The organism is Streptomyces sp. NPDC048603, assembly GCF_043199475.1.
Classification (GTDB): domain Bacteria; phylum Actinomycetota; class Actinomycetes; order Streptomycetales; family Streptomycetaceae; genus Streptomyces.
The window spans coordinates 394,411-450,469 of the sequence record NZ_JBICVY010000004.1 but is presented as its reverse complement, the minus strand read 5'-3'; the positions used below and the strand labels follow the sequence as shown (position 1 = coordinate 450,469).

Here is a 56,059-nt window from a genome sequence, read left to right as displayed (position 1 = left end):
CACACCGTCGCCATGACCGGCGACGGCGTCAACGACGTCCTCGCGCTCAAGGACGCCGACATCGGCGTCTCGATGGGCTCCGGCTCGGAGGCCACCCGGGCCGTCGCGCAGATCGTCCTGCTGAACAACTCCTTCGCCACCCTGCCGTCGGTGGTCGCCGAGGGCCGCCGGGTCATCGGCAACATCACCCGCGTCGCGACCCTCTTCCTCACCAAGACGGTCTACTCGGTGCTGCTGGCCGTCCTGGTGGTCTGCTCGCAGGTGGAATACCCCTTCCTGCCCCGCCACCTGACCCTGCTGTCCACCCTCACCATCGGCATCCCGGCCTTCTTCCTGGCCCTGGCCCCGAACAAGGAACGCGCCAGACCGCACTTCGTACGGCGCGTGATGCGGTACGCCATCCCCGGCGGTGTGATCGCGGCCGTCGCCACCTTCGCCACCTACCTGGTCGCCCGTACGTACTACAGCGGCGAGGGTGCCCTGGAGGCCGAGACCAGCGCGGCCACGCTCACGCTGTTCCTGACCTCCATGTGGGTCCTGGCGATCATCGCCCGCCCCTACACCTGGTGGCGGGTGGCGCTGGTCGGCGCGATGGGCCTGGCCTTCCTGGTCGTGCTCGTCGTCCCCTGGCTCCAGGAGTTCTTCCAGCTCAAGCTGGTCGGCACCACCATGCCGTGGACGGCGGTCGCCATCGCCGCCGCCGCTGCCGTGCTGATCGAGCTCGCCTTCCACTGGGTGGACCGCAGGTTCCCGGCCTGACGGACATGCGGGGCGGACGGCGGGACCCGTCGCTGTTCCGGTCCTGCGTCCGGCCGGCCGGGTCGGCCGGCCGGACCGCGCTCAGTCGAACCAGCGGTCGCGGGCCAGTTCCGCCGTGCGGGACGGGTCCTCCAGGAGGGCCGCCACCTCGAAGCGGCGCGGCCACTGGCCGGCCGCCCAGGCCAGCCCCGCCGCGACACCCTCCAGGGTGGCGGCGTGCAGGACGCCGTCCCGGGTCAGGCGCCAGTCCAGCTCCACACCGCCCGCCACGAGCTCCTCGTGCTCCAGGTACGTCGCCGGGGTCGCCGGGCCCAGCAGTACGTGCACCGGCTCCGGCACCTCGTGCTCCTCGCCCGGGGTGGTGACCTCCGCCGGGACCGTCTCCGAGAGCCGCCGGACCTGGAGCAGGTCGGCCAGGTCGGCGGCCCGGGCCGGGGCCACCGGGAGCAGGGGCAGGCCGGCCGTCAGCGGGAGCAGGTCCGGGGCGTCCGCGACCACCGCCTCCGCCGCGTCGACCACCACGACCTCGCCGTCCACCACCGCGCGCAGCTCGTCCGGGAGGGTGACCTGCTCCGGGTCCAGATCGGACAGCGCGCCGTACAGGGCGTGCAGCTGCCGGCCCGTCACCTCGCGGTCCGGGTCGGCGAGCCGGCCCAGCAGCTCGGCCGCGCCGCCCGGCTCGTCGAGCAGGGCCGCCACCGAGGTCCGTACGCCCAGCGCGCGCAGCACCTGCTCGTCTTCAAACCCGGTCGCGTCCGCCGAGGTGTAGAGCCCCTCCAGCAGCGGGTCGCCGCCCGCCGCCCGCAGGCCCGCCGGGCGGCGCCCGTCGAGCACCGGGTGGTCGCGCAGCCACCACGCGGTGTACGGGCGGACCGTCTGCGTGGTGCCGTCCGGCAGCAGGACGCGCACCGGCTGGGTCAGCGCGTCCCGCAGCGGCGGCTGGGCGAGCATGGCGAGGGCCTGCGGCCAGCGCTCGTCGTCCACCAGGTCCAGGTCCCGTACGGCCACCAGCTCGGTCGCCACCGGCGGCACGGGGCCCTCCGGAAGCTGGTCCAGCAGGTCCTCGCACCACACGTCCACGGCGTCCAGCAGACCCGCGTCGTCCGGCTCGGCGAAGTCGCCGTCGCGCGGCTCCAGTTCGTCCGGGTCCAGCACCACGTCGGTGGCCCGGACCAGCTGGAAGCCGGCCAGCACGCCGACCGCGGTGAGCGGCTGCTCGCCCCAGCGGTCCGCCAGCTCCTGTTCCACGTAAGGGAGTTCGCCCTCGCGGACGACGGAGGCGAACGGCGAGCCGGGCAGAAGGAGTTCACCGGCTGGAGTGGGCTCCCCGTCCTCGTCGGGCAGTGCCAGCGCGCCCAGCCACGGCTCGTCGCCGGGCATCAGGTCCGCGTCCCGGACCAGGCCGAGCACGATCTCGGCGAGCTCGTCGGGGTCCGGCGCGTCCTCGTCCCAGATCTCGCCGGCGTCCAGCGAGGCCGCGACCGCCGCCCGCACCTGCGGGGTGGTCAGCACCGCGCGGGGGTTCGCCGGGATCGCGCCGAGCTTCTCCAGCAGCGGGTGCGCCGCGTCCGGGTGCGCGATCTTCAGCCCGAGCCGGGCCAGACCGGGCGGGGTGTCCGGGCCGGGCAGCAGGATGTGCCGGGGGCCGATCGCGGTCCGCGGCCCGGCCGGGGCCTCCCCCTCTTCGAGCGCGAGCGGCACCGGGAGCCCGGTCAGCCGGTCGGGGTCCACCCCGGCCAGGCTGTCGTACAGGCGGTACCACCACTCCGGGGACCGTTCCACGCCCGCGATGCGCTCGATGGCGTCGCCGAGCGGCAGCCGGCCCACGCCCAGGGTGCGCAGCTCGGGGCGGCGCTCCAGCCCGGCGGGCAGCAGGGTCGGCAGCACCTCCGCGAGCACCCGTACGGTGTCGGCGCCCGCGCCCTCGACCACCTCGGCCTCGAACGGGCGCAGCGCGGTGAGTTCCCCGTCCGGGGCCGCCGGAGCAAGGAACGCGGTCCGCGGTAGCCGCTCCAGGACGGCCGCGCGGAGGGTGCCGTCCAGCTCGCCCTTGCCGAGCCGGCCCGGCACCAGGTCGATCAGACCGGTGCTCACCGGCTCCCAGCCGCCGAGGAGTTCGGCGTAGGCCTCGGCCGCCCGCTCCACCAGGAAGTCGGTCAGCGGGCCGGGCGCCGGGTGCCGGCGGGTGGTGTCCAGGGGGAGCGAGGCGATCAGCAGCGCGGGGATGCCGAGGGGCTCGTCGGTGGGGGTCGGGGCGTGCACCACCGGTGCGGTGTCCGGGCGTACGGGCGCGCCCTGCGCGTCCACCGGGACGGCCCAGGACACCGTCCAGACGGGACGCAGGCGTTCCTCGACGGGCCGGTCGGCGAGCAGCGCCCGGTCCAGGGAGCCGGTGTGCCGGACGGTCCGCCAGCGGCGGACCTCGGTGCCCTCGGGGGTGCCGTCGCTGATCTCGGTGTACGGGCCTTCGGCGCGCCGGCGCAGGGTCCGGACCCCGGACGGGGTCTCCACGACCAGCTCGTCCAGGCCGGGCAGGGTGAGCAGCAGCGCGTCGTCGATGCCGGTGAGCAGCCGCTCGGTCAGGTCGGCGGCGGCCGCGTCGCGCAGCGGCAGCACCACCACGGTGTCGTAGCCGTCGGGGGCCGTGCCCTCGGCGGGCAAGGGCAGCCGCAGCAGCGGGACATGGCCGTCCCGGCGGCGCAGCTCGTCGCCCAGGCCGGGGCTGTGGCGGGCGGCTTCCGCGGCCAGCTCCCGGGCCTCGGCCAGCGACCAGCGGACGCCGCCGTGCCGGCCGATCACGGCCGGCTCGTCGGTGACGGCGAGCACCGCGGCGAAGCCCACGCCGAACCGGCCGACGCTCTCCGCGGCGGTCTCCCGCTTGGCGGAGGCCCGCAGGGTGCTCAGCGACTCCACGCCCGCGGCGTCCAGCGGGGCACCGGTGTTGGCCACGGCGAGCGCGCCGTGCGGGTCCTCGCCGTCGCCGGGGTGCAGGGTGAGGCGGAGGCGGCCTGGCACCCCGGCGCGGGCGGCGGCGTCGGCGGCGTTCTGCGCCAGTTCGACGACGAGCCGGTCCCGGTAGCCGCCGAGCGCGAGGTCCTCCTCGGCGTTGGCGTCCTCGCGGAACCGGGCCGGGCCCGCACCCCACGAGTCCAGCACCCCGCGCCGCAGCCGGGCCGTGCCGAAGGGGTCCGTGCCACTCTGGGCCGCCGTCACTCGCACGCTCACGCCGCTGCCTCCTGTCGTACCGGGACCCTGAAGGTATCGTGCGCGGCCGGTGCCCCTTCGCGGGGGAGTGTTCGCTGCGCCTTGCCGGTGAGGAGGGCGAAGACCACCGCGTTGGAGTCCCGGTGCGGCCGGTGTGCGCCGGTTACCGGCGCGGCGTGCCGCCCGCCTCGGCGGCGAACCCGACCGTGTCGGACTTCCGGCCGCCGGTGAAGGCGTCCACCCCGTAGGAGCCGGTCCTGACGTCCTTCGCGACGACGGCGGTGCCGGTCCAGGTGCGGGTGCCCGTCCTCGTCAGGTCCACGCGGCCGCCGGCGAACGCGCCGGAGCTGACGTACGCGCCGTTCCGGTCGGTGCTGACGGTGACGGTCACCCGGTCGCCGGGCCGTCCGAAGCCGGTGGAGAGCCGGAGCCGGTCCGTCGCGGGCCTCGGGGCGCCGGCCCTGACGTCCAGCTGGGCGGAGGCGCTGACCGCCCTGCCGTCGCCGGCGGTGCCGGTGACCGTGACGCTGTAGGCGCCGTCCCGGACGTCCTTCACCTTGACGAGGGCGGTCCACGCGCCGGGACCGGCCGGCCGGAACGCGGCGCTGTCCAGGGCCTGGGAGAACAGGGCCAGGCCGGTGGTGCCCCGGGGCGCGGTGACCGTCAGGCGCACCTCGTCGCCCGGCCCGGCCGTGCCGGTGGACAGCCGGACGCCGGCCGGGGCGGTGCGCTCCTGTGCGGGGGCGGGTATGCCGGCGGCGAACGCCGCGGTGGAGCCCACGGCGGAGGCGCCGAGGGTGAGCGCCGCGACGAGCGCGGCAGCGGGGGCGGTGAGTGCCTTGCGCATGGAGATCCTCCTGAACGGGCGGCCGGGTCCGTTTCCCGGCACACCAGACATGAGGGACATCCTGGCCATTCGGTTGCTTTCCGGCCACCGCCGGGAAGGCGGGAGGGCCGAAGGTCCCGGACGGCGAACGCGCAGGTCGGACAGGCTGCAGAGGCGTCCCGTCGGCGCTTTCGGAGCCTCGGATTTCGGGACCAAAGTCCCGTCCCCCTTCCGTGTGGGCACACCGGGACACGCCGCCCGGCGCCGAAACGTGCACACACCGAAGCCCCCGTCCCACAGGGGCCGGGGGCTTCGAGCGCGCAAGGGCGGAGCCGCGAACGGGCTCACTCAGGCACGGCGCAGCGTCACAGCTTCTCGATCACGTAGTCGACGCAGGCCGTCAGCGCCTGCACGTCCGCCGGGTCGATCGCCGGGAACATCGCGATGCGGAGCTGGTTGCGGCCGAGCTTGCGGTACGGCTCGGTGTCGACGATGCCGTTGGCGCGCAGCACCTTGGCGACCGCCGCCGCGTCGATGTCGTCCGAGAAGTCGATCGTGCCGATGACCGAGGACCGCTTGGCCGGGTCGGTGACGAACGGCTCGGCGTACTTCGACGCCTCCGCCCAGCCGTACAGGTTGGCCGCGGAGGCAGCCGTACGGGAGGTCGCCCAGTCCAGGCCGCCCTGGCCGTTGATCCACTCCAGCTGCTGGTTCAGCAGGAAGAGGGTGGAGAGCGCCGGGGTGTTGTACGTCTGGTTCTTCAGCGAGTTGTCGATCGCCGTCGGCAGCGAGAAGAACTCCGGGATGTGGCGGCCGGACGCGTGGACGCGCGCGGCGCGCTCCAGCGCGGCCGGGGAGAAGGCGGCCAGCCACAGGCCGCCGTCCGAGGCGAAGGACTTCTGCGGGGCGAAGTAGTAGACGTCGGTCTCGGTGATGTCCACCGGCAGACCGCCGGCGCCCGAGGTGGCGTCCACCAGGACCAGCGCGCCCTCGTCGGCACCCGCGACCCGCTTCAGCGGGGCGGCGACACCGGTCGAGGTCTCGTTGTGGGTGAAGCCGTACACGTCCACGCCCGCCTCGGCGACCGGCTCCGGGTGGGTGCCCGGGTCGGAGGAGATCACGGACGGGTCGGCCAGCCACGGCGCGAGCTTGGCGGCCTTGGCGAACTTGGAGGAGAACTCGCCGAAGGTGAGGTGCTGGGACTTGTTCTCGATCAGCCCGTGCGTCGCGATGTCCCAGAAGGCGGTGGAGCCGCCGTTGCCCAGGATCACCTCGTAGCCCTCGGGGAGGGAGAAGAGGTCCCGGATGCCCTGGCGCACGGAGCCCACGAGGTTCTTGACCGGGGCTTGGCGGTGGGAGGTACCGAGCAGGGAGGTTCCGGTGGCGGCCAGCGCGTCCAGCGCTTCCGTCCGCACCTTGGAGGGGCCCGCGCCGAAGCGTCCGTCGGCGGGCTTGATGTCAGCGGGAATCTGGATCTCAGCCACGAGCGGAGCGTATCGGGTCCGCGCAGGCCGGACCGCGCGACGTCCAGCGGGTGAGACAGGAAGCATCAGGTCGTGGGCACCGGACTGGCGGGGTGGCCCGGGGGAATGATCACGGGATGACCGAGACGACCGATCTTGAGGCGGCCCTGCGTGCGGCGGTACGGGGCGAGGTGGACTTCGGCACGGCCGCCCGGGCCCTGGTGACCATGGACGCGTCCAACTACCGCCGGATCCCGCTGGGCGTGGTGGCCCCGCGCGACGCGGAGGACGTGGCGGCGGTGCTGCGGCTGTGCGCCGAGGCCGGGGTCCCGGTGGTGCCGCGCGGCGGCGGCACGTCGATCGGCGGCCAGGCCACCGGGGTGGGCGTGGTGCTCGACTTCACCCGGCACATGGCCGGCCTGCTCTCCCTGGACCCCGTGGCGAAGACGGCGGTGGTCCAGCCCGGACTCGTCCTGGACACCCTCCGGGCGGCCGCCGCGCCGCACGGGCTGACGTTCGGGCCGGACCCGTCGACCAAGTCCCGCTGCACGCTGGGCGGGATGATCGGCAACAACGCCTGCGGGCCGCACTCGGTGGCCTGGGGGACCACGGCGGACAACGTGGCCGAGCTGTCCGTGCTGACGTACGGGGACGCGGCGGCCGGCAAGGGGGCGGCAGGGAACGGGCCGGCAGGTGACGGGCTGGCAGGTGACGGGCCGCCCGGCAACGGGGCCGGCGGCGTACGGCGGATCGGCACCGGCTGGGCGGGTGCCCCGCCCGCCCTGGAGCAGCTGATCACCTCCAATCTCGCCCTGCTCCGCACCCGGATGCCCGCCGACTTCGGCCGCCGGGTCTCCGGCTACGCCCTGGACGCGCTGCTGCCCGAGCGCGGGGTGCAGCTGGCCCGCGCGTTCTGCGGCGGCGAGGGCACGCTCGGGGTGGTGACCGAGGCGGTGGTCCGCCTGGTGGAGGCGCCGCCCGCACCCGCCCTGGCGGTGCTCGGGTACGCCGACGAGAGCGCGGCGGCGGACGCGGCGGCCGGCCTGCTGGAGCACGGGCCGCTCACCGTGGAGGGCATGGCGGCGGACCTGCTGGGCGGCGGCGACGGCGAACGGGTGGGCCTGCCGAAGGGCGGTGCCTGGCTGTTCGTGGAGATGCCGGACGCGGAGGCCGCGCGGGCCCTGGCGCGGGCGGCGGACGCGGTGGACTCCTTGGTGGTCGCGGACCCGGCGGGGCAGCGGGCGCTGTGGCGGATCCGGGAGGACGCGGCGGGCACCGCCACCCGCCTCCCCGACGGCACGGCGGCCTGGCCCGGCTGGGAGGACTGCGCGGTCCCGCCGGCCCGGCTCGGCGCGTACCTGCGGGAGTTCCGTGCGCTGACCGCCCGTTACGGCCTGCGCGGGGCGCCGTACGGGCACTTCGGCGAGGGCTGCGTGCACGTCAGGCTGGACTTCGACCTGGTGAGCAGGGACGGGGTGGACCGCTACCGCGCGTTCTCCTCGGACCTCGCGGACCTGGTCGTCGCGCACGGCGGCTCGCTGTCGGGCGAGCACGGGGACGGGCAGGCCCGCGCGGAACTGCTGCCGCGGATGTACGGGGCGGAGCTGGTGGACCTCTTCGCCGCGTACAAGGACGTGTGGGACCCGGCGGGCGGCATGAACCCGGGCATCCTGGCCCGCCCGGCCCGCCTCGACGAGAACCTCCGCTTCGCCGGCCTGCCGGAACTCCCCCTGGCAGGCGAGGTGGCCCGCTGCGTGGGCGTCGCCAAGTGCCGTACGCCGGTGGCGGCGGGAGCGGGCGTGATGTGCCCGTCGTACCGGGTGACCGGCGAGGAACGCCACTCGACGCGGGGCCGTGCACGGCTCCTCCACGAGATGCTGATCGGCGCCTCGGGCGCCTCGGGCGCCTCGGGCGCCGCCGGGGCCGACAGGGCCGGCGGGCGCGGGGGCGTCGCCGCGCCCGGAGGTGCCGCCGGGGCCTTCGGAGCTGACGGCGCCCCCGGCGCGGACGGCACCGGGCCGGTGATCCGGGACGGCTGGCGTTCGGAGGAGGTCCGGGAGGCGCTGGACCTCTGCCTGAGCTGCAAGGGCTGCCGCAGCGACTGCCCGGTCGGGGTGGACATGGCCGCGTACAAGGCGGAGTTCCTCCACCGCCACTGGGCCGGCCGGATCCGCCCGCTGTCCCACTACACCCTGGGCAGCCTCCCGGCCCTGCTCCGCCTCGCGTCCGCGCTCCGGCTGGCCCGCCCGCTGAACGCGCTGTCGCGCATCCCGGGCATCGGCCGCCTGGCCGGCCTGACGACGTCCCGCCCGCTCCCGCCCCTGGCGAGGGCCCCGTTCACCCGCTGGTGGCACTCCCGCTCCGGGGCTCTGCCGGCGCCTGCGGCGGCGGCAGAGCCCCGAACGCGCGTCACGCTGTGGCCGGACACGTTCACCGAGCACCTCGCGCCCGAGGCCGGCCGGGCGGCGGTGCGGGTGCTGGAGGCGGCCGGCCTCGACGTCGTCCTGGCCGGCCGCCAAGGCCAGGGCCGCGTCTGCTGTGGCCTGACCTACGTCTCCACCGGCCGCCTCGACGCCGCCCGCAGGGTGTTGCGCAGGACCCTGGAGAGGCTGGGCGACGTCCGGGGACCGATCGTCGTCCTCGAACCCAGCTGCGCCGCAGCCCTGCGCGACGACCTCCCGTCCCTGTTCCCAGACGACCCGCGCGCCGCCCGCCTCGCCGCCGCCGTACGCACCTTCGCCGAGGCCCTCGAAGAGTTCGCCCCCGACTGGCGGCCGCCCCGCCTCGACCGCCCCGTGGCCGGCCAGACCCACTGCCACCAGCACGCCGTCCTCGGCGACGCCGCCGACCGCCGCCTCCGTGAGCGCTCCGGTCTCACTGGCGAACTCTCCGGCGGCTGCTGCGGACTCGCCGGGAACTTCGGTTTCGAGCCCGGCCATCACGAGGTCTCGGTCGCGTGTGCCGAGGAGCAGCTGCTCCCCGCCCTCCGCGCCGCACCCCCGGACGCCGTGGTCCTCGCCGACGGCTTCTCCTGCCGCACCCAGGCCGCACAGCTGGGGCCCCGCCGAGCCCGGCACATGGCCGAGGTCCTGGCGGAGGCCCTCGGCGACCCGCCCGCTCCGCGCTGACGCCGGGGTGACGGCGGATCACCGCTCCGGCAGTCGCGCGACGTCGGACACCGGTCCGAGGTGGCCGAGCTTGTCGGGATTGGACACGGAGTGGATCGCCTGGATCACGCCGTCGGCGATGTCGAGCTCGACCACACTGACGACGCGCCCTTCGGCGTCGTACAGGACGGCGCCCGGACGGCCGTTGATCCGGACGGGCCGGGGGGACACACCGAGCGACCGGATCCGGCGGAACCCGCCGAGCAGCAGCCCGGCGACCCGCCGCGGGTCGGTCAGCGACTTCCCGAGCGCCCGTGCCTTGCCGCCGCCGTCCCCGTGGAACACCACGTCGGGTGCGAGCATGCCGAGCAGCGCGTCCAGGTCGCCGCCCTCGGCGGCCTCGAAGAACCTCCGGGCGAGCTCGTCACCCTCCGCCCGCCGCGCCGGGGGCGGCACGACGTCGGCCGGTTCGCGTCCGGCGGCGATGCGCTTTCCGGCACGGGCGAAGATCTGCCGGCAGTTCACCTCGGACTTGCCGACGATCCCCGCCACCTCCGGGTAGCCGTACCCGAAGACCTCCCGCAGCACGAACACCGCCCGTTCCGCCGGGGAGAGGGTCTCCAGCAGCACGAGGAACGCCATGGACAGCGAGTCGGCCAGCTCCGCGTGCTCGGCCGGTCCCGGCCGGTCGGCGGCGACGACGACCGGCTCGGGCAGCCATTCGCCCACGTACGCCTCCCGCCGCACCCGCGCCGAGCCCAGGTGGTTGATGCCCAGCCGCGTCACCGTCGTGGTCAGGTACGCCTTCAGGTCGGCGATCACGGTCCCCGCCCGGCGGGCCCGGGTCAGGCCCAGGAACGCGTCCTGGACGAGATCCTCGGCGTCGCCCACGGAACCGGTCATCCCGTAGGCGATGGAGAACAGCAGCGGCCGGTATCCGACCGCGTCCACCGCACGTGCCGACCCTGACATGGAATGCCTCCCCCTGGCCCGCGTACCCGCGGGTTCGACCGAGCTCCGCTCGCGCCGGACCACCCCCGAGATCGTCACGGCACCCCGCACAGTAACCGCGCGCCATCCCGTACCCGGGGCCTGCCGCCCGGAGGCGTGGTGCAGGTCACATGTGCTCCTGTCACACCCCGCGTGGGTGCTCTGTCTCAGAGGGCAACAGCGAACGACGACAAGGAGCATGTGATGGAAGCCCGCCTGAACGTCTTCACCAACCCGGTCACGGCCAAGTTCGGCAAGCACCTCGTCGCGGCGAGCAGGGTGCTCGCGGAATCGACCCTGCCGCTCGCGACGCAGGAACTGGTGAAGCTGCGTGCCAGCCAGATCAACGGCTGCGGTTTCTGCGTCGACATGCACACCAAGGACGCCACGCACGCGGGGGAGACCCTGACGCGCCTCAGCCTGGTCGCCGCCTGGCGGGAGGCCACCGTGTTCACCGACGCCGAGCGGGCCGCCCTGGAACTCGCCGAGCAGGGCACCCGCGTCGCCGACGCCGCCGGCGGCGTCACGGACGAGGCCTGGGCGAACGCCGCCAAGTACTACGACGAGGACCAGCTCGCCGCCCTGGTGTGCACCATCGCCCTCATCAACGCCTTCAACCGGGGGAACCTCATCGTCCGGCAGCCCGCCGGCGACTACCGGCCCGGCCTGCACGCGTAACCAGGGATCCTCTCCCCCTCCCGAAACCGCCCTTCCCCGCACCCTGCAAGGAGAGAGACCGTGAACATCGCGCTGTGGGCCGTCGCCGGAGTCCTCGCCGCCGCCTACCTGCTCGGCGGCGCCTACAAGGTGATCACGCCGAAGGAGAAGATCGCCGCCGCCGGAGCCAGTGCGCGATGGGCCGACGACTTCAGCGCCGGCGGAGTCAAGACCATCGGAGCCCTGGAGGTGCTGGCCGCCGTGGGTCTGGTCCTCCCCGCCGTGCTCGACGTCGCGCCGGTCCTGGTGCCACTGGCGGCCCTCGGCTTGGTGCTGCTCATGGTGGGTGCGGCCATCACCCGGATGCGGCGTCACGAGTACGGGCTCGTGGTGGTGGACCTGGTCTACGTCGTCCTGGCGGCCTTCGTGGCGTGGGGCCGCTTCGGACCCGAGTCGTTCCTCGGCTGACCGGGGGAGGGACGGGGGCGGGTGGCCCCCCGCTCGGCGTGGCACGTACGGCGTGGCGCATGTAAGGCAGAACACGGATGCATGCTCCTTACAGGGGGCTTAGGCTGGGTGGATGACCAGCACCACCCCCGCCGTCGGCACGTCTTCTCCCGCACCCGTCACCGCGACCCCCGGACGCCTCGGCGGATCCGGTGGGTCCGCGCTCGGGCCGGTGGGGCTGGTGCTCGCGGCGGGGGTGTCCGTGCAGTTCGGCGCGGCCCTGGCGGTCATGATCATGCCGAAGGCCGGTGCGGCCGGGGTCGTCTCGATCCGGCTGGCGGCCGCCGCCGCCGTGCTGCTGCTCCTGTGCCGGCCGAAGGTCCGCGGTCACTCCCGCGCCGACTGGGGCACGGTCCTCGCCTTCGGCGTCGCCATGGCCGGCATGAACGGGCTGTTCTACCAGGCCGTGGACCGCATCCCGCTGGGCCCGGCCGTCACCCTGGAGGTGCTCGGCCCGCTCGCGCTCTCGGTCTTCGCGTCCCGCCGCCTGGCCAACCTGCTGTGGGCGGCCCTCGCGCTCGGCGGAGTGGCCCTGCTCTCCGCCCACGGCGGCAGCACCGGCTCCGGTTCCGGCTTCGGCTCGCTCGACCCGGCCGGCGCCGCCTTCGCGCTCGGCGCGGGCGCGATGTGGGCGGCGTACATCGTCTTCAGCGCGCGGACCGGACGGCGGTTCCCGCAGGCCGACGGTCTGGCCCTGGCGATGGCCGTCGCCGCGGTGCTGTCCCTGCCGATCGGTGTCGCGGACGCCGGTTCGGCCCTGCTCGTGCCGGGCACGCTGGCGCTGGGCATCGGGGTGGCCGTGCTGTCCTCGGTACTGCCCTACACCCTGGAGCTGCTCGCGCTGCGCCGGCTGCCGGCCCCCACGTTCGCGATCCTGATGAGCCTGGAACCGGCCATCGCGGCCACCGCCGGCTTCCTGCTGCTGGACCAGGCGATGTCCACGACCGACGCCCTCGCGATAGCGCTGGTCATCGCGGCGAGCATGGGCGCGGTGCGCACGCAGGCCCGCCGCGACCGCGCTCGGACCGGGACCGCGTAGCGCGCCGACCGGGACCGCGTAGCGCGCCGGGAGCCACGACCGGACGAGGGGCCCCGGCCACGACCGGACGGCGGGACCCCACCCGACGGGCCCGACCGCGCAGGGCGTCGTTCTTCCGCCAAATCATGCAAGCATGCTTGATTGTTTTCCGGTGCGCTGCCAGTCTTCCCCTCACGCCGCTGTCGTCCCCGAGGGGAGCGCACCGTGCTCGACCCGTTCGTTGCCGTCCGGTCCGATCTTCGGGAGGAGGGGCGTGAACTGGATCTCCTGGTGGCTGAGCTGGGAGAGGAAGGCTGGGCCGCGAAAACGCCGGCGCCCGGCTGGACCATCGCCCACCAGATCGCCCACCTGGCCTGGACCGACCGGGCGGCGCTGCTGTCCGTGACCGACGCCACGGGCTTCGCCGCGCTGACGGCGGAGGCACTGGCCGCGCCCGGCGACTTCGTCGACGACGGCGCGGCCGAAGGCGCCGCGCTGCCGCCCGCCGAACTGCTGGCCCGCTGGCGGGCCGGGCGTGCCGAGCTCGGCGCGGCGCTCGAAGCGGCCGCGCCGGACGCCCGGTTCCCCTGGTTCGGGCCGCCGATGAAGGCCGCGTCGATGGCCAGTGCCCGGCTGATGGAGACCTGGGCGCACGGCCAGGACGTGGCCGACGCGCTGGGCGTCCGCCGTACGCCGACGGACCGGCTGCGCCATGTCGCCCGGATCGGCGTACGGGCCCGCGACTACGCCTTCGCCGTACGGGGCCTGCCGGTGCCGGACGCGGAGTTCCGGGTCGAGCTGACGGCGCCCGACGGGGTCTCCGTATGGGCGTACGGGCCGCCGGACGCGGCACAGCGGGTCGGCGGACCGGCGCTCGACTTCTGCCTGCTGGTCACCCAGCGCGCGCACCGGTCCGACGTCGCCGTGACGGCGGTGGGACCGGACGCCGACCGCTGGCTGGACATCGCCCAGGCGTTCGCCGGTCCGGCGGGGGCGGGCCGGGAGCCGGGGGCCCGCGCATGACCGGATCACCCCGCCGTCCCCTCCGGATCGGCAACGCCTCCGGCTTCTACGGCGACCGGCTCTCGGCCATGCGCGAGATGCTGGCGGACGGGCCGCTGGACGTGCTCACCGGGGACTACCTCGCCGAGCTGACCATGCTGATCCTCGGCCGGGACCGCCTGAAGAACCCCGACGCCGGCTACGCCCGGACCTTCCTCCGCCAGCTGGAGGACTGCCTGGGGCCGGCCCGCGACCGCGGCGTACGGATCGTCACGAACGCGGGCGGACTCAACCCGGCGGGCCTCGCCGACGCGGTCCGCGCGCTGGCGGACAAGCTGGGGATCCCGTTGGCGGTCGCGCACGTCGAGGGCGACGACCTGATGCCGTACGGGGACGCGGGCGGGGACCGGGACGGGGTCCTCACCGCCAACGCCTATCTGGGCGGCGCGGGGATCGCGGCCTGCCTGCGGGCGGGGGCCGACGTGGTGGTCACGGGCCGGGTGACGGACGCGGCGCTGGTGAGCGGGCCGGCTGCGTGGTGGTTCGACTGGGCGCCGGACGACCACGACCGGCTGGCCGGGGCGGTGGTCGCGGGCCACGTGCTGGAGTGCGGCGCGCAGGCCACCGGCGGCAACTACTCCTTCTTCACCCGGCACGACGTACGCCGGCCGGGGTTCCCCCTGGCGGAGATCGCCGAGGACGGCTCCTCGGTGATCACCAAGCACCCGGGGACGGGCGGGGCGGTCACCACGGGCACGGTCACGGCGCAACTCCTCTACGAGACCCAGGGAGCCCGGTACCTCGGCCCGGACGTGACGGCCCGGCTGGACACCGTCAGGCTCACCGGGGACGGTCCCGACCGGGTCCGCGTCGAGGGGGTCCGCGGCGACCCGCCGCCCGGCTCGCTCAAGGTCGGGATCACGCGGCTGGGCGGTTTCCGCAACGAGGTGGTGTTCGTCCTGACAGGGCTGGACATCGAGGCCAAGGCGGCGCTGGTGCGGGAGCAGCTGGCGGAGCCGCTGGCGGGGGTCGCGTCGGCGGAGTGGACCCTGGCCCGTACGGACCATCCGGACGCGGCGACGGAGGAGACGGCCAGCGCGATGCTCCGGCTGGTGGTGCGGGATCCGTCCGCCGAGCGGGTGGGTCGCTCCCTGACCTCCGCGGCGGTGGAACTGGCACTGGCCGGCTACCCGGGCTTCCACGTGACGGCTCCGCCGGGGCCGGGACAGCCGTACGGGATCTTCGAGACGGACACCGTCCCGGCGGCCTCGGCCCGCCATGTCGCGGTGCTCCCGGACGGCACGCGCGTCGCGGTCACGCCGCCTGCCGCTGCGCGGCCGGCTTCCCCCGCCCCGCCCTCCCCCCGGCGAAGCCAGGGGGAGGGCGGGGCGGGGGAAAGCCCCGCAGGGCACACCCGCGCCCCGCTCGGGGCCATCGCCGGGGCTCGCAGCGGGGACAAGGGCGGGGACGCCAACGTCGGCGTCTGGGTGGAGAGCGACGCGGCGTACGCATGGCTCGCGGACACGCTCACCGTCGAGCGGTTCCAGGAGCTGCTGCCCGAGACCCGCACGCTCGGCGTGACCCGCCATGAGCTCCCCAACCTCCGCGCCCTCAACTTCACCGTCACCGGCATCCTCGGCGCCGGCGTGGCCGCAGGCCACCGCTTCGACCCCCAGGCCAAGGCCCTCGGCGAATGGCTCCGGTCCCGCCACCTCGACATCCCCACCCACCTGCTCCAAGAGGTCAGCGCTTGAAACCTCCCCTCCTTGAAGGGAGGAGATTCCTGGCTCACTTCGCCTGGCACCTAGCAGGGGGCAGGGCTTACAAGATCAGCACCAGCCGGGTTGAGACCAGCCCGGACGAGCATGACGCGTGCGGAGTTCTTGTCCCTTGGGGACACCGCTCCGCACGCGGTGCACGTATACGTTCTCATCGAGAGGGGGAGTGCGTGCTTGGCTCTCGCTCCGCACTGCGCGCAGTCCATGGTGGTGTGCGCGGGGTGGACCAGATACAGGGTGCGCCCGTGCTTGCGGGCCATCTCGACCAGGGCCGCTTTCGTCGCGCCGATGGCGGCGTCGGCCGCCTTACGGGCCATCGTGGACTTCGCCGGGAACTTCGGGCGGAAGTCCTCCACCGCGATCACGTCGAAGTCGCGGACAATGGCCTTGGCCCACTTGCGGCCGGTGTCCTGCCGCTGCCGGGCAAGCTTCTTCGAGACCTTCGCCGCGGCCTTGCGGGCCTTGAGGTATCCAGCTGTGTCGGGCCGGTTCTTCGGAGTGCGGCGCCGGGCCATCATCCGCTGGTGCCGGACCAGCTTCGCGGCAGCCGTCTTGCCGTGCTGGGCATGGGGCAGGTCGTGGGTGTCGGAGGTGGTGGTGGCGACCTCCTTCACGCCCCAGTCGATGCCGATCGCCCGGCCGGTCTCGGCCGGCGCCTCGGAGGGCGCGGCCACGACGAACGAGGCGTACCAGTGTCCGAGACTGTCCCGGTAGACCCGCACCGACGAAGGCGCGGAGGGAAGGTCACGGGACCACGCCACCGTCAGCGCGATCCCATTGGCCAGGAGCAGGCGGTCGTTCTTGAGCCGGAACCCGCGCCGGGTGTACTCAAGCGAGGGATCAGCCTCACGCTTGCGCTTGATCCCGGGCATCCCGGCCCGCTGCCGCACCGGCAGCCTCGCCTTGATGTCCCCCAGCGCCTTGGCGCGGGACTTGCCGAAGTCCCGGATGATCTGCTGCTGCGGGACACAAGCGCCCTCGCGCAGCCAGGTCATCGACCGGCGGGCCTCGGTCAGCATTGCGGCGAGCTGCACGGGCCCGCACGTCTTCTTCTCGCCGGTCGCCTTGTTGTGGGCGTGGACCTTGCGGGACATCGCCACGCACTCGTTCCACACCCACCGGCACCGCGCCCACTCCGCTTCCAGCCGGGCGAGCGCACCAGACGACACACGCAGCCGAAGGTGTACCGGGCATACCCGGCCCCCATCTCTGCCACCACGGCTGTCGTCACGATCCGGAACCTAACAGCCTCCACTGACAGCGAAAGAGAGCGCAGGTCAGAACAGATGCGTAGAGAACGTGGCTGCTTCGCGGCCCCGCCCCGAGACCACATTCCTTCCCGCCCTGAAGGACGGGGTTTCCCGGGAGAAACCCGATGACTTTGCTCGGCACCCGCGTCGACCCCCGCGACCCCGACCACCTCGCCCACCGCGAGGTCGCCCTCGGGCGGCTCGCCGAACTCGACGCCGAGCACGCCAAGGCGCTCGCCGGAGGCGGTGAGAAGTACCGCGACCGCCACCGCGGGCGCGGCAAACTGCTCGCCCGCGAGCGCGTGGAACTGCTGCTCGACCCGGACACCCCCTTCCTGGAGCTGTCCCCGCTGGCCGCGTACGGCAGCGACTACCCCGTGGGTGCCTCCGTCGTCACCGGCATCGGCACCGTCGAGGGCGTGGAGTGCCTGGTCGTCGCCAACGACCCGACCGTCCGCGGCGGCGCCAGCAACCCCTGGACCCTGCGCAAGAGCCTGCGCGCCAAGGAGATCGCCCTCGCCAACCGGCTGCCGGTGATCAGCCTGGTCGAGTCCGGCGGCGCGGACCTGCCCGCGCAGAAGGAGATCTTCATTCCGGGCGGGGCGGTGTTCCGGGACCTCACCCGGCTGTCCGCCGCCGGGATCCCGACCGTCGCCGTCGTGTTCGGCAACTCCACCGCCGGCGGCGCCTACATCCCCGGCATGTCCGACCACACGGTGATGATCAAGGACCGTTCGAAGGTGTTCCTCGGGGGCCCGCCGCTGGTGAAGATGGCCACCGGCGAGGAGAGCGACGACGAGTCCCTCGGCGGAGCCGACATGCACGCCCGGACCTCCGGCCTCGCCGACTACCACGCCCTCGACGAGCCGGACGCGATCCGCCAGGCCCGCCGGATCGTCGCCCGCCTCAACCACCGCAAGGCGCACCCCGACCCCGGCCCGGCCCCCGAGCCGGTACACGATCCCGAGGAGCTCCTCGGCATCGTCCCCGCCGATCTGAAGACCCCCTTCGACCCGCGCGAGGTCATCGCCCGCATCGTCGACGGCTCGGACTTCGACGAGTTCAAACCGCTCTACGGGCCGAGCCTGGTCACCGGCTGGGCGGCCCTGCACGGCTACCCGGTCGGCATCCTCGCCAACGCCCAGGGCGTGCTGTTCAGCGCCGAGTCACAGAAGGCCGCCCAGTTCATCCAGCTCGCCAACCAGCGCGACATCCCCCTCCTCTTCCTCCACAACACCACCGGCTACATGGTCGGCAAGGAGTACGAGCAGGGCGGCATCATCAAGCACGGCTCGATGATGATCAACGCGGTGTCCAACTCCCGGGTACCCCATCTGTCCGTGCTCGTCGGCGCCTCGTACGGCGCCGGGCACTACGGCATGTGCGGCCGGGCCTACGACCCCCGGTTCCTGTTCGCCTGGCCCAGCGCCAAGTCCGCCGTGATGGGACCCCAGCAGCTCGCCGGGGTGCTGTCCATCGTGGCCCGGCAGTCCGCCGCCGCGAAGGGACAGCCCTACGACGAGGAGCAGGACGCCGGGATGCGCGCCTTCGTGGAGGCGCAGATCGAGTCGGAGTCGCTGCCCATGTTCCTGTCCGGGCGGCTGTACGACGACGGGATCATCGACCCGCGCGACACCCGCACCGTCCTCGGCCTGTGCCTGTCGGCCGTCCACAACGCCCCCGTCGAGGGCGCCCGCGGCGGCTTCGGCGTCTTCCGGATGTGAGCCCGCACATGACCTCCACTGCCACTGGCACCGACTCCGTGTACACCACCGCCACCGCCGTCACCCCCATCACCCCCATCACCTCCCTGCTCGTCGCCAACCGCGGCGAGATCGCCGTGCGCGTGTTCCGCACCGCCCGCGCCCTCGGCCTGGACACCGTCGCCGTCCACTCCGACCCCGACGCCGGGGCCCTGCACGTACGGGAGGCGGACGCGGCCGTCCGGCTGCCCGGTGCGGCCCCCGCCGACACGTATCTGCGCGGCGAGCTGGTCATCGGGGCCGCGCGCGCCGCCGGTGCCGACGCCGTCCACCCCGGTTACGGCTTCCTCTCCGAGAACGCCGCGTTCGCACGGGCCGTCACCGACGCCGGGCTGATCTGGGTCGGCCCGCCGCCGGAGGCCATCGAGGCCATGGCCTCCAAGACCCGCGCCAAGGAGCTGATGCGCGCCGCCGGGGTGCCGCTCCTGGAACCCGTCGACCCGGAGAAGGCGGGACCGGCCGATCTCCCGCTGCTCCTCAAGGCCGCCGCGGGCGGCGGTGGCCGTGGCATGCGCGTCGTACGCGACCTGGACCGGCTGCCCGCGGAGCTGGACGCGGCCGCCGCCGAGGCCCGGTCCGCCTTCGGCGACGGGGAGGTGTTCGCCGAGCCGTACGTGGAACGCGGCCGCCACGTCGAGGTGCAGATCCTCGCTGACGCGCACGGCACCGTCTGGGCGCTCGGCACCCGCGACTGCTCCCTGCAGCGCCGCCACCAGAAGGTCATCGAGGAGGCCCCGGCCCCGGCCCTGCCCGCCGCCCTCCGCGACACGCTGCACGAAGCCGCCGTCGCGGCCGCCCGCGCCGTCTCCTACCGGGGCGCCGGCACCGTCGAGTTCCTGGTCACCGCGGACGGCCGCCCGTACTTCCTGGAGATGAACACCCGCCTCCAGGTGGAACACCCGGTCACCGAGGCCGTGTTCGGCATCGACCTGGTCGAGCTGCAGCTGCGGGTGGCCGAGGGGCACGCCCTGCCCCCGCACCCGCCCGCCCCGTCCGGGCACGCCGTCGAGGCCCGGCTGTACGCGGAGGACCCCGCCCGGGACTGGCGGCCCCAGGCCGGCACCCTGCACACCCTCGCCGTGCCCGGCACCGTCCGCGTCGACAGCGGATTCGCCGACGGCGACCCGGTCGGCATCCACTACGACGCCATGCTCGCCAAGGTCATCGCGCACGCACCGACCCGCACGGAAGCCCTCCGTGCCCTCGCGCACGCGCTCTCCCGGGCCCGGATCCACGGCCTCACCACCAACCGCGAGCTCCTCGTCCGCAGCCTCCGGCACCCGGAGTTCGCCGCCGCCCGCCTCGACACCGGCTTCTACGACCGCCACCTCGCCGAGCTCACGGGCCCCCCGGAAGGAGCCGCCGGAGCCCCGGACACAGGCCTCTCCGCCGTGGCCGCCGCACTCGCCGGGACCGCTCCCGGCCCGGGTGCCTCACTGGCGGCCCGGCTCGGCGGCTGGCGCAACCTCCGCTCGCAGCCCCAGCTGCGCCGCTACCGGGCCGCGGACGGGACGACGCACGAGGTCCGCTACGAGCACACCCGGACCGGTCCGCCCGCCCTCGTCGACCGGCCCGGTGTTCGAGCGCCGGCGGTGAGCCCGGACGCCGTCACCCTCGAAGCCGACGGTGTCCAGCGGGTGTTCCACGTGAAACGCAATTCGAACAGCGGTGAGGTGTACGTCGATTCTGTTCTCGGCGCCCACACCCTCACCCCCCTGCCCCGCTTCGACGAACCCGGGGACCGCACCGACCCCGGCTCCCTGCTCGCCCCCATGCCCGGCACCGTCGTCCGCCTCGCCGAGGGTCTCGCCCCCGGCTCCGCCGTCACCGCCGGGCAGCCCCTGCTCTGGCTGGAGGCCATGAAGATGGAGCACCGCATCCTCTCGCCCGCCTCCGGCACGCTCACCGCGCTCCACGCCGTCCCCGGCCGGCAGGTCGAGGTCGGCGCCCTGCTCGCCGTCGTCCAGGAGGAACCGCAGTCATGAGCCCCGCCAGTCACACCACGGAGACCGAAGAGCACAAGGCCCTGCGCGCCGCCGTTGCCGCCCTCGGGCAGCGCTACGGGCGCGAGTACCTCGCCCGCGTCGCCCGCGAGGGCGGCCGCCCCGACGAGCTGTGGGCGGACGCCGCCAAGCTCGGCTACCTCGGGGTCAGCCTGCCCGAGGAGTACGGCGGCGGAGGCGGCGGCATCGCCGAGCTCTCCATCGTCCTGGAGGAACTGGGCGCGGCAGGCAGCCCGCTGCTGATGATGGTGGTGTCCCCGGCCATCTGCGGGACCGTCATCTCCCGCTTCGGCACCGAGGAGCAGAAGCGGACCTGGCTCCCCGGCCTCGCCGACGGCAGCCGCACCATGGCCTTCGGCATCACCGAACCCGACGCCGGCTCCAACTCGCACCGCATCACCACCACCGCGCGCCGGGACGGCGAGGACTGGATCCTCACCGGCCGCAAGGTGTTCATCTCCGGCGTGGACCTCGCCGATGCCACGCTGATCGTCGGCCGGACCGAGGACGCGCGCACCGGCCGGCTCAAGCCCTGCCTGTTCATCGTCCCGCGCGACGCCCCCGGCTTCACCCGGTCCGTCATCGACATGGAACTGCAGGCGGCCGAGAAGCAGTTCGAGCTGGTCCTGGACGACGTGCGGCTGCCCGCGGAGGCACTGGTCGGCGACGAGGACGCGGGCCTGCTCCAGCTCTTCGCCGGGCTCAACCCCGAACGCATCATGACCGCCGCCTTCGCGATCGGCATGGGCCGTTACGCGCTCGCCAAGGCCGTCGACTACGCGAAGACCCGCCAGGTCTGGAAGGAGCCCATCGGCGCCCACCAGGCGATCGCGCACCCCCTCGCACAGGCGCACATCGAGCTGGAACTCGCCCGGCTGATGATGCAGAAGGCCGCCCACCTCTACGACAGCGGCGACGACCTGGCCGCCGGAGAGGCCGCGAACATGGCCAAGTACGCTGCCGGGGAGGCCTGCGTACGGGCGGTGGACCAGGCGGTCCACACCCTCGGCGGCAACGGCCTCACCCGCGAGTACGGGCTGGCCGCGCTGATCCCCGCCTCCCGGGTGGCCCGGATCGCACCGGTCAGCCGCGAGATGATCCTCAACTTCGTCTCGCACCAGACCCTCGGGCTGCCCAAGTCCTACTGACCGGCGCTCCCGACCGGGCCGGCGCCCCGCGCCGGCACCGGGCGGCCCCGCCCCGCCCCCGACCGAGGAGGAACCCGCATGACCGGCCCCGTCCGCTCCGCGCACGAACGCGGCGTCACCACGCTCACGCTGGACTCACCGGCCAACCGCAACGCGCTCTCCGCGGAACTCGTCGGCGGGCTGGGCGCGGCGCTGGCGGCGGCCGGCGCCGACCCGGAGGTCCGGGCGGTCGTCCTCACCCACGCCGGCGGCACCTTCTGCTCCGGCGCCGACCTCAAGTCCCCCTGCGACCCCGCGGACTTCCTGTCCCTCCTCGACCGGATCGCGGGCCTGCCCAAGCCGGTCGTCGCCCGGGTCACCGGCCACGTCCGGGCCGGCGGCCTCGGCCTGCTCGGGGTCTGCGACATCGCGGCCGCCGGCCCCGGGGCCACGTACGCCTTCACCGAGACCCACCTCGGGGTCGTCCCCGCCGTGATCTCCGCGCCGCTGCTGCCGCGGCTCGACCCGCGCGCCGCGGCCCGCTACTTCCTGACCGCCGAGCCCTTCGGCTCCGCCGAGGCCGCCCGGATCGGCCTGCTCACCCTGCACGCCGAGGACGTGGACGAAGCCCTCGCCCCCGTCCTGGAGGGGCTCCGCAAGGCCGGCCCGCAGGCCCTGGCCGCGACCAAGCAGCTGCTCGCCGCCCCGGTCCGGGCCGCGCTCGCCGAGGACGGCGCACGCCTCACGGCCCTCTCCGCCCACCACTTCGGCTCCGCCGAGGCCCGCGAGGGGATCACCGCCCGCTTCGAGCGCCGGAGCCCGTCATGGGCGCTGTGACCGCCCCCAAGCAGGACCGCAGCCGGGCCACCCGGCGGCGGCTGCTGGAAGCCGCGGTGTCCTGCCTGGCCGAGCACGGCTGGGCCGGCTCGACCGTCGCCGTGGTCGCCGAACGCGCCGGGGTGTCCCGCGGCGCTGCCCAGCACCACTTCCCGACCCGCGAGGACCTGTTCACCGCCGCCGTCGAATACGTCGCCGAGGAGCGCTCCGCGGCGCTGCGCGGCCTGTTCGCGGAAGGTCCGGCCGCCCGCTCCACCGTCGTCGGGGCGCTGGTGGACCTCTACACGGGCACCCTGTTCCGCGCCGCGCTCCAGCTGTGGGTGGCCGCGTCCAACGAGGAGCAGCTGAGGCCCCGCGTCACCGAGCTCGAAGCCCGCGTCGGCCGTGAGACCCACCGCATCGCGGTCGACCTGCTGGGCGCCGACGAGTCCGTCCCGGGCGTGCGCGAGACCGTCCAGGGGCTCCTGGACATGGCGCGCGGCCTGGGCCTGGCCAATGTCCTGACGGACGACACCGTCCGCCGCAGCCGCGTGGTCGCCCAGTGGGCGCGCATCATCGACTCCGCCCTGGGCCCGGGACCGGCCTGATCCGGAGCGGCACCTGCCCGCCCGGAGCGGCCCCCGCAGGCCCGGAAGGGCTCCTCAGCGGATCAGGTGGGTGAACACCAGCCCGGCGCCCGTCACGGCCGCCAGCCCGAGCAGGTCCTTGCGCGCCCACGGCGGGCGGCCCGGCGCGTCCTTGGACAGGGTGATGCCGGCCCGCGGCCGGGAGCGGCGCCACAGGGCGTGGAGCACGATCCCGGCGAGCAGCAGGGCGAGGAGGTCCCAGAACAGGGCCCTCATGACGACGGCGACGGCCAGGTCCCGGATCCACCACAAGGCCGTCGCCGCCCGAAGGGCAGTTCTCACGCGCCGCCCACGATGTCCGCGTAGCCCTCGATGTCACGCGGGTCGCGGCGGCCCGGACCGATGTAGCGGGCCGACGGGCGGACCAGGCGGCCCGTCCGCTTCTGCTCCAGGATGTGCGCCGACCAGCCGGCCGTGCGGGCGCAGGTGAACATCGAGGTGAACATGTGCGCCGGGACCTCGGCGAAGTCCAGCATGATGGCGGCCCAGAACTCCACGTTCGTCGCCAGCACCCGGTCGGGGCGCCGCGCGTGCAGCTCCTCCAGCGCGGCCTTCTCCAGCGCCGCCGCCACCTCGTAGCGGGGGGCGTCCAGCTCCTTGGCGGTACGGCGCAGAACCCGGGCGCGCGGGTCCTCGGCCCGGTACACGCGGTGCCCGAAGCCCATCAGGCGCTCGCCCTTGTCCAGCGTCTTCTTCACGTACGCCACCGCGTCACCGGTGCGCTCGATCTCCTCGATCATGCCGAGGACGCGGGACGGCGCGCCGCCGTGCAGCGGGCCGGACATGGCGCCGACGGCGCCCGACAGGGCGGCCGCGACGTCGGCGCCGGTGGAGGCGATCACCCGGGCCGTGAACGTCGAGGCGTTCATGCCGTGCTCGGCCGCCGACGTCCAGTACGCGTCCACCGCCTTCACGTGGCGCGGGTCCGGCTCGCCCCGCCAGCGGATCATGAAGCGCTCGACCACCGAGTCGGCCTTGTCGATCTCGCGCTGCGGCACCATGGGCAGGCCCTGCCCGCGGGCGGACTGGGCGACGTACGACAGCGCCATGACCGCGGCGCGCGCCAGGTTGTCGCGGGCGGTCTGCTCGTCGATGTCGAGCAGCGGTTTCAGGCCCCACACCGGGGCGAGCATGGCCAGTGCGGACTGCACGTCCACGCGGATGTCACCGGAGTGGACCGGGATCGGGAACGGCTCGGCGGCGGGCAGGCCGGGGTTGAAGGCACCGTCGACCAGCAGGCCCCACACGTTCCCGAAGGACACGTGACCGACCAGGTCTTCGATGTCTACGCCGCGGTAGCGGAGCGAACCGCCTTCCTTGTCGGGTTCGGCGATCTCGGTCTCGAACGCGACGACCCCTTCGAGTCCGGGTACGAAGTCGGACATCAGGCGGCTCCTGTAGGTAGTGCGAACACGCGCGGCTCCCGGCGTGGTTCGCGGTCCGGCGCGGTCATCCCCGTTGATGCCCGGAACGGCCGTCGGTCACCCACTCGGGTACCAGCGGACCGGCCCCAAGATTTTGGCGGCTCGCGATGGCCTGTGGAAGCGTGACATACGGCACACCGCCGTGGCCACCGTCCGCCCGACCCGTGGACTTCCGTCGACGTCCGGGGACGTCCGGGGGTCCGGGCGATGTCCGGCGATGTCAGGCGAACCACGGCAGGGTCCCGAACCGCCGGACACGGGCTGGGGCAAGATGGCCGGGTGACCGACCAGGACCTTGATCCCGCCTCCATGCGCAAGCAGTACCGTTCGGAGATCGTCACCGAGGACAGCCTCGCCGCCGACCCGATGGACCAGTTCGCCCGCTGGTTCCAGGACGCCGCCGACGCGCACGTCTTTGAACCGAACGCGATGGTCGTCTCGACCGCGACCTCCGACGGCCGTCCCAGCTCGCGGACGGTGCTGCTGAAGCAGTTCGACGAGCGGGGCTTCGTCTTCTTCACCAACTACGGCTCCCGCAAGGCGCGGGAGATCGCCGAGAACCGGTACGTCGCGCTGCTGTTCCCCTGGCATCCGATCGCCCGCCAGGTCGTGGTGACCGGCACCGCCGCCCGGGTCGGCCGGGACGAGACGGCGGCGTACTTCCGGTCCCGCCCGCACGGTTCGCAACTGGGCGCCTGGGCCAGCGAGCAGTCCCGGGTGGTCGCCTCCCGCGCCGAGCTGGACCGCCGGTACGCGGAGCTGGCCGCCCGCTATCCGGAGGGCGAGCAGGTGCCGGTGCCGACGGAGTGGGGCGGCTTCCGGGTGGTCCCGGAGGAGCTGGAGTTCTGGCAGGGGCACGAGAACCGCCTCCACGACCGGCTGCGTTACGTCCGCGCGGGCGACGGCGAAGGCACCGGCGAGGGCGGGGGCGGGGGCTGGAAGGTCGAGCGGCTCTGCCCCTGACCGCGGCCGCCGTGCGGCTCCCGGGAGCGCGGAAGCGCCCGGGAACGCAGACGACCCGCGGGCTCTGAATCCTCTTCTGCAGTAAGAGGAGCCGGTCGGACGTACCGGCGAGCCCGCGGGTCGGGTGACTGCTTGGGTTTGGGCCGGCGATCGAAGCCGGCACCGCACTGGGTGCGTGCGACGACGGGCGCTAGCCCGCAGTCACCTCACGCGTCCGGATTTCATACATTTCCGGGATCACCTCCTTTCAGTGTGCGGCCACTGTAGGCACGCTCCCGCGGACGGTTCAACGGAATTAACGGTGCCACTCCGCAGCGTTTCCGGATGGCCACGGATCGCCACGAATCGTTTCTGCACAGTGCCTGTGCACCGCGGAATGCCGCTCCTACAGTGAACGGAAACCGGGGTGGGGGTGGGGACATGACCACGCAGTCATTGCCGCGCGAGTACCGCATCACGTCCGGACGGCTGCTCCGGGCGCAGGGGATCCTGGGCGGCGGGGCGGTGGCCGTCCTGCTGGTCGTCTGGAACGGGGACGCCTTCACCCCCTGGGTGAACCTCCTGGTCACCGTCCTGGTCCTGGCCTTCTTCGGCCGGCTGACGTACGGGGCCCGGAGGGCCGGCACCACCGTGGATGTCCGGGGCGTCCGGATCCGGACCCTCTTCAGGGAGCGGCGGCTGGCCTGGGCGGAGATAGGGGACATCCGGGCCGAGGCCAATCCGAGCTCCGCTCCGGCGCCCCACGCGCCGCGCGTCCTGACGTACGCCTACCGCGCCGACGGGCGGCGCAGGGTGGAGCTCGCCTTCGTGGACGACGTCCACGTCGACGTCGCCCGGGAGGTCGCCGTGCTCCGCGAGGCCTGGACCGAGCTGCGCGGGGACGGCGGAACCGGCTGATCCGAGCCTTCACCGGATTTCCATGCGACGGAATCCGGGGAATGCGGTGTGGGCTGCGTCACGTTCCAGTTGAATGATCTGACGTGCCGCACACGCGAACACCTGCAGGGGGTGCCAGGTGAGTGCTTCCGGACGTGGTGAGACCACCGACGATCTTCTAGCCGCCTTGCTCGACGGCATGGACGCGGCGCTGTGCGCCTTCGACGCCGACGGGGTGATCACCCACTGGAACCGCGAGGCCGAACGGATCCTGGGCTGGACCGCCGCCGAGGCGGTCGGCCGGCGCGGCTTCGCGGGCTGGGCGGTCCGGGAGGCCGACGCCCCCGACGTCGAGACCAGACTGATGTCCGCGCAGGACGCGCCGGGCCGCCAGGTGCACGAGTTCGCCCTGCTGACCAAGGACGGCGGGCGCGTCCTGGTGCGGACCCAGTCGGCCGGGGTGCCCGGCGCGGACGGGAAACCGGCCGGCGTGTACTGCGCCTTCAGCGAGGTGCACGCGCAGATCGACCTGGAACGGTCGATCGCGCTCAGCGAGGCGCTGATGGACGACGCCTCCTGGGGGGTGGTGCTGGTGGACGTGGACCTGCGCCCCGCCGTGGTGAACGCGCATGCCGCGCGGGCCTTCGGGACCGGGCGGACCGCGCTGCTGGGCAGGCCGCTGGGCGAGCTGCTCAGCCAGGGCGTGGAGGAGCTGGAGGGAGCGCTGCAGCACGTGCTGGCGGAGGGCGCGCCGCCCGCACCGGTCGAGCTGTGGGTCTCCGTGCGCACGCCGGAGGGGGACCGGCGGCGCTGCTGGCGCTGCGGGTTCCTGCGGCTGGCATCCCCGCTCGCGGAGGAGCCGGTGCCGCTCGGCGTGGGCTGGCTGTTCCAGGACATCACCGAGGCCCGGCAGGTGGAGCTGGACGCGGCGCAGCTGCGGTTCCGGTCCAACCAGATGTACCGGGCCGGCCGGGCCGCCGCGGAGTGCGAGGACCCGGCGGAGGCGGCCGCGGTGCGGCTGGAGTTCGCGCTGGCCGGGTTCGCCGACCACGTGCTGGTGGACCTGGCGGTGGGGGAGCGGCTGGTACGGGCGGCCGAGGCGCCGTCCGGGGCGCCGCTGCCGCTGCTGCCGGGGCCGGGGGCGATCCCGGTCCGGTACGAGGACGGGCACCCGGCCCTGCGGGCGCTGGACCGGATCGGCCCGGTGCGGGTCAGCGCACCGCGCACCGAGGGCACGGCGCCGGCCTGGGCGGCGGCCCGCCACTGGCCGGAGGGCGTGGCGCACGCCCTGTGCACGGTGCTGCGCAGCCGGGGGCGCAGCCTCGGCGTGCTCACCTTCCTGCGCGGCCCCTCCCGTCCCGCCTTCGAACGCGCGGACAGCCTCTACGCCGAGGAGATCGCCTCCCGCGTCGCCTCCGACCTCGCGGCAACCACCACGACGGCCCCGTAGCGCCGGGGTCAGTGGCGGAAGAAGATGCGGTCGCGGTACTCCGCCATGACGCGGCCGTTCCACTCGTGGCCGCCGTCGACGTTGCCCGAGCGCAGCATCGGCGGCTCCAGGCCGCGGGCGGCCAGCTCGCCGGCCGCCGCCGCCATCACCGCCTGCATGATCGCGCTCGTGACCACCGTGGACGCCGGCGCAAAGGGCGCGTCGATGCCGTCCGCGGTCAGTTCGGCGTCCCCCACGGCGATCTTGCTGTCCAGCACGATGTCGCAGTGGTCCTTGAGGAAGGCCCCCGAGGCGTGCCGCGACCTGGTCTCCGTCGCGTAGGCGACCGAGGTCACGCCGATCACCGTGAGCCCGAGGGCGCGGGCGTTCAGGGCCATCTCCACCGGCAGCGCGTTCCGTCCGGACAGCGAGATGATCACCAGGACGTCGCCGGCGGCGGCCGGGCTGCTGTCCAGCACCGCCCCCGCCAGGCCGTCCACCCGCTCCAGCGCGCTGCCCAGCGTCGCGGGCATGACGTCCACACCGGCCGTGCCCGGTACGGCCAGGAAGTTCATCAGCGCCAGGCCGCCGGCCCGGTACACCACGTCCTGCGCGGGCAGCGACGAGTGCCCGGCACCGAAGGCGAACAGTCGGTTTCCGGCCGCGACGGCGTCCGCGATCGCGGCGCCCGCGGCGGCGATGCCCGGGGACTCCTCGTCCCGGACGCGCTGGAGCAGCCCGATGGCGGCGTCGAAGAACTGACCGGCCAGCTTGCTCTCGCTCATGCGCCCAGGGCCCTTCCGTCGATGGGTGGCGTGCGTGTCCGCCGCTCACCGTGCGGTCTGGACCAAGGGCGTGTCAATACGGACGTCAATCCCGAAACCCGGGGCGCCCGGCGAACTCGGGGCGCACACTTGAGTGAATGCCCGGCGTCTTGCAGTTTGGCGGCACGGGACGGTTGTCGGTGCTCTCCGGCACAATTGGGGGCAGGGCCAGCGCACGCTATCCGAGGGGCACGAATGTCCGGACTGATCGACACCACGGAGATGTATCTCCGCACCATTCTTGAGCTGGAAGAGGAAGGTGTTGTGCCCATGCGCGCCCGCATCGCCGAGCGGCTCGACCAGAGCGGCCCGACGGTCAGCCAGACGGTGGCGCGGATGGAGCGCGACGGCCTGGTGGCCGTCGCCAGCGACCGGCATCTGGAGCTGACGGACGAGGGCCGCCGCCTGGCGACGCGCGTGATGCGCAAGCACCGGCTCGCCGAGTGCCTGCTGGTCGACGTGATCGGCCTGGAGTGGGAGCAGGTGCACGCCGAGGCCTGCCGCTGGGAGCACGTGATGAGCGAGGCGGTGGAGCGGCGCGTGCTGGAGCTGCTGCGCCACCCGACGGAGTCGCCGTACGGCAACCCGATCCCGGGGCTGGAGGAGCTCGGGGAGAAGGCCGAGGCGGACCCGTTCCTCGACGAGGGCATGGTGAGCCTGGCGGAGCTGGACCCGGGCAGCGAGGGCAAGACCGTGGTGGTGCGCCGGATCGGCGAGCCCATCCAGACGGACGCGCAGCTGATGTACACGCTGCGGCGGGCCGGCGTGCAGCCCGGCTCGGTGGTGAGCGTGACGGAGTCGCCCGGCGGTGTGCTGGTCGGCAGCGGTGGAGAGGCCGCCGAGCTGGAGTCGGAGATCGCCTCGCACGTGTTCGTCGCCAAGCGCTGAGCCCCCGGGCTCCGCGCCGCTGAACGGACGCTCTCGGACGGGAGTGGCCCCGGCGCCTCACGGCGCCGGAGCCGGTCCTCCCCTTTACTGACCCGGAGCCCCGAGCTCCCAGGGTCATCCCCTCGGACCGTCTTCCCCGAGCGGCCCGCCTCCCGTAGAAGATCTCCCCTCGGCAGCGGCGGCCAATCCTTGAGCAAGGTCACTCGAAAGAGCGGTCTTGCGGGCGGGACGGCCATTTTCGAATACGGGTTCGATACGCTGGCGGCGGCACGCGAAGGGGGTGCATCTGCGGTGGTACAGCGCTTCGATGTGACGGGAGCCGACGGCGTACGCCTGGCAGCCTGGGAGTTCCCGGAACCGTCCGGCGGCGTCGGCGGGCCACGCACGGAACGCGACGCGGGCCCGGGCCCCGAACCGGCCGGCGCCGCCCGGAGCGGCGGACGCGGGGTCGCGCCCGGCAAACCGGCGGCCCTCTTACTCCACGGCCTGATGGGACGCGCCCTGCACTGGGCCGGCACGGCCCGCTGGCTCGCCGCCCGGCACCGCGTCATCGCCCTCGACCAGCGCGGCCACGGCGACAGCGAGTCCCCCGCCCACGGGCCGTACACCCGCGAGGCCTTCGTCGCCGACGCCGAAGCCGTGATCGAACAGCTCGGCCTCGCCCCCGTCACCCTCATCGGGCACTCGATGGGCGCCCTCACCGGCTGGCAGCTCGCCGCCCGACGCCCCGACCTGGTCGGCGCCCTGGTCATCTGCGACATGCGCGCCTCAGCCCTCGGCGCCTCCTCCCAGCGGGACTGGGAGGAGTGGTTCCACCGCTGGCCGCTGCCCTTCCCCAGCCAGGACGCCGCCCGCCGCTGGTTCGGCGAGGACGACCCCCGGGTGGAGCGCCCCGACCCCGGACGCGGAGCCTTCTTCGCCGACGTCATGCGGCAGACCGAGGACGGCTGGCGCCCGCAGTTCTCGCGCCGCCAGATGCTCGTGGCCCGCGAGACCTGGGTGTACGACGCACACTGGGAGGAACTCGCCCAGGTCCGCTGCCCCACTCTGGTCGTCCGCGGCCTCGACGGCGAACTCGGCCGCGCCGAGGCCCAGGAGATGGTCCGGGTCCTCCCGGCGGGCCAGTACGCCGAAATCCCCGACGGCGGCCACTACTTCCACTTCGACCAGCCGGCCGCCTGGCGCGCCGTCCTCGAACCGTTCCTGGCCGGCGCACCGGCCGCCACCTGACCGGCGGGGTGCGCGCCGGGTGTGCGGGGGCCGGTCATGCCGCGCCGGTCACCCCAGCCCCGGTCCCCGGTAGTCCGCGACGTACAACAGCGGTGCCCGCCGGAGCACTTCCGGCCGGTACTGGACGTGGCGCTGCGCCAGCAGTACGAGGTCACAGGCGTGGACGGAGTCCTCCAGGTCCGCGACCGAGGCCCACCAGCTCCCGTCCACGTTGATGCCCGGCACGAGCGGGTCGTGCACCTCCACCACGGCTCCCGCCCGGCCGAGAACGCGGATCAGCTGCGCGGCCGGGGTGTTGCGCACATCTGCCACACCGGGCTTGTAGGTGAGACCGAGGACCAGCACGCGGGCACCGCGCAGCTGCCTGCCGGTCGAGGCGAGCAGCTGTCCGCACTGGTCCACGACCTGCCCGGGACGGCCGTCGTTGATCTGCTGCGCGAGTTCGGTCAGACGCATCGGTGCCCCCGACTGCCGCCCCGCATGGGCCAGGTACAGCGGGTCCACGGGGATGCAGTGACCACCGACACCCGCGCCGGGGTGGAAGGGCTGGAAGCCGAAGGGCTTCGTCGCCGCGGCGTCGATGGTGTCCGCCACGTCGATTCCCCGGCTGGTGCAGAACGCCGCGAACTCGTGGACCAGGGCCAGATTGACCTGGCGGTACGTGTTCTCCAGCAGCTTGGCGGCCTCCGCCTCCAGCAGTCCCTTCGCGATGTGGATCTCGGGCGTCACCCTGCGGTAAAGCGCCTCGGCGCGCAGCGCACAGACCGGGGTGAGACCACCGATCACCCTGGGCGTGTTCGCCGGGCCGAAGAGACCGTTGCCCGGATCGACGCGCTCCGGCGCGAAGGCGAGGTGGAAGTCCTCTCCCGCGCGCAGCGCGGAGCGTTCCAGGAGAGGTCTCACGACATCCTGCGTGACTCCCGGGTACACCGTCGACTCGATCACCACGAGCTGCCCGGGCCGCAGCGTCTCCGCGACCGATGCCGTCGCGGTGCACAGCGGCCCGAGATCCGGCACGCCCGCACCGTCCAGCGGGGTCGGGACGCAGACCAGGACGGCCGAGCACCCGGCCAGTGCGGAACTCTCCACCGTGGCCGTGAACAGGCCACCCAGCCGCGCCACCTGTTCGTCCGTGACCGTATCCACCGGGCTGCGCCCCGCCCGGAGGGCGTGGACGACGGCCTCGTCCACTTCCACGCCCACGACGGGGTGTCCCGCGGAAGCGAAGGCGACGGCCTGAGGCAGCCCGGCGTAGCCCAGTCCGACCACGCCCACCCGGCACCGGGCGGTGCCGGCCGCCGCGGGCAGATGTTGCTGTCGGATCGTTCGCATGCTCACCCGCGCGAGTGTGCTCGATGGCCGGACGCGCCGGGAGCCCTACGGCGTCAACCCGTGGTCTTTCCGTCAGCTCGCCGCCCGGGCCGGTCCGCTCAGCCCTTGCTGACCGCGAGCAGGATCTCCGGCAGGTCCCGGGCCACCTTCGGCGCGGCCATCCGCAGGCCCGCCCAGGCCAGCAGCGCGCCCCAGGCGACACCGGCCGGGAGCACCAGCCACAGCAGGTCGTGGTGGTCGGTCATCCGCAGGCCGACGAGCAGGGCGATCAGCGGCGCGCAGAGCAGCGCCGACCCCAGCATCCCGCCGAAGATGCTCGACACGGCCAGGCCCGCCTGCCCCGGGACCACGCTCTTGAAAGCGCCATCCTGAGGGATGGAGTACGGGGCGTACGCGGAGGACAGCGCGCCGGTGCCCAGCATCGTGCCCAGCAGACCCAGGGCCAGGCCGAGCGCGACCGGCAGGCCGGCCCAGTCAGCGACCAGCCAGGCGGTGACCACGGTGATCAGCACCGTGTACGGGAGGGTGACCAGCAGCAGGGCCGCCGCCCGGGCCCGCAGTTCGGCGTACGCCTCGCGCGGGGTCGAGATGGTCTGCGCGACCATCCAGAAGGCCGAGGTGTCCTGACCGAACTGGTTGTACATCAGAGCCCCGAGCATGCTCGCGCCGAAGCAGGCCAGGTACACCGAGCCGGTGCCCTGGAGGGCGTTGAAGACCGGCACGATCGCCCCGATGGCCAGGCCGCTGATCCACCCGGCCTTCGTCTTCGGATCGCGGAACCCGTAGCGGAGAGTCCGCTGCATCACCGCGCCCGCCCGGCCGGCGGGCAGCAGCCGCCAGAGGCCGTCGCCCGGGGCGCCGTCCCGGGCGGGAGCCGCCGCCGCGATCGTCGAGCCGTCCGGGGTGACCATCAGCCGGGTCAGGCTCCGCTCCCAGGAAGCCAGCAGCACGAACAGCCCCACCAGGGACACGGCCAGCTGGGCCACGGCCTTGCCGTACGCCCCCTCGCTCGCCGAGTCCACCATCCCGAGCGCGGTCGCCGGAGGCAGCCAGCCCACCACGGCCGCGGCCGGCCGCAGCGCGCTGAGCCCGCCGGGCTCGGCCAGCCGCTGGACGGCGAAATTGACGAACTGCGCGCCGATGGCGATCAGCAGACCGCTCAGCACGGCCAGGTCGCGGCCCTTCCGGCTGCTCAGCAGCTGCACGTTGGCGGCGCTGACCGCCCGCGCCAGCCCGACGCAGCCGAGCAGCAGCAGCGGGACGGCGAGCACGCCCGCCACGAGCCCGGCCGGGCCCTGCGCCACGGCGATGACCGAGCCGACCGCGAGGCAGACGGTGAACAGCGGCCCGATGCCGACCAGGGAGGAGACCAGCAGTGCCCGCACCAGGGGCCGCGGCCGCAGCGGCAGCATCACGAGCCGGCTGGGGTCCATGGTCTCGTCCCCGCCGGAGAACAGCAGAGGCATGACCGCCCAGCCGAGCCCCATGATCCCGCCGAGGATGACGACGATCGTGCCGGCGTGCGAGCTGCCCCGCAGCACGGACAGCACCAGCACGGTCAGCGCGGCGACCACCAGGACCGTGACCAGGGAGCTGACGAAGGCGGCCTTGCGCTTCGCGGAGCCCTTCAGGCCGTTGCGCAGCAGCGACAGCTTCAGCCCTACGAAGACCCGGGTCAGCGGGACGGCGGGGACGTCGGGGACGGCGGGGACGGCGGGGACGGTGGGAACACCCCGACCGGCCGGTCCGGCCGTCCCGGCAGCGGCGGCGGCGCTCATCGGGAGCCCGCCGCTCCGCCGCCCAGCCAGTCCAGGGAGTCCCCGGTGGCACGCCCCTGCGCGCCCACCAGCTCCAGGAACGCCTGCTGCAGCGAGGGCGACGAACCGCGCACCTCGGCCAGCGGGCCCGCTGCCCGGATCCGGCCGGCCGCCATCACGGCGACCCATTCGCACAGCGACTCGACCAGCTCCATGACGTGCGAGGAGAACACGACCGTGGCCCCGGAGCGGGTGTAACGTTCCAGCACCCCGCGGATGGTCTGCGCGGACACCGGGTCCACACCCTCGAACGGCTCGTCCAGGAAAAGCACTTCCGGGTTGTGCAGCAGAGCCGCCGCCAGGCCGATCTTCTTCCGCATGCCGGTCGAGTAGTCCACCACCAGCTTGTGCTGGGAAGCCGCCAGGTCCAGCACCTCCAGCAGCTGGGTGGCCCGCTTGTCGGTCTCCTCGCCCGGGAGCCCCCGCAAGCGGCCCATGTAGCCGAGGAGTTCCCGGCCCGACAGCCGCTCGAACAGGCGCAGCCCCTCCGGCAGCACGCCGATCCGCGCCTTCACCTGCGCCGGGTCCCGCCACACGTCGTACCCGACGACCTCGACCCGTCCCTCGTCCGGCCGCAGCAGGCCGGTCACCATCGACAGGGTGGTGGTCTTCCCCGCACCGTTCGGCCCGACCAGGCCGATGAACTTCCCCGCGGGCAGCTCCAGATCCACCCCGGCGACGGCCTGCTGCTCCCCGAACCGCTTCCGCAGCCCCGTTATCCGCACCGCGGGAACGGCGGCCGTCGCCGCCGCCCCGTCCGCCGCAAACGCCTGGTCAGGCATGTGCCGCCCTGCCTCTCTCACTGTCCCCCGTGTCGGTCGTGTCTCACGATACGAGCGGGATCCAGGGCGAACGCATGACGTATGTCATCAAGTGGGAGCACGTCTGTCATCAAGTGGGAGCGCGTCCTCAGCCGCGCCGGGCGCGCGCCGCGGACGCCTCCCGCCCGCATGCGTACGCCAGCGGGGAGATCAGCTCCTCGATGTCCGGCAGCCAGCGGTTCGCCGGAGTGGGCCGCCGCGCCCACTGCACCGCACCGCGCCCGCCGTAGCGGGTGGGCGGGGCCGCCACGAACTCGCCCTCGCCGCGCGGCAGCAGGTCGATCGCGGACGGGGACCAGCCCAGCCGGCGCACCAGGTCCGGCACCTTCACCCCGGCGCCCGGCAGTACGAAGAACAGCATCCGGCGGTCCGGGGTCAGCGTCACCGGGCCCAGGGTGAGCTGCATCCGCTCCATCCGGGCCAGCGCCAGGAACCCGGCGGACTCCGGCACGTCGATCGCGTCGAAGGTCCGGCCGGTCGGCAGCAGGATGGACGCCTTGGGGTGCTTGGTCCACATCCGGCGGGCCTGCACCGCACTGCCCGTGGCCTGCGCCGCCCAGTCCTTCACGGCGGGGTGCGCGCCGGGGGCCGCGCAGTCAGCGGCCCCGCAGGAGCACAGCTGCCCGCTCTCCCCGGCCTCCAGCCAGGTCCCGGGGAACACGTCCCAGTGCCGCTCTTCCGCGTAGCGCACGGCATGGTCGAGCAGCGGCTCGCCCCGCTGCTTGGGGATGGCTGCGGCGTCGGACTCCGTGACTGTCATGGTCTCTTCCACGACCATCACAACTGTGGCTGTCACGGGGGGTTACGGTCCCGAAACGGCCGGGTGACGGAGCATCGATCCTGCATGCGGGGCGCACCGGTGCACGGGTGGGGGCGCGCGGGGGGCCGGGGGGCCCGGGCTGGGTAGCGACACAGCGCACAGCGGAAGATTCCCCGGCATTCTCCGCAGACCGCCGGGAAGTGATCTATGGAACGATCACCCGCGGCCAAGGGGGTTTCATGGCAGCCAGGCCACTCGTCGCCCGTCAGCCCAACGAACGGCTGCAGGCGCTCATCCAGGAAGCCGGGTGCTCCAACGCCGGGCTCGCCCGGCGGGTCAACATGTGCGGTGCCGAACACGGCCTCGATCTCCGCTACGACAAGACGTCCGTGGCCCGCTGGCTGCGCGGCCAGCAGCCACGCGGCAGGGCACCGGGAATCATCGCCGAGGCGCTGGGCCGGAAACTCGGACGCACCGTCACCATCGACGAGATCGGCATGGCCAACGGCAAGAACCTCGCCTCCGGGGTCGGCCTGCAGTTCTCACCGACCGTGGTCGGCGCCATCGAGCAGGTCTGCGAGCTGTGGCGCAGCGACGTCGGCCGGCGGGACTTCCTGTCGGGTTCGACCGTCGCGGCCTCGGCCCTGGTCGAGCCGAGCCGGGACTGGCTGATCACGGGCGCGGACGTGGCGGTCGCGCGTTCGGGCGGCTCGCGGGTCGGCATGTCCGACGTGGAGGCGGTGAAGGCGACCACCGACGCCCTGGTCGACCTCGACCACCGCTTCGGCAGCGGCCACGTCCGTCCGGTGGTCGTCCACTACCTCAACAGCGTGGTGTCCGGGCTGATCGGCGGCTCGTACCGGGAGCCGGTCGGGCGGGCGCTGTTCGCGGCGGTGGCCCGGCTGACCGAACTGGCCGGCTACATGGCGGTGGACACAGGCCAGCCCGGTCTGGCGCAGCGCTACTACATCCAGGCCCTGCGGCTGGCGCAGGCGGCGGGGGACCGGTCGTACGGCGGCTACGTGCTGGCCGCCTCGATGAGCCACCTCGCGGCCGAGCTGGGCAACCCCAGGGAGATCGCGCAGCTGGCCCGCGCGGCCCAGGAGGGCACGCGGGGCCAGGTCACCCCGCGCGCGGAGGCGATGTTCTACGCGGCCGAGGCGCGGGGGCACGCCCTGCTGGGGGACGCGCGGGCGACCGCGGTGCTGGCCTCGCGGGCGGTGAGCGCGCTGGAGCGGGCGGAGCCGGAATCGGGGGACGATCCGGTGTGGATCCGGCATTTCGACGAGGCGTACCTGGCCGATGAGCTGGCGCACTGCCACCGGGACCTCGGGCAGGCCGAGGCGGCCGGCCGGCAGGCCGAGGAGGCGCTGCGGGCGCTGCCCGCCACGAAGGCCCGCAGACGCGCCATCGGCCTGCTGCTGCTGGCCTCCTCGCAGGTGCAGCAGCGGGAGGTGGAGCAGTCCTGCGCCACGGCCACCCAGGCGGTGGAGCTCCTGTCCACGCTCCGATCGAACCGGGGCGCGGAGTACCTGGACGACTTCCGGATCCGGCTCGACCCGTTCCGGGACGAGGCCGCGGTCCGCGAGTTCACCTCCCGGCTGGCCCCGGCGGCCTGAGGCGGGAGACCCCGCGGGGCGGCTCCGCGGCCGGGTTCCGCCCGGCCGCGGGCGGCCCCGCGGGGTTCGCGGCCGGGGCGCACCCGGTAGCGTGACCCGACGGTTCGGAAGGTTCGGGCAGTCGGAGGAGGATCCCGGTGACGCAGAGCACACAAGGCGGTTACCCGCACGAGGGTGCCCCGTGGGGCCGGCCGCCGGCCGACGCCGATCCCCGGGGGTACGGCGGGCCGCCGGCCCACGAGGCGGCGACGCAGTACATCCCGCCGGTGCCCGGCGACGGTCCCGGATACGGCTATCCGCAGGCGGTCCAGGAGGCCGCGACCCAGTACATCCCGCCGGTGCCCGGCGAGGGGCCCGCGTACGGCTACCCGCAGCCGGTGCAGGAGGCGGCCACCCAGTACATCCCGCCGGTGCCGGGCGACGGTCCCGCCGCCTACGGCTATCCGCAGCCGGTGCAGGAGGCGGCCACCCAGTACATCCCGCCCGTCCAGGCGGACGCGCCGGGGTACGGCCATCCCCCCGCCGCCCACGAGGCGGCCACCCAGTACATGCCCCCCGTGCCGTCAGGTCCCGGCGGTCCTGCCGGTCCCGGCGGTCCCGGCGGGCCGGACGAGGCGGCCACCCAGTACATACCTCCCGTGCCTGCCGGTCCCGGCGGGCCGGACGAGGCGGCGACGCAGTACCTCCCGCCGGTCCCGGCCGGGCCCGAGGCCGGGCACCACGAGGCCGCCACCCAGTACCTGCCGCCGATCGAGGAGCCGGTCCTCCGGCAGACGCCCCCTCAGGCCCACCCGCCGCAGCGGCGGCAGCCGAACGGGCAGCGGTTCCAGCCGGCGCACCTGCAGCAGCACCAGCAGCCCCAGCACATGCCGCCGCAGCCGCCGCACCCGCAGCAGCAGTACGCCTACGAGGAGGCCGAGCCCCCGCGCCGCGTGTCCGGCGGGATCATCGTGGCCGGGGTCATCGGGCTCGCCGTCGCCGGCCTCGGTGTCGGGGCGCTGCTGAGCGAACCGGGCAAGGCCCAGAACAACGACCCCGCCGCGGTGTCCTCCGTGCCGTCGCCCACCGGTTCCGCCGCGAACGCCGCCGAGGCCCCCGTCGACCCGGCCCGCGCCCAGGCGGTCCAGCTCGACAAGCTGCTCGCCGACAGCAACGACAGCCGTGCCGCCGTGATCAAGGCGGTGGAGGACATCAAGGGCTGCCGGAACCTGGACCAGGCCGCCGATGACCTGCGCGACGCCGCACGGCAGCGCGACGAGCTGGTGACCCGGCTCCAGGACGTCAAGGTCGACAAGCTGCCGGACCACGCGCGGCTCACGGCCTCGCTCACCAAGGCCTGGAAGTCCTCCGCCGCGGCCGACCGTTCGTACGCGAGCTGGGCCGACGACGTCGCCGGCGGCAAGGACGAGGGCGGCAAGGGCGACGACAAGAAGATGTGCAAGGACGGGAAGGCCCGCGGCACCGCGGACGCCGCCGCCGGCAACAGGTCGAGCGGCGAGGCCACGAAGGCCAAGGAGCAGGCCGCCGTCCTCTGGAACCGGATCGCCGCCAAGTACCAGCTGACCAAGCGAGACAAGACCCAGCTCTAGGGGGTCAGCCGGTGGTCGGGGCCTGTTCCATGGTCTCCGTCATGTCCAGGGCCTGCTGGCCCGGCTGCGCCACCAGCCGGCCCGCCTGCACCACCTGGAAGGTGACCCGCCCGTTGATCAGCCGCGGGTAGCCGCGCACGGCCCGCATGTCCTGGAAGCGCCAGCGCAGGTCCGGGGTGAGCCCGCCGGTGGCGAGCCCCTCGGAGGTGTCCAGGACCTTGGCGATCCGGCGCGCGGTGACCTTCTCCGTGCCGACGCGCCGCACGGCCTCCGTGAAGACGGTGTACGCGATCCAGGTGGTCTGCGTGCCGACGTCCGCGGGGTCCACGCTGTCGTCGCCGAAGGCGTACTCGGCGATGACCTTCCGCATCGGCGCCCACAGCGGGTCGGTGGCAACCGGGTACCAGCTGGTGACGTACGCGCCCTCGAACAGGCTCTCCGTGCCGCCGGTACGGTCGACCAGACCCTGGCTGATGCTGCCCTGGACGGAGGAGATCTGCGGCCGCCGCTTCTTGTCGGTCTTCTCGTCGAGCCGGCGGAAGGAGTCGAAGAACGTCTCGGTGCGCTCGCCGAGTGCCGCCGTGACGCAGCCCTTGTCCTTGCCGTCCTTGCCCCCGGCGGCGTGCGCCAGCGCCTCGCGCGCCTGGGCCGCGTAGTCCGCGGAGTCCTCGGCGGCCCGGATGTCGGCGGCCTCGTTCGGCTTCTGCGCCTTGAGGCCGGCGTTCAGCAGGATCGGCAGCGAGTCGCCCGCGAGGGTGTCCGGCCGGATCAGCGCGACCTTCCGGCAGTCGGACTGGGCGAGCTGGTGCCCGGCGCCGGCGAGCAGGGCCGGCTGGCCGCCGTTCACCGGGTAGGACAGGATGCTCTGGAACTCCTCCTGGGAGACGCCGTAGCCGCCTATGTAGGGGATGCCGGCGGTCTCCAGCGGGGTCATGAAGGCGCGGCCGTGCTGGCTGTACGAGCCGACCACCGCGACCGCCTTCTCGGTCACGGCCTTGCGCGCACAGTCGGCGGCGCCGCTCGCGGTGTTGTGCTCGTTGCAGGTGATCACGCGCAGTCTGCGGCCGTTGATGCCGCCCTTGTCGTTGATCCACCGTTCGTAGGCCCGGGCCATGCCGGGCATGCCCGGCATGTTGGTGGCCTTGCTGTCCTCCGGCGCCCAGGTCATCACGGTGAGGGTCTCCTGGGAGCCCTCGCTGCTTCCGGGCAGCACCCCGCAGCCTGCGACCAGGGACGCACCCACCACGGCGGAGAGGAGGGACCGGACCGGGAGGGAGCGTCGCTTGTTGGTCATGGGCACGCAGACTTCCGGGCCCGGGTAACCGTGGCGTGAGTGGTTCACAACATCAGGTGACGCAAGGGTGAATTACAGGGGAGTAATACGGAACGGGAGCATCCGATTCCCTCCCGGGGCCTTCAAGATCCCGCCGGAAGGGAACGTACGATCGAAAGCGTGACATTCGTCGAAGGTTCCAAGAACCCTTCCCGCCGTGGCCGCCGCTCCTCCACCATGGGCGGCATGCCGCTGAACGACATGCCGTGGTGGCGCTGGCGCAGCAACGTGCGCTCGGCGCTGCACATGCTTTCCGATCCGGCCTTCCAGGAGGACACCTGGCTGGCCGGCGCCGAGGGCTACGGAGACGTCACCGACGCCGTGTACCGATTGGTCGAGGACACCTGGCTCGACAACTGGTCCGCGGAGAAGTACGTCGGGACGATCTTCCGGGACTCCCAGGAGGCCGCCCTCGTCGACGTCGCCGTGCTGCGGGTGCTGCGCATCCTGCACCAGATAGGCCCGGACGCCCCGGTCACCGCCTACCTGGAGCACCACGGCTGGCCCGAGGCGGTGCGCGCGGCCCGTGAGGCGCACGTACGGCTGGCCACCGCCGACGGCGAGGACCCGGACGCGCGCCCCAGCTCGCTGGAGGTCCTGCGGATCCTGACGCGTTCGGCCTGAACGGTGTGAAAGGCTGTGCTGCCATGAGCGAAGAGCCGCACCGGCAGCCCCAGCAGTACGTACTGACCCTCTCCTGCCCGGACAAGCAGGGCATTGTGCACGCCGTGTCCAGCTACCTGTTCATGACCGGGTGCAACATCGAGGACAGCCAGCAGTTCGGAGACCGCGACACCGGCCTGTTCTTCATGCGGGTCCACTTCACCGCCGAGGCCCCGCTGACGGTGGAGAAGCTGCGCGCGAGCTTCGCGGCGATCGGCGACACCTTCCAGATGGACTGGCAGATCCACCGATCCGACGAGCGGATGCGGATCGTGCTGATGGTCTCGAAGTTCGGCCACTGCCTGAACGACCTGCTGTTCCGGTGCCGGATCGGGGCCCTGCCGGTGGACATCGCCGCGGTGGTCTCCAACCACACCGACTTCGCCGAGCTGGTCGGCTCGTACGACGTCCCCTTCCACCACATCCCGGTGACCAAGGACACCAAGGCGGAGGCCGAGGCTCAGCTGCTGGAGCTGGTCCGTGCCGAGAACGTGGAGCTGGTCGTGCTGGCCCGCTACATGCAGGTGCTGTCGGACGCGCTCTGCAAGGAACTCAGTGGCCGGATCATCAACATCCACCACTCCTTCCTCCCGAGCTTCAAGGGCGCCAAGCCGTACCACCAGGCGCACGCCCGCGGCGTGAAGCTGATCGGTGCCACCGCGCATTACGTCACCGCCGACCTCGACGAGGGCCCGATCATCGAGCAGGAGGTCGAGCGGGTCGGCCACGAGGTCACCCCCGACCAGCTGGTGGCCATCGGCCGTGACGTCGAGTGCCAGGCGCTCGCTCGCGCGGTGAAGTGGCACAGCGAGCACCGCGTCCTGCTCAACGGCTCCCGCACGGTGGTCTTCGCATAGGCCCTGTGCCCGTCCGGTAACGCAGCGCGGCCCGGCGGGGCCTGGGCCCCGCCGGACGGCTACAACCGGCTGAGTGATGCCGCGGCGAAGAGGACGTCACGGATCGCCTCGCGGTCGCCGTGCTGTCCCGCGGCCGCCTCCTCCGGTGTGACGCGGCCCGCCGCGAGCTGGCAGAACTCCACTCCGTCCAGAGCGATCTGCGCCACCGTGTGTTCCGCGGACGTGGCCGCCGCGGGCGAGTCCAGTGCGATGTCCCAGGAGCCGCCGCCCGCCCCCTCGATCTCCAGGTGCAGGGTCCGGCCCGGCGATCCCGCCGCGACCAGGCTGCGCGGCGGCGAGGCCAGGCCCGAGCGGCGCCGCTCGGCCAGCATGGCCGGGAGCTGCCGCGCCGCCAGGTCGATCATCCGGTGCAGGTGCGCCCCGGACGGCGGCTCGTAGGGGTAGTCGACCGCTTCCGCGATGTCCCAGGCGTGCACCCAGCACTCGAAGGCCCGCTCCAGGAACGCGTCCCCCAGCGGCAGGCGGAAGTCCCCGTAGTCCACAGACAGTTCGGCGACCCCGCGTCCGGCGAAGGACACCGTGCGGACCAGCGTGTGCCCCTGTTCCCGCCAGGGCTCGCGGACCTGCCGGGTGGTCGGGTACGGGGAAGACTCCCAGAAGTGCTCGGTACGGGCCGCCGGCACGGCCGGCGCGTCCTCGCCCAGCGGGTCGTCCAGTCCGAGTGCGGTCGCGATCAGCCCGTCCACGGACAGCAGATGGCCGATCACTCCCGCCACCGTGGTCCGGCGCGTCTGCCGCCGTTCCTCCTCGAACCACTTCAGCCGTACCGGGGTGTGCCACTCCGAGTCCCCGAAGTCCCGCAGCAGCGCGTCCAGCCGGGCGGCCTCGGTGTCGTACGGGCTCGCCCACGCCGGCACCGGGATGCGGGCCGGCCGCTTCCCCAGGCAGCCCTCCAGCACCCGGGACCGCAGCAGCGGGTTCAGGTCCAGGGACTCCTCGGGGTGCAGCAGACCCACCGCGTCCCGCAGCCGCAACGCCTCCTCGGCACACGGCGCGCACTCGGTGAGGTGGTCCTCGACGGCCTGGGTCTCCTCCGCCGAGCACGCCGACAGTGCCCAGGCACCCAGCAAGGACTTCAGCACCTCGTGCGTGGGCGGAGTGGGCCGTGTCGGCGGAGTGGGAGAAGTGGGCGGAGTGGGCGGTGCGGTCCGTGCGGGCGGCGAAGGCGGCGGCTCCGGCGCGGCCTCGGGCGGCAGGTCGTCGGCGGCGCCCCGCGGTCCCGGTATCCGGGCGGGACCAGGGAGGTCGTGGTCGTCGCGGGACTCGGCGGGGCCGTTCATCGTGAGCTTCCGTATCCGGGCGGGCCGTATCCGGGCGGGGCGGTGCCCTCCCTCGGCAGGACATTGGCGGTCGACAGCAGCTGCAGGCCCAGGCGCAGCCTGCGCCGGGCCTCGTCCTCGCTGATCTGCAGGTCGGCGGCGGCCTGCCGGTAGTCCCGGCGCTTGAAGTACGCCAGTTCCAGCGCGGCCCGCAGCGGTGCGGGCATGGAGGTGACGATGTAGTCCGCGCGGGCGGCCGCGTTGGCACTGCGCACCTTCTGCTCCAGCTCCTCGCGGGAGCCCCGGCCGTGCTCGGCCTGGCGCAGCCGGGCCACCGCCTGGCCCTGGGTGATCCGGGCGACCCAGGAGCGCATGGAGCCCTGCTTCGGGTCGTACGCGTCCGGGTTCTCCCAGATGTACCCGAACACCTCGCGGGTGACCCGGTCCGCGGCCTGCTCGTCGCCCAGCACGCGGTGCGCGAGGCTGTGCACGAGCGACGCGAACCGGTCGTACAGCTCCCCGAGCGCCGCGGCCTCGCCGCGGGCGAGGCGTTGCTGCATCTTGCGGTCCCAGCGGGGTGGTGCGTCCTTCGGCATTGAAGCCCCCAGCCCTTGTCGACCCTTCCGAATGTAGTGTCACCGGGCCGCCGTGTGCCCGTTTTGCGGGAACCTCCCCCCGGAAGTGCCGGTTCTGATAGCACCCGGGCCGACTCCGGCGGTCACGCGCCCCGTCGCGCTCCTCGTGCGCGGGTTCGATGCGGCCACCTCCTTGCCCGCTTCGCTTAACGTGCAGGCCACATAGGCCGTACGCTCCTGCCTTGTCTTGAACTGCACCCCACCGCACATGTGAAGGCGGATCCCGTTTATGGACAGCGCAGAGTACGAGCGCAAGATCGCCGCCCGATTCGCCCTCTTCGACCAGGACGGAAACGGCTACATCGACCGCGAGGACTTCAGCAAGGCCGCGCGCGCCGTGATGGCCGAATTCGGCATCACCGCACGCTCGGACAAGGGGCAGGCCGTCTTCGGCGGAGCCGAGGCGTTCTGGCAGGGCATGGCCGGCATCGCCGATGTGGACGGCGACCAGCGGGTCACCCGTGAGGAGTTCGTCACCGGGGCGGCCAAGCGGCTGCAGGACAGCCCGGAGCGGTTCGCGCGGATCGCCGAGGACTTCCTGCACGCGGTGATCGCGGTCGCCGACGAGGACGGCGGAGGCGTGACCCCGGCGGCCGCGGCACGGGTGCTGCGGGTCCTGGGTATCGCGCCGGACCTCGCCACGACGGTGGCCGCCGCGCTGGACGGCGACGGCGACGGCCGGATCTCGGAGGCCGGGATCCTGACCGCCTTCGCCGCCTACTGCGGGGTCGACCCGGACGCCTGATCCGGCAGCGCGCCCCGGTCGCGCCGAGCCCGCACGGTCAGTGCCGCGCGGGCTCGCGCAGTCGCGTTCAGCGCTGCGGTGTGGCCGGGGCCGGTGACTCCGGCGCGGTCGGTGACTCCGGCGTGGCCGGTGACGTCGGGGCGGGCGGAGACGTCGGGGCGGGCGGGGACGGCGGGCTGGAAGGTCCGGCGGGATGCGCCGCTTCCGGGATCTCCCACGCGTGCTCCGGGGTGATGATCTTCGTGATCGCCGCCGCGAGCTGCGAGCTCAGGTTGCCGCCCTTGTCGGTGTCGGCGTTGACGAGGATGACGAGCGTGGCCCCGGCCGACGGCAGTCCCACGGCGATGGCCTCGTACCCGGGCAGTTCGCCGTTGTGCCCGATCCACCCGTCGAGTTCGGCGATGCCCAGCCCGTAGCCGATGCCCGGGTGGCCGGTCGGCCCCATGCGCAGCCGCTGGGCCTGGGTGCCCTTCTCCAGGAGCCGCTCGCCGTCGGGGAGCGCTCCGGTGACCAGGACGGGCACCCAGCGGTGCAGGTCCTCCAGGTCCGAGACGGCCGCTCCGGCGGCCCATGCCCAGGAGGGGTTCTGGTTCGAGGCGTCGGCGGTCGTCCCGTCCGGCGTGAAGTTCGTGTAGCCGTGGACGTAGGGCGAGGGCATCGCGCCGGTGGACGGGAGCGAGGTGGCGTTCAGCCCGGCCGGTCCGAAGACCTGCTGCTCCAGGTACGCGTCGAGGGGCTGCCCGGTGACCTTCTCGATGAGCATGCCCAGCAGGACCGTGTTGGTGTTGCTGTACTCCCATTTCGTCCCGGGCGCGAAGTCCGGCGGGTGCCTGAAGGCGATGTCCACCAGTTGCCGGGGCGTCCAGGAGTGCTGTGGGTCGGCCTTCATGGTGTTCAGCAGGCCCTCGTCCTCGGTGTAGTTGTAGAGGCCGCTGCGCATGTCCGCGAGCTGCCGGACGGTGATGCGGTCGCCGCCGGGCACCCCGTCCACGTACCGCGAGACCGGGTCGTCCAGGCCTACCTTGCCGTCGTCGACGAGCCGGAGCAGGCCGGTGATGGTGAAGGTCTTGGTGACGCTGCCGATCCGGCTGTACAGGTCGGTCTTCATCGGGAGGCCCAGGGCCGTGTCGGCGGAGCCGAAGGAGCGCACGTAGTCGCCGCGCCCGTCGATCCAGACCCCGACGTTGGCGCCGGGGATGTCGGCCTCCTCCATCACGTCCTCGATGGCCCGGTCGAGCCGTTCGACGGTGACGGGGTCGAGGTCGCCCCGCAGGGGAGTTCCCGAGGCGGGCACCTGTGCGGCGCCCAGCACGCCGAGCAGCAGCGCGGCGGCGGCAGTGCGGGCCGTACGGCTCCGGAGTCCTGGCATGGAGGAACCACCTCAGACGTGCCCGTCCCCGAGACCCCGAGCATGCCCCTCCATCGTAGGAAGGGCTCCCGGTGGCGGCGACCGGGCGGGCCTTCAGCCTCCGGCCGGGAAGATCCGGTCCAGCTGGTGCCGGATCAGGCCCGCCGCGGACTCCGCGGTGCGGTAGCCGGCCAGGACGCTGGTGCCGAGTCCGGCGGACATGGCCAGCAGGGCGGCGGCCTCGGCGCGCGGGTCGGTCCCGGGTGCGGTCCGGCCCGCCCCGGCGGCCTTCTCCAGCAGCCCGGCGACGGCGTCCTCGGCCGCCCGCGGGCTGTCGAAGGAGGGCTGGGCGGCGAGGGTCTCGTCGGTGACGGCCAGGAGCGTGTACGAGGTGTGCAGCAGGTGGAAGGCGCGGCTCTGCTCGTCGGTCGGCAGCGCTGCCAGCAGCAGGGCCTCGATCACCGCGCGCGGGCCGGGGTCCGGTCCGGTGGCCGCCACCCGCGCGGTGACGCGGGAGCCGAAGCCCTCGACCAGCTGCTGCAGGCCGTAGAGCAGCAGTTTCTCCTTGGTCTCGAAGTAGTACTGCACCAGGCGCAGTGACACTCCGGCCTCCGCCGCCACGTCGCGCATGCCGACCGCGTGCAGTCCGCGGGCGGCCGCCACGCGGACGAGCGCCTCGGCGATCTGGGTGCGGCGTTCCTCGTGGTCCACGCGCTTGGGCACGGGTTCGTCCCCCTCTTCCTCGACTCGCCTTGATGGTACAGCCGTATCAAGATCGTGGTACGGTCGTATCACGAAGACCGGATGTCCCAGGACTCCAGGAGGTGGCCCCGCCGTGCCCGAGAACACGAACCGAGCCCGCAAGGACGTCGGACGGTACGTCAGCGACGAGCTGCGCGACCGTTACCACGCCGCCTGCGACGCCGTCTTCGCGATGGGCGCGCCGATCCGGTCCGAGACCGACGTGGAGACCGCCTTCGGCACCACCCACGTCTACCGGCACGGCCCTGTCGGCGACCCCGTCGCCGAGTCCCGTACCCCGGTGGTCCTGATCCACGGAGCGGGCTCCTGCGCCGCGACCTGGTACCCCAACACCCCGGCCCTCGCCCTCGACCGGCCGGTCTACGCCCTCGACACGCCCGGCGACGCCAACCGTAGCGTGCACCGCGAGCCCATGTGGCAGCCGGATCGGGCGGCGCAGTGGCTCGACGAGGTGCTCGACGGGCTCGGCCTCGACCGGGTCCACCTGGTCGGCGCGTCCTACGGCGGCTGGCTGGTGCTGAACGCGGCGCACCGCCGGCCCGGCCGGCTGGCGTCCGTCACCGCGCTCGACCCCGGCGGCCTGGAGAAGGTCGGCCTGCGCTTCTTCGCCTGGGTGTTCGTCAGCCTCTTCGCCACCCTCGCGCCCAAGCCGCTGCGCCGGCGCATCGCCGCCTGGCTGGAGCAGCCGGTCCTCGTCGTGCCCGAGCTGCGCGCGATGGCCCTGGCGGGTGTCCGGGCCTACCGGATCCGCCGCCCCGCGCCGCTCCCGCTCGCCGAGGACGCCCTGCGCTCCATCCGTACCCCGCTCTACCTGGTGCTGGGCAAGCGCAGCCTGCTGCTCGACCCGGAGCGTCAGCTGGAGCGGGTGCCGCGGCTCGTCCAGGGCGCCCGCGCCGAGATCATCTCCGGGACCGGCCACGGCCCGCAGATCGACCACGCGGACGAGGTCAACCGGAGGATGCTCGCGTTCATGGAGGACGTGGACCGGCTCCCCGCGGGTACTCAGTCCGCGTAGCGCTCGCGCAGTTTGTACTTCAGGACCTTGCGGAGGGTGTCGTTGCGGGGGAGGGCCTCCACCACCTCCAGCTGTTCCGGCAGTTTGTGCGTGGCCAGGCCCGCGGCGCGCAGGTGGGCGGTGACGGCCTCCAGGGTCAGCGGTGCGGCGCCCGCGGGCTGTTCGACCACGGCACAGACCCGTTCACCGCGCTCGGGGTCCGGCAGGCCGATGACGGCGACGTCGCCCACGCCGGCCAGGGTGTGCAGGAGGTCCTCGATCTCCTTGGCGGAGATGTTCTCGCCCTTGCGGATGATGACGTCCTTGCTGCGGCCGGTCAGCACCAGATGGCCGGACTCGGTGAGGTGCCCGAGGTCGCCGGTGATCAGGTAGCCGTCGGGGTCGAAGACCGCCGCGGTCTGGGCCGGGTCGAGATAGCCGCGGCAGACGGCCTCGCCGCGCAGCCGGACCTCGCCGTCCGTTCCGGCCGGGAGGGGTTTGCCGTCCGGGTCGGTGATCCGGACGGACATGCCGGCCGGGGGCCGGCCCTCGGTGCCGGCCAGGTTCTCGTCGGTGTCGTCCGGTGCACCCATGGTGATCATCGGCACCTCGGTCATGCCGTAGCCGTGGGTCAGCCGGCAGCCCAGCTCACGGGTCACGGCGTAGTAGATCTCCGGGGGCTTGGGGGCCCCGCCGCCCGCCAGCAGCCGCAGGGTGGGGATCAGCTGCTCACCGGGCGGCAGCCTGCGCTGTTCGGCCAGGAACATGGAGTAGAAGGCGGTGGAGCCGCCGGCCACGGTGACCCCGTGCCGCCGGTAGCCGTCCAGGGCCCCGGGCAGCGCGAACTTCTCGAAGAGCACCGCCGGGAAGCCGTACAGCAGCAGCATCACCAGGTAGTCGGGGCCGCCTATGTGGGCGTAGGGGAAGGCCACGGAGCCGACGTCGGAGGCGCTCAGGCGGAGGGCGTGGGCCAGGCAGGAACCGCCGGCGATCAGCGAGCGGTCGGTGTGCAGCACGCCCTTGGGGTCCGAGGTGGTGCCCGAGGTCCAGTAGATCCACCGCACGCCGGTGCCGGATCCCGGGGGCGGGGGCAGGACCGCCGGGTCGCCGTCGGGCAGGTCGTCGTACGCCTCGAAGACGCCGCGGGCGCCCAGCCGTTCGGCCATGGCGGTGTGGTCGAAGCCGCGCCAGGTGCCGGGCACGGCGAAGAAGGCGGCCTTCGAGGCGTGCAGCGCGAAGCCGACCTCGCGGTCCCGGTAGAAGGGGATGACGGGCGTCTGGACGGCGCCGAGCCGGGCCAGGGCGACGGACAGCAGCACCGTCTCGATGCGGGTGGGCAGCTGCCAGGCGACCACGCTGCCGGGGCGGACGCCGAGGCCGTGCAGTCCGGCGGCGACGCGTTCGGCGCGGTCGCGGAGCCCGCCGAAGGTCAGGGTCCGGCCGGTCTCCGCCTCGATCAGCGCCGGGGTGTCCGGGCTCAGTGCGGCCCGCCGGGTGATCAGTTCCCAGAAGGTGGCGGACCGGTCCAGTTCGCGTGCGGTGTCCGTCATGCCCGGCCTCCCGTGGGCTGCAGACCTGACGTTGTGTCAGATCGACGCAGAGCGTAAGCCGGGAGCGCTTTACGGTCCAGGGTGCGCGGGGCTAGCTTGTTTCTGACGGGTCATCAGAAACGGTTCGCGAGAACGGTGAGGGGACACATGGAACTGCCTCGGATCATCAGCGTCGACGACCACGTGATCGAACCCGCGCACCTCTTCGACCGCTGGCTGCCGGCCAGGTACCGGGACCGCGGACCCAAGGCCGTCACGGCCGGCATCGGCGAGCTCGCGTACGTCGGCGGCAAGTACCAGATCACCATGGACCCCGACGGCCCGCCCACCGACTGGTGGATCTACGAGGACCTCAAGTTCCCGTACAAGCGCAACATCGCCGCCGTCGGCTTCGACCGGGACGAGATGACCCTGGAGGGGATCACCCGGGAGGAGATGCGGCGGGGCTGCTGGGACCCGGCGGCCCGGCTCGCCGACATGGACCTCAACCACGTCGAGGCCAGCCTCTGCTTCCCGACCTTCCCGCGGTTCTGCGGCCAGACCTTCGCGGAGGCGCACGACAAGGAGGTCGCGCTCGCCTGCGTCCGCGCCTACAACGACTGGATGGTCGAGGAGTGGTGCGGGGACAGCGGCGGCCGGCTGATCCCGCTGTGCATCATCCCGCTCTGGGACATCGGCCTGGCCGTCGCCGAGATCCGCCGCAACGCCGCGCGCGGGGTCCGGGCCGTCACCTTCTCCGAGATCCCCACCCACCTGGGACTGCCGTCCATCCACTCCGGCTACTGGGACCCCTTCTTCGCGGTCTGCCAGGAGACCGGCACGGTGGTGAACATGCACATCGGGTCCTCCTCCCAGATGCCCGCCGCCTCCCCCGACGCCCCGCCCGCCGTCCAGGCCAGCCTGAGCTTCAACAACGCGATGGCCTCGATGATGGACTTCCTCTTCAGCGGGGTGCTCGTCCGCTTCCCGCGCCTGAAGCTCGCCTACAGCGAGGGCCAGATGGGCTGGATCCCGTACGCCCTGGAACGCGCCGACGACGTGTGGCAGGAGCACCGGGCCTGGGGCGGGGTGCGCGGCCTGATCCCCGAGCCCCCGTCGACGTACTACTACCGGCAGATCTTCTGCTGCTTCTTCCGCGACAAGCACGGCATCGCGTCCCTCGACGTGGTCGGCCGCGACAACGCGACGTTCGAGACCGACTACCCGCACGTGGACTCGACCTTCCCGCACACCAAGGAGGTCGCCCTCGACCACGTCAAGGACCTGGACGAGGAGACGGTCCACAAGCTGATGCGGGGCAACGCGATCCGGATGCTCGGACTGGACCTGGTCTGAGCGCCGTGGACCTCACCTACACCGAGGCGGAAGAGGAGTTCCGGGCAGGGCTGCGGGAGTGGCTGGCCAAGGTGCTGCCGGGGCTCCCGGACCGCCCCTCGCCCGACGACTGGCCGGGCCGGCGGGCGTACGACGCGGGCTGGCAGCGGATGCTCCACGACGCCGGCTACGCCGACGTGCACTGGGACGCCTCGCCGACCCGGCGGCTGATCTTCCTGGAGGAGACCGAGCGGGCCGGCGCCCCGTACGTCGGCGCGAACTTCGTCGGACTGCTGCACGCCGGGCCGACCATCGCAGCCGAGGGCACCCCGGCCCAGCGGGAGCGCTGGCTGCCGCCCGTGCTGCGCGGGGACGAGATCTGGTGCCAGGGCTTCTCCGAACCGGACGCCGGCTCGGACCTGGCCGCCCTGCGCACCCGGGCGGTCCGGGACGGGGACGACTACGTGGTGACCGGGTCGAAGATCTGGACCTCGCACGCGGAGGTCGCGGACTGGTGCGAGCTGCTGGTGCGCACGGGCCCCGCCACCGCCGGCGGCGCCGCGACGCCCAAGCACCGGGGCATCACCTGGCTGGCGATGCCGATGGACGCGCCGGGGGTCACCGTACGGCCGCTGCGGACGCTGGCGGGGTCCACCGAGTTCGCCGAGATGTTCCTCGACGAGGTCCGGGTGCCGGTGGCCAACCGGGTCGGCGCGGAGAACGACGGCTGGCGGGTCACCATGGTCACCCTCTCCTTCGAGCGGGGGACGGCCTTCGTCGGGGAGGTCGTGGCCTGCCGCCGCACCCTGGGCCGGCTGGCCCGTGAGGCGCGCCGGAACGGCCGCTGGGACGACCCGGTGCTGCGGCGCAGGCTGGGCCGGCTGCACGCCGAGTTCGGCGCGCTGTGGCGGCTCACCCAGTGGAACGTCAGCGAGGCCGAGACATCGGGCGGGGTGCCAGGGGTGGGCGGCTCGGTGTTCAAGCTGCGCTACTCGCACGCCCGGCAGGAGCTGTACGACGCGGCGGCCGAGGTGCTCGGGGCCGGGTCCCTGTCCCTCGACGAGGAGTGGACCCTGGACCGGCTCTCCTCGCTCTCGTACACGATCGCGGCGGGCACTTCGCAGATCCAGCAGAACATCGTGGCCGAGCGGATCCTCGGCCTCCCGAAGGGCCGGTGAGCCGGTGAGCGGTGTGGAGGTGTGGCTGTGGAATTCCGGCTGACCGAGGACCAGCGGGACCTGCGGGCGGGCGTGCGGGAGCTGCTGGCGGGCCGGTACGGGCGGGAGGCGCTGCGGGCCTCCCTCGACACCGGGACGGCGGTGGACCGGGCGCTGTGGCGCGAGCTGGGCGAGGCGGGCTTCTTTGCCCTGCGGCTGCCGGAGGAGGACGGCGGGGTCGGGCTCGGGCTGCCGGAGGCGGTGCTCGTCTTCGAGGAGGCCGGGCGGGCCCTGGTGCCCGGGCCGCTGGTCGCCACGCACCTGGCCGCCGGGACGGTGCCGGGGGCGGCGGAGGGCCGGGCGGTGGTCACGGCGTACGACCTGGCGGGCGGGCTGGTGGCGTACCTCGCCGAGTCGGACGCGGTGCTGGGGGCCGGTGTCCCGGACGGCGGGCTGCCGGACGGCGGGTGGTCGCGCGTCGGGCTGCCGGACGGCACCGCCACCGCCTCGGTGGACCCGCTCACCCCGCTGCACCGGGTGGCCGGGGCCGGCGTGGCGGGGGCGTACCGGGAGCAGGGTGCGCTGCTGACCGCGGCCCTTCAGCTGGGCAGTGCGCTGCGGACGGTGGAGCTGGCGGTGGCGTACGCCGGGGAGCGCGAGCAGTTCGGGCAGCCGATCGGCGCCTTCCAGGCCGTCAAGCACCTGTGCGCGCAGATGCTGGTGCGGGCCGAGCTGGCCCGTACGGCGGTCTACGCGGCGGCGGTCACGGGCGTGCCGGCGGAGACGGCGGCGGCGAAGCTGCTGGCGGACGAGGCGGCCGTGCGCAACGCCCGGGACTGCCTGCAGGTGCACGGCGGGATGGGGTTCACCTGGGAGGCGGACGTGCACCTGCACCTGAAGCGGGCCTGGGTGCGGGCGGAGCAGTGGTGCACGGCGGCGGAAGCGGAGGAGGCGCTCGCGGCGGACCTGCTGCACGCGGCGTGACGGCCCGGCCGGCACGGGGCGTGACGGTGACGGGCTCCGGGGGCCGGGGGAGGGCCCGGCGGGACGGGAGCGGGGCGTAACGGAAGTCACGGGTGGGACGGGCGGGGACGCATGTCCGATTACAGAGAGTTGATATCGGTTTGTGTCCTGCGCCGGGCTCATTACGGACCGCAGTCGGTGACCGCTCCGGTACTCTCCCGTCAATGCGAGCGGCCCGGCGGCGTGAGCGTCGCACAGTATGCACCACGCCTACTCCTTCGCGCTGGAATATGCCCGAAGCGCTTGTTGTGGTGACTGTATGTCAACCATGCTGCTCCGCAAGGGGATCACGTTCGGTGATTCCGTCGTCCTTTCGCGAGGCGAAGTGTCCGCCGGTTCGGATGGTGTGAGCGGTGCAGGTGCTTCAGGTTCAGCTGGAGGTAGGCCCGGATCCCGCGGAGGTCGGCCGGGCCCGCAGATGGGCGCGTTCCCGGCTGGCGGGGTCCGGCATAGGGGACGACGAGCCGCTGGCGGAGACACTGATCCTGCTGATCTCGGAGCTGGTCACCAATGCCGTGGTGCACACGGGCTGCCCCGCGGTGCTGCGCGTGCTGTTCGGAGGCCCGGGCGTCCGGGTGGAGGTGGCCGACGCCAGCGACCGCCCGCCGGCGCCGCGGCACGCGGCCGGCGACGACACCGGAGGGCGCGGACTGGAGCTGGTGGACGGGCTGGCGGACCGCTGGGGCTGGCAGCGCGAGGGAGCCGGCAAACGCATCTGGTGCGAGATCGACCGCTCGGACAAACGGTGCGCCGACGCGGCCGGGGAAGATTTTGCCGTGTCGCGGGAACCGCGCGTGTACCTCTAACGAGGTGTTGACGGTTCGTCACGTGTTGATCACCCTGGAGTGGAACGACGCGTCGCGAGGGGACGCCAAGGGATCACCTTGACGAGTGCGGGTCGTGGGGTGGCGGCTTGCCGTGTCGCGCTCGGGGCGTACATGACCGTACGCCGCCACCCGCAGTACCTCCGGGCGTGTCGCCGGGGTGTCCGGGGCCGAGGACCCGTGCAGGGCGACCGTACTGGTGCAATCCTGGACAGATGATCGCTAAAGGGATGTCCGGTGGGGAGATCGTCGTTGCCGTCGACGGCTCCCAGCACAGCCTGAAGGCCCTGGACTGGGCGGTCGACGCCGCCCGGGCCGGCGGCCGGCAGCTCGTGGTCGTCCACGTGCTCTCCGACGAGACGCAGCTGTGGCGCTCCCGGCGGGACGCGGTGCTCGGTGCGCCGGAACAGGAGCCGCCCGACCCGGTCACCGACAACGCGCGCAGCCACCTCTTCGGGCGGGAGGACCTGCCGGAGATCCGGTACGAGACCAAGTGGGGCGAGCTGGAGAGCGTCCTCCAGGAGCGCGGGGCGCGGGGCGCCCTGCTGGTGCTGGGGTCGCGCGGCCGGGGCGGATTCACCAGTCTGCTGCTCGGCTCGACCAGCCGCGTGGTCGCGACCAAGGCGGCCGTACCCGTGGTGGTCGTCCGGGACACCCCCGAGGACGCGGCACCGGACGCGCCGGTCCTGCTCGGGCTCAACCCCACCGAAACCGCCGACGAGGTCGTCGCGTTCGCCTTCGGGTGCGCGGAGGAACAGGGCCGCCCGCTGGTGGTGCTGACCGCCTTCCCCAGCCCGGCGGCGCCACTGCCCATGTTCGGCACCCCGATGGCGGGGTTGCCGGAGGACGACGCCGCCCCGCTCACCCGCGAGATCGAACGCGCCCAGCAGGAACGGCTGGCGCCGTACACCGGGAGCTTCTCCTCGGTGCGGGTGACCAGCGAGATCGGCGCGGGGGACGCGGCCGGCCAGCTGGTCAGCCGTTCCGAGACCGCCGCCCTGCTGGTGGTCGGCCGGCACCGCCGCCGGCTGCAGGCGGACTCCCTGATGATGGGCTCGGTCACGAACGCGGTCCTGCACCACGCCCACTGTCCGGTGGCGGTGGTTCCGGGCACGGACTGACATCGGTTTCCGGCGACGTGGTCGGCGTCGCCGTGGGAGCCTCAGGCCGCTGATGAGTTCCTGCCGGCCTCCTTCTCCTGCGGATCTCCGCCGTTGTGCGCGGTGAAGAGGAAGGCGGAACGATCTCCGTCGAGGTCGATGGTGAGGGATGCGTCCAGGGCCTTGGCCAGACGGGTGAGCAGCGGCAGGGTCGGCAGCGAATCGCCGCCCTCGATGTTGGAGATCTGGGGCTGGGTCATGCCCGCACGGCGGGCCAGTTCGGCCTGCGACAGACGGAGCTCCGTGCGGCGGTCGTACACGGCCTGCCCTAGGGCGAACGCGTAGCCGGCCTCCACGTAGGCGGGGGACTCCTCGACCGGCTCGCCCAAGAGCTTCTTGGTCCGGCGGGTTCTCCACTGGGAGTGGTTCACGGGTTCTCCTCCTTGATCCGGTCGTAGCTGTGCTCGGCAGGGCCATGGCGGGCTTCGCACCTCTGCTGCGCTTGCAGGGCGCGCTCGACTTCGGCTTCTTCGCGCTGTCTGGTCTTGCGGAAGACCGTCAGGAGCACGATTCGCTGCTCGGGGGCGAGCCAGTACGTGATGCGGACGGCGTTGCCGTCCATGGTGAAACGGAGCTCACGAACCTTGCCGCCAAGATGACGGGAGTATGGCTCCGCGAGTGTCGTGGGCTCTGCCGCGAGCATGTCGGCGGCGCGCTCAGCCTTGTCGTAGTGCTGATCCGAGAGGAGCTCCAGCCACTGCTGCACCTCCGGCTCGATTTCGATCCGCCATGGACGGCTCACCTACCCACCATACAGATATCTATATGGTCTGGCGGTGACCGGTCGACGGGAGGGCGAGAGTGCCTTCCTGTCGGCTCGTCCTCCGCCGGCAGGGCCGCGTCCTGACGGAAGGCGGTTCGGCCGGGAATCCTGCCAACGCGTGGAGCGTCCGCCCCGCCGGTGTGGGGAGTACCGACGGGGCGGACGGGAGGTCGGTCAGGCCGTCGGGGCGGGCTGCCCGGTGAGGAGCGAGAGGAGCTGGTCGCGCTCGTCGCGCCAGATCCGGTGGATGTTCATCCGGGTCGGTCCCTGCTGGTTGGGGAGCTGCATCCGGAAGTCGCTCCAGATCGTGTTGATGTTGACCTGGGAGACCAGGCCGACGGCCTGCGCCCGCGGGATCGCGAAGGCTATCTCCTGCGGGCGGTTGCTCATCCGGCTGGCGCGGTGGATCACCACGGCCTGCTCGGTGACGGTGATGAAGTAGTACGTGAGGAACGCCTGGCCGATCAGGCCCAGCATGCTCATCAGCCAGACGCTGGGACCGGCGACGGCCTGGACGGTGACGACGGGCCGGTCGGCCGGGTTGGCCTCGGCGATGGCAGCGGCGACCTGCTGCGTGATGGTGGCCTTCTTCATGGCCATGGGGGACTCCTGAGCGGAAGGAAAACAGGGCCCCCGGGGCCCGGGGGCACCGCAGCGTACCGGCTCGGCCGGTTCCGGGGCAGAGTGAGGTGCCTGCGGGCCGGAGGGTCCCCAGTTCCCTCCGGACCGCAGGCGGCCGAGGATGTCGGCGCGCTCTGGGTGACGGCCCGCTCCGCCGTCCCCCGGCAGGGAGCCTATGGCGCCGTCCGCGACGGCGGTGTGCGAGGCGTGCGCGGTGTCTTGACGTTCCGTGCAGGCACGTTTGAGCCGTGCGCGGCCATCGCCTCCTGGCGGTACCGGGTCGGGGTGGTGCCGTAGGCGTCGCGGAACGCTCGGGCGAAGACGGTGGCGCTGGTGAAGCCCCAGCGGGCGGCGATGGACTGCACGGTGTGGTTGTGCAGTTCGGGGGTGGCGAGGTCCTGCCGGCAGCGCTCCAGTCGGCGCCGGCGGATGTCCGCCGCGATGCCGGTGCCGGTGCCGGCGCCGGTGAGCTCCGGGGATCCGTCCCGGCTCGCGAACAGGG

Annotated in this window: 50 protein-coding genes (2 of these 50 running past the window's edge); 28 read left to right on the top strand and 22 right to left on the bottom strand. The window is 73.4% G+C overall.

All coding sequences use genetic code 11. The features are described 5' to 3' along the window. Nucleotides 1–759, top strand: partial view of an HAD-IC family P-type ATPase gene (locus ACGFQ9_RS11875; protein WP_393573587.1) — the 3' end only. 1,692 nt of this gene lie to the left of the window's left edge; 759 of the gene's 2,451 nt are visible here — the last part of the coding sequence; its start codon lies off the left edge, out of view; the stop codon is at nt 757–759. A gap of 81 nt (nt 760–840) precedes the next feature. On the opposite strand, the gene ACGFQ9_RS11870 is transcribed toward ACGFQ9_RS11875, so the two are convergent. The 3 genes from ACGFQ9_RS11870 to serC all read right to left on the bottom strand — a co-directional run bounded on the left by ACGFQ9_RS11870 (nt 841) and on the right by serC (nt 6,273). Further along, nucleotides 841–3,984, bottom strand: a complete 3,144-nt coding sequence (locus ACGFQ9_RS11870) for a sacsin N-terminal ATP-binding-like domain-containing protein (RefSeq protein WP_393573586.1) — start codon at nt 3,982–3,984, stop codon at nt 841–843. Between the two features lie 142 nt (nt 3,985–4,126). Further along, complete coding sequence (locus ACGFQ9_RS11865; RefSeq protein ID WP_393573585.1) at nt 4,127–4,810, bottom strand: hypothetical protein; 684 nt, start codon at nt 4,808–4,810, stop codon at nt 4,127–4,129. 344 nt (nt 4,811–5,154) lie between these two features. Next, nucleotides 5,155–6,273, bottom strand: a complete 1,119-nt coding sequence (gene serC, locus ACGFQ9_RS11860; protein ID WP_393573584.1) for a phosphoserine transaminase — start codon at nt 6,271–6,273, stop codon at nt 5,155–5,157. Nucleotides 6,274–6,389: 116 nt separating this feature from the next. Here serC and ACGFQ9_RS11855 point away from each other — a divergent pair, with 116 nt between their 5' ends. Then, a complete protein-coding gene (locus tag ACGFQ9_RS11855; protein ID WP_393573583.1) occupies nt 6,390–9,380 on the top strand; it encodes an FAD-binding and (Fe-S)-binding domain-containing protein in 2,991 nt (996 codons plus the stop codon). 18 nt (nt 9,381–9,398) lie between these two features. Here ACGFQ9_RS11855 and sigJ read toward each other — a convergent pair whose 3' ends face one another. Next, complete coding sequence (sigJ, locus tag ACGFQ9_RS11850) at nt 9,399–10,331, bottom strand: RNA polymerase sigma factor SigJ (RefSeq protein WP_393573582.1); 933 nt, start codon at nt 10,329–10,331, stop codon at nt 9,399–9,401. Between the two features lie 222 nt (nt 10,332–10,553). Here sigJ and ACGFQ9_RS11845 point away from each other — a divergent pair, with 222 nt between their 5' ends. From ACGFQ9_RS11845 to ACGFQ9_RS11825, 5 genes are all read left to right on the top strand, one after another. Next, a complete protein-coding gene (locus tag ACGFQ9_RS11845) occupies nt 10,554–11,027 on the top strand; it encodes a carboxymuconolactone decarboxylase family protein (protein ID WP_393573581.1) in 474 nt (157 codons plus the stop codon). A gap of 60 nt (nt 11,028–11,087) precedes the next feature. Beyond that, on the top strand, nt 11,088–11,474 hold the full coding sequence (locus ACGFQ9_RS11840) for a DoxX family protein (RefSeq protein ID WP_393573580.1): 387 nt from the start codon (nt 11,088–11,090) through the stop codon (nt 11,472–11,474). Between the two features lie 112 nt (nt 11,475–11,586). Beyond that, nucleotides 11,587–12,552, top strand: coding sequence for a DMT family transporter (locus tag ACGFQ9_RS11835; protein ID WP_393573579.1), 966 nt, complete (start codon nt 11,587–11,589; stop codon nt 12,550–12,552). 204 nt (nt 12,553–12,756) lie between these two features. Continuing rightward, nucleotides 12,757–13,554: a TIGR03084 family metal-binding protein gene (locus ACGFQ9_RS11830; protein WP_393573578.1), complete on the top strand. Its 798-nt coding sequence runs from the start codon at nt 12,757–12,759 to the stop codon at nt 13,552–13,554. After that, nucleotides 13,551–15,287: an acyclic terpene utilization AtuA family protein gene (locus ACGFQ9_RS11825; protein WP_393573577.1), complete on the top strand. Its 1,737-nt coding sequence runs from the start codon at nt 13,551–13,553 to the stop codon at nt 15,285–15,287. The genes ACGFQ9_RS11830 and ACGFQ9_RS11825 overlap by 4 nt, the downstream gene beginning before the upstream one ends. A 50-nt stretch (nt 15,288–15,337) precedes the next feature. Here the strand turns inward: ACGFQ9_RS11825 and ACGFQ9_RS11820 are convergent, their stop codons facing one another. Next, complete coding sequence (locus tag ACGFQ9_RS11820) at nt 15,338–16,480, bottom strand: RNA-guided endonuclease InsQ/TnpB family protein (RefSeq protein WP_393573576.1); 1,143 nt, start codon at nt 16,478–16,480, stop codon at nt 15,338–15,340. A gap of 206 nt (nt 16,481–16,686) precedes the next feature. Between ACGFQ9_RS11820 and ACGFQ9_RS11815 the strand changes: the two genes are divergently transcribed. The 5 genes from ACGFQ9_RS11815 to ACGFQ9_RS11795 all read left to right on the top strand — a co-directional run bounded on the left by ACGFQ9_RS11815 (nt 16,687) and on the right by ACGFQ9_RS11795 (nt 22,878). After that, a complete protein-coding gene (locus tag ACGFQ9_RS11815; protein WP_393573575.1) occupies nt 16,687–18,285 on the top strand; it encodes an acyl-CoA carboxylase subunit beta in 1,599 nt (532 codons plus the stop codon). Between the two features lie 8 nt (nt 18,286–18,293). Beyond that, nucleotides 18,294–20,309, top strand: a complete 2,016-nt coding sequence (locus tag ACGFQ9_RS11810) for a biotin carboxylase N-terminal domain-containing protein (RefSeq protein WP_393573574.1) — start codon at nt 18,294–18,296, stop codon at nt 20,307–20,309. After that, nucleotides 20,306–21,475, top strand: coding sequence for an acyl-CoA dehydrogenase family protein (locus tag ACGFQ9_RS11805; protein WP_393573573.1), 1,170 nt, complete (start codon nt 20,306–20,308; stop codon nt 21,473–21,475). The genes ACGFQ9_RS11810 and ACGFQ9_RS11805 overlap by 4 nt, the downstream gene beginning before the upstream one ends. Nucleotides 21,476–21,553: 78 nt before the next feature. Next, nucleotides 21,554–22,291, top strand: coding sequence for an enoyl-CoA hydratase family protein (locus ACGFQ9_RS11800; RefSeq protein WP_393573572.1), 738 nt, complete (start codon nt 21,554–21,556; stop codon nt 22,289–22,291). Beyond that, nucleotides 22,279–22,878: a TetR/AcrR family transcriptional regulator gene (locus ACGFQ9_RS11795; protein ID WP_393573571.1), complete on the top strand. Its 600-nt coding sequence runs from the start codon at nt 22,279–22,281 to the stop codon at nt 22,876–22,878. Before ACGFQ9_RS11800 ends, ACGFQ9_RS11795 begins: the two co-directional genes overlap by 13 nt. 54 nt (nt 22,879–22,932) lie before the next feature. Here the strand turns inward: ACGFQ9_RS11795 and ACGFQ9_RS11790 are convergent, their stop codons facing one another. Both ACGFQ9_RS11790 and ACGFQ9_RS11785 read right to left on the bottom strand, forming a co-directional pair. Beyond that, nucleotides 22,933–23,199 (bottom strand): hypothetical protein, encoded by a 267-nt coding sequence (locus ACGFQ9_RS11790; RefSeq protein ID WP_393573570.1) that lies wholly within the window; start codon nt 23,197–23,199, stop codon nt 22,933–22,935. Continuing rightward, nucleotides 23,196–24,302, bottom strand: coding sequence for a citrate synthase 2 (locus ACGFQ9_RS11785; protein ID WP_393573569.1), 1,107 nt, complete (start codon nt 24,300–24,302; stop codon nt 23,196–23,198). Before ACGFQ9_RS11785 ends, ACGFQ9_RS11790 begins: the two co-directional genes overlap by 4 nt. Before the next feature lie 348 nt (nt 24,303–24,650). On the opposite strand from ACGFQ9_RS11785, the gene pdxH reads away from it, so the two are divergent. The 3 genes from pdxH (at nt 24,651) to ACGFQ9_RS11770 (ending at nt 27,630) form a co-directional block, all read left to right on the top strand. After that, nucleotides 24,651–25,304, top strand: a complete 654-nt coding sequence (pdxH, locus tag ACGFQ9_RS11780) for a pyridoxamine 5'-phosphate oxidase (RefSeq protein ID WP_393573771.1) — start codon at nt 24,651–24,653, stop codon at nt 25,302–25,304. A gap of 420 nt (nt 25,305–25,724) precedes the next feature. Continuing rightward, nucleotides 25,725–26,201 (top strand): hypothetical protein, encoded by a 477-nt coding sequence (locus ACGFQ9_RS11775; RefSeq protein ID WP_393573568.1) that lies wholly within the window; start codon nt 25,725–25,727, stop codon nt 26,199–26,201. Nucleotides 26,202–26,319: 118 nt separating this feature from the next. Beyond that, complete coding sequence (locus tag ACGFQ9_RS11770) at nt 26,320–27,630, top strand: PAS domain-containing protein (RefSeq protein WP_393573567.1); 1,311 nt, start codon at nt 26,320–26,322, stop codon at nt 27,628–27,630. 8 nt (nt 27,631–27,638) lie between these two features. On the opposite strand, the gene ACGFQ9_RS11765 is transcribed toward ACGFQ9_RS11770, so the two are convergent. After that, complete coding sequence (locus ACGFQ9_RS11765; RefSeq protein ID WP_393573566.1) at nt 27,639–28,394, bottom strand: SIS domain-containing protein; 756 nt, start codon at nt 28,392–28,394, stop codon at nt 27,639–27,641. A gap of 234 nt (nt 28,395–28,628) precedes the next feature. Here ACGFQ9_RS11765 and ACGFQ9_RS11760 point away from each other — a divergent pair, with 234 nt between their 5' ends. Continuing rightward, on the top strand, nt 28,629–29,321 hold the full coding sequence (locus tag ACGFQ9_RS11760) for a metal-dependent transcriptional regulator (RefSeq protein WP_393573565.1): 693 nt from the start codon (nt 28,629–28,631) through the stop codon (nt 29,319–29,321). A gap of 291 nt (nt 29,322–29,612) precedes the next feature. Then, nucleotides 29,613–30,551, top strand: coding sequence for an alpha/beta fold hydrolase (locus ACGFQ9_RS11755; protein WP_393573564.1), 939 nt, complete (start codon nt 29,613–29,615; stop codon nt 30,549–30,551). 48 nt (nt 30,552–30,599) lie between these two features. Here ACGFQ9_RS11755 and ACGFQ9_RS11750 read toward each other — a convergent pair whose 3' ends face one another. From ACGFQ9_RS11750 to ACGFQ9_RS11735, 4 genes are all read right to left on the bottom strand, one after another. Continuing rightward, the gene (locus ACGFQ9_RS11750) at nt 30,600–31,883 is read right to left on the bottom strand and encodes a nucleotide sugar dehydrogenase (protein WP_393573770.1); all 1,284 of its coding nucleotides are present in this window, start codon (nt 31,881–31,883) and stop codon (nt 30,600–30,602) included. 98 nt (nt 31,884–31,981) lie between these two features. Further along, nucleotides 31,982–33,661, bottom strand: a complete 1,680-nt coding sequence (locus ACGFQ9_RS11745; protein ID WP_393573563.1) for a transporter — start codon at nt 33,659–33,661, stop codon at nt 31,982–31,984. Then, entirely contained in the window at nt 33,658–34,482 is an 825-nt protein-coding gene (locus tag ACGFQ9_RS11740; protein WP_393573562.1) for an ABC transporter ATP-binding protein, read from the bottom strand. The genes ACGFQ9_RS11745 and ACGFQ9_RS11740 overlap by 4 nt, the downstream gene beginning before the upstream one ends. A gap of 127 nt (nt 34,483–34,609) precedes the next feature. Further along, nucleotides 34,610–35,281, bottom strand: coding sequence for a bifunctional DNA primase/polymerase (locus ACGFQ9_RS11735; RefSeq protein ID WP_393573561.1), 672 nt, complete (start codon nt 35,279–35,281; stop codon nt 34,610–34,612). A 239-nt stretch (nt 35,282–35,520) separates the two neighbouring features. Between ACGFQ9_RS11735 and ACGFQ9_RS11730 the strand changes: the two genes are divergently transcribed. Beyond that, nucleotides 35,521–36,900, top strand: coding sequence for a transcriptional regulator (locus ACGFQ9_RS11730; RefSeq protein WP_393573560.1), 1,380 nt, complete (start codon nt 35,521–35,523; stop codon nt 36,898–36,900). 137 nt (nt 36,901–37,037) lie between these two features. Further along, on the top strand, nt 37,038–38,489 hold the full coding sequence (locus tag ACGFQ9_RS11725; RefSeq protein WP_393573559.1) for a hypothetical protein: 1,452 nt from the start codon (nt 37,038–37,040) through the stop codon (nt 38,487–38,489). 4 nt (nt 38,490–38,493) lie between these two features. Here the strand turns inward: ACGFQ9_RS11725 and ACGFQ9_RS11720 are convergent, their stop codons facing one another. After that, nucleotides 38,494–39,783, bottom strand: coding sequence for an ABC transporter substrate-binding protein (locus ACGFQ9_RS11720; protein WP_393573558.1), 1,290 nt, complete (start codon nt 39,781–39,783; stop codon nt 38,494–38,496). A gap of 216 nt (nt 39,784–39,999) precedes the next feature. Here ACGFQ9_RS11720 and ACGFQ9_RS11715 point away from each other — a divergent pair, with 216 nt between their 5' ends. Then, on the top strand, nt 40,000–40,446 hold the full coding sequence (locus ACGFQ9_RS11715; protein WP_393573769.1) for a hypothetical protein: 447 nt from the start codon (nt 40,000–40,002) through the stop codon (nt 40,444–40,446). Between the two features lie 23 nt (nt 40,447–40,469). Further along, entirely contained in the window at nt 40,470–41,342 is an 873-nt protein-coding gene (purU, locus tag ACGFQ9_RS11710; protein ID WP_393573557.1) for a formyltetrahydrofolate deformylase, read from the top strand. A 59-nt stretch (nt 41,343–41,401) separates the two neighbouring features. Here the strand turns inward: purU and ACGFQ9_RS11705 are convergent, their stop codons facing one another. Together ACGFQ9_RS11705 and ACGFQ9_RS11700 are read right to left on the bottom strand one after the other, a co-directional pair. Next, nucleotides 41,402–42,682, bottom strand: a complete 1,281-nt coding sequence (locus ACGFQ9_RS11705; RefSeq protein WP_393573556.1) for a maleylpyruvate isomerase N-terminal domain-containing protein — start codon at nt 42,680–42,682, stop codon at nt 41,402–41,404. Beyond that, the gene (locus ACGFQ9_RS11700; protein WP_393573555.1) at nt 42,679–43,257 is read right to left on the bottom strand and encodes a sigma-70 family RNA polymerase sigma factor; all 579 of its coding nucleotides are present in this window, start codon (nt 43,255–43,257) and stop codon (nt 42,679–42,681) included. Before ACGFQ9_RS11700 ends, ACGFQ9_RS11705 begins: the two co-directional genes overlap by 4 nt. 268 nt (nt 43,258–43,525) lie before the next feature. Between ACGFQ9_RS11700 and ACGFQ9_RS11695 the strand changes: the two genes are divergently transcribed. After that, nucleotides 43,526–44,041, top strand: a complete 516-nt coding sequence (locus ACGFQ9_RS11695) for an EF-hand domain-containing protein (RefSeq protein WP_393573554.1) — start codon at nt 43,526–43,528, stop codon at nt 44,039–44,041. Nucleotides 44,042–44,108: 67 nt separating this feature from the next. On the opposite strand, the gene ACGFQ9_RS11690 is transcribed toward ACGFQ9_RS11695, so the two are convergent. Continuing rightward, entirely contained in the window at nt 44,109–45,410 is a 1,302-nt protein-coding gene (locus ACGFQ9_RS11690) for a serine hydrolase domain-containing protein (RefSeq protein WP_393573553.1), read from the bottom strand. Between the two features lie 93 nt (nt 45,411–45,503). Next, a complete protein-coding gene (locus ACGFQ9_RS11685; RefSeq protein WP_393573552.1) occupies nt 45,504–46,112 on the bottom strand; it encodes a TetR/AcrR family transcriptional regulator in 609 nt (202 codons plus the stop codon). Nucleotides 46,113–46,224: 112 nt separating this feature from the next. On the opposite strand from ACGFQ9_RS11685, the gene ACGFQ9_RS11680 reads away from it, so the two are divergent. Continuing rightward, nucleotides 46,225–47,166 (top strand): alpha/beta fold hydrolase, encoded by a 942-nt coding sequence (locus ACGFQ9_RS11680; protein WP_393573551.1) that lies wholly within the window; start codon nt 46,225–46,227, stop codon nt 47,164–47,166. Here ACGFQ9_RS11680 and ACGFQ9_RS11675 read toward each other — a convergent pair. Further along, entirely contained in the window at nt 47,154–48,695 is a 1,542-nt protein-coding gene (locus ACGFQ9_RS11675; RefSeq protein WP_393573550.1) for a class I adenylate-forming enzyme family protein, read from the bottom strand. The two genes, ACGFQ9_RS11680 and ACGFQ9_RS11675, sit on opposite strands and share 13 nt — an antisense overlap. Nucleotides 48,696–48,842: 147 nt before the next feature. Here ACGFQ9_RS11675 and ACGFQ9_RS11670 point away from each other — a divergent pair, with 147 nt between their 5' ends. From ACGFQ9_RS11670 to ACGFQ9_RS11650, 5 genes are all read left to right on the top strand, one after another. Continuing rightward, the gene (locus ACGFQ9_RS11670) at nt 48,843–50,030 is read left to right on the top strand and encodes an amidohydrolase family protein (protein ID WP_393573549.1); all 1,188 of its coding nucleotides are present in this window, start codon (nt 48,843–48,845) and stop codon (nt 50,028–50,030) included. Between the two features lie 5 nt (nt 50,031–50,035). Beyond that, on the top strand, nt 50,036–51,187 hold the full coding sequence (locus ACGFQ9_RS11665; RefSeq protein WP_393573548.1) for an acyl-CoA dehydrogenase family protein: 1,152 nt from the start codon (nt 50,036–50,038) through the stop codon (nt 51,185–51,187). Nucleotides 51,188–51,214: 27 nt separating this feature from the next. After that, entirely contained in the window at nt 51,215–52,150 is a 936-nt protein-coding gene (locus ACGFQ9_RS11660) for an acyl-CoA dehydrogenase family protein (protein WP_393573547.1), read from the top strand. Between the two features lie 392 nt (nt 52,151–52,542). Then, nucleotides 52,543–52,995, top strand: coding sequence for an ATP-binding protein (locus ACGFQ9_RS11655; protein WP_393573546.1), 453 nt, complete (start codon nt 52,543–52,545; stop codon nt 52,993–52,995). A gap of 233 nt (nt 52,996–53,228) precedes the next feature. Beyond that, on the top strand, nt 53,229–54,134 hold the full coding sequence (locus ACGFQ9_RS11650) for a universal stress protein (RefSeq protein WP_393573545.1): 906 nt from the start codon (nt 53,229–53,231) through the stop codon (nt 54,132–54,134). Nucleotides 54,135–54,175: 41 nt separating this feature from the next. Here the strand turns inward: ACGFQ9_RS11650 and ACGFQ9_RS11645 are convergent, their stop codons facing one another. From ACGFQ9_RS11645 to ACGFQ9_RS11630, 4 genes are all read right to left on the bottom strand, one after another. After that, nucleotides 54,176–54,544 carry a helix-turn-helix domain-containing protein gene (locus ACGFQ9_RS11645; RefSeq protein ID WP_393573544.1) on the bottom strand — a complete coding sequence of 123 codons (369 nt, stop codon included), beginning with the start codon at nt 54,542–54,544 and terminating at the stop codon, nt 54,176–54,178. Further along, nucleotides 54,541–54,915: a type II toxin-antitoxin system RelE/ParE family toxin gene (locus ACGFQ9_RS11640; protein ID WP_393573543.1), complete on the bottom strand. Its 375-nt coding sequence runs from the start codon at nt 54,913–54,915 to the stop codon at nt 54,541–54,543. The genes ACGFQ9_RS11645 and ACGFQ9_RS11640 overlap by 4 nt, the downstream gene beginning before the upstream one ends. A 195-nt stretch (nt 54,916–55,110) precedes the next feature. Next, the gene (locus ACGFQ9_RS11635; protein ID WP_393573542.1) at nt 55,111–55,536 is read right to left on the bottom strand and encodes a hypothetical protein; all 426 of its coding nucleotides are present in this window, start codon (nt 55,534–55,536) and stop codon (nt 55,111–55,113) included. Between the two features lie 194 nt (nt 55,537–55,730). Next, nucleotides 55,731–56,059, bottom strand: partial view of a helix-turn-helix domain-containing protein gene (locus ACGFQ9_RS11630; protein ID WP_393573541.1) — the end only. Its footprint extends 748 nt past the window's final position; only the last 329 of its 1,077 coding nucleotides appear in the window; the start codon falls outside the window, past its right edge — the gene reads right to left on this strand; it ends in the stop codon at nt 55,731–55,733.

Bases quoted from the DNA above. Each gene is read 5' to 3' on its own strand.
- ACGFQ9_RS11775 (WP_393573568.1), top strand. From the start codon at position 25,725: ATGACCACGCAGTCATTGCCGCGCGAGTACCGCATCACGTCCGGACGG.
- ACGFQ9_RS11815 (WP_393573575.1), top strand. From the start codon at position 16,687: ATGACTTTGCTCGGCACCCGCGTCGACCCCCGCGACCCCGACCACCTC.
- pdxH (WP_393573771.1), top strand. From the start codon at position 24,651: ATGCGCAAGCAGTACCGTTCGGAGATCGTCACCGAGGACAGCCTCGCC.
- ACGFQ9_RS11690 (WP_393573553.1), bottom strand. From the start codon at position 45,410: ATGCCAGGACTCCGGAGCCGTACGGCCCGCACTGCCGCCGCCGCGCTG.
- ACGFQ9_RS11805 (WP_393573573.1), top strand. From the start codon at position 20,306: ATGAGCCCCGCCAGTCACACCACGGAGACCGAAGAGCACAAGGCCCTG.
- ACGFQ9_RS11740 (WP_393573562.1), bottom strand. From the start codon at position 34,482: ATGCCTGACCAGGCGTTTGCGGCGGACGGGGCGGCGGCGACGGCCGCC.
- purU (WP_393573557.1), top strand. From the start codon at position 40,470: ATGAGCGAAGAGCCGCACCGGCAGCCCCAGCAGTACGTACTGACCCTC.
- ACGFQ9_RS11750 (WP_393573770.1), bottom strand. From the start codon at position 31,883: ATGCGAACGATCCGACAGCAACATCTGCCCGCGGCGGCCGGCACCGCC.
- ACGFQ9_RS11865 (WP_393573585.1), bottom strand. From the start codon at position 4,810: ATGCGCAAGGCACTCACCGCCCCCGCTGCCGCGCTCGTCGCGGCGCTC.
- ACGFQ9_RS11760 (WP_393573565.1), top strand. From the start codon at position 28,629: ATGTCCGGACTGATCGACACCACGGAGATGTATCTCCGCACCATTCTT.
- ACGFQ9_RS11800 (WP_393573572.1), top strand. From the start codon at position 21,554: ATGACCGGCCCCGTCCGCTCCGCGCACGAACGCGGCGTCACCACGCTC.
- ACGFQ9_RS11745 (WP_393573563.1), bottom strand. From the start codon at position 33,661: ATGAGCGCCGCCGCCGCTGCCGGGACGGCCGGACCGGCCGGTCGGGGT.
- ACGFQ9_RS11695 (WP_393573554.1), top strand. From the start codon at position 43,526: ATGGACAGCGCAGAGTACGAGCGCAAGATCGCCGCCCGATTCGCCCTC.
- ACGFQ9_RS11705 (WP_393573556.1), bottom strand. From the start codon at position 42,682: ATGAACGGCCCCGCCGAGTCCCGCGACGACCACGACCTCCCTGGTCCC.
- ACGFQ9_RS11715 (WP_393573769.1), top strand. From the start codon at position 40,000: ATGGGCGGCATGCCGCTGAACGACATGCCGTGGTGGCGCTGGCGCAGC.
- ACGFQ9_RS11700 (WP_393573555.1), bottom strand. From the start codon at position 43,257: ATGCCGAAGGACGCACCACCCCGCTGGGACCGCAAGATGCAGCAACGC.
- sigJ (WP_393573582.1), bottom strand. From the start codon at position 10,331: ATGTCAGGGTCGGCACGTGCGGTGGACGCGGTCGGATACCGGCCGCTG.
- ACGFQ9_RS11785 (WP_393573569.1), bottom strand. From the start codon at position 24,302: ATGTCCGACTTCGTACCCGGACTCGAAGGGGTCGTCGCGTTCGAGACC.
- ACGFQ9_RS11730 (WP_393573560.1), top strand. From the start codon at position 35,521: ATGGCAGCCAGGCCACTCGTCGCCCGTCAGCCCAACGAACGGCTGCAG.
- ACGFQ9_RS11670 (WP_393573549.1), top strand. From the start codon at position 48,843: ATGGAACTGCCTCGGATCATCAGCGTCGACGACCACGTGATCGAACCC.
- ACGFQ9_RS11720 (WP_393573558.1), bottom strand. From the start codon at position 39,783: ATGACCAACAAGCGACGCTCCCTCCCGGTCCGGTCCCTCCTCTCCGCC.
- ACGFQ9_RS11650 (WP_393573545.1), top strand. From the start codon at position 53,229: ATGATCGCTAAAGGGATGTCCGGTGGGGAGATCGTCGTTGCCGTCGAC.
- ACGFQ9_RS11855 (WP_393573583.1), top strand. From the start codon at position 6,390: ATGACCGAGACGACCGATCTTGAGGCGGCCCTGCGTGCGGCGGTACGG.
- ACGFQ9_RS11675 (WP_393573550.1), bottom strand. From the start codon at position 48,695: ATGACGGACACCGCACGCGAACTGGACCGGTCCGCCACCTTCTGGGAA.
- ACGFQ9_RS11810 (WP_393573574.1), top strand. From the start codon at position 18,294: ATGACCTCCACTGCCACTGGCACCGACTCCGTGTACACCACCGCCACC.
- ACGFQ9_RS11735 (WP_393573561.1), bottom strand. From the start codon at position 35,281: ATGACAGTCACGGAGTCCGACGCCGCAGCCATCCCCAAGCAGCGGGGC.
- ACGFQ9_RS11635 (WP_393573542.1), bottom strand. From the start codon at position 55,536: ATGGCCATGAAGAAGGCCACCATCACGCAGCAGGTCGCCGCTGCCATC.
- ACGFQ9_RS11825 (WP_393573577.1), top strand. From the start codon at position 13,551: ATGACCGGATCACCCCGCCGTCCCCTCCGGATCGGCAACGCCTCCGGC.
- ACGFQ9_RS11845 (WP_393573581.1), top strand. From the start codon at position 10,554: ATGGAAGCCCGCCTGAACGTCTTCACCAACCCGGTCACGGCCAAGTTC.
- ACGFQ9_RS11795 (WP_393573571.1), top strand. From the start codon at position 22,279: ATGGGCGCTGTGACCGCCCCCAAGCAGGACCGCAGCCGGGCCACCCGG.
- ACGFQ9_RS11765 (WP_393573566.1), bottom strand. From the start codon at position 28,394: ATGAGCGAGAGCAAGCTGGCCGGTCAGTTCTTCGACGCCGCCATCGGG.
- ACGFQ9_RS11835 (WP_393573579.1), top strand. From the start codon at position 11,587: ATGACCAGCACCACCCCCGCCGTCGGCACGTCTTCTCCCGCACCCGTC.